This window comes from Alicyclobacillus pomorum DSM 14955, from assembly GCF_000472905.1.
In the GTDB taxonomy this organism is placed as follows: Bacteria; Bacillota; Bacilli; order Alicyclobacillales; family Alicyclobacillaceae; genus Alicyclobacillus_A; species Alicyclobacillus_A pomorum.
This window is the reverse complement of sequence record NZ_AXAR01000010.1, coordinates 57672-115342: the sequence shown is the minus strand read 5'-3', so window position 1 is coordinate 115342 and position 57671 is coordinate 57672. Positions and strand designations below refer to the sequence as shown.

The following is a 57671-nucleotide window of genomic DNA, read 5'->3' as shown; positions in this document are numbered from 1 at the left end:
GTGTAGGCGAGCAACCTATCGCTACACATGTGCCACTGGAACTCGAAGTCCGAGAGCAGCAATGGGTACTCACGGGACACATGGCACAAGCCAATCCGCAGTGGAAAACCTTCCAAACATCGCCCACTGTCCTCGCCATATTCCAAGGCTCACACACGTACATTTCGTCATCGTGGTATGGACACGTGAACGTTCCGACGTGGAACTACGTGGCAGTGCACGTCACCGGCAGGGTACGGCTGCTCGACGAGGAGCGACTTCGGGAGACGCTGGCTGCCATGGTGAACCGCTACGAATCGCATCGGCCAGCAGGGACCACGTGGGATACCCTACCGCTGGAATACCTCGACAAGCAGCTAAAAGCCATCGTGGGCTTTGAAATCCTCGTCGAATCCGTGCAGGCGTCCAAGAAAATGAGCCAGAACCGCAATGACCAGGATTTTCAGAGCATTGTGAGCCACCTCGATGAATCGCATGAACCAGGGGACCGTGCCGTGAGCGACATCATGAAACGTGTACGACCGCATCTCTTTGTGGACGACACCCCCTGAACTGAGTCCATCGCGCACGTCCGCCTCTGTCTGCGTTTCGTGGGCCTATGCGTTTTCCGACAGCATGAGTTGATAGAAGTGAACATCGTGCCACTGATGGAACTTGTACCCGACTTCTCGCAACGTACCGACTTTCTCAAAGCCGAATTGTTGGTGAAGCCGCTCACTGGCTTCATTCCCGGCTGTGATGCCGGCAATCACAGTGTGATAGCCTAATTCCTTCGCTCTATCCAGTATCGCGGAGACGAGTGCTGTCCCTACGCCACGTCGATGTGCGTTCGGATGTACGTAGACCGATGTCTCCACCGTTTTTCCGTATGCTGGCTTCTCTCGAAAGGGAGACAAGCATGCATAACCGAGAACAGCCTCTTCGTCTGCGGCAACGAGAATCGGGTACCGCTCCCCATGTGCAAGAAACCATTCCGTCCGTTGTTCCAGTGTTTGCGGTTCGAGGTCAAACGTGGCCGGGGATGTCAAAATGGCCGCATTGTAGATAGCGAGCAGGTCGGGCACATCCTCCAATTGTGCTTCTCGTAGGGTGAACAGGAGACAAACTCCTTTCTCTGCGCAATGATGGTTCGCTGGATCCATTGTACCCGCACGTTAAGGGGGCAGGTCAACGGAATGTAAAGAAGGCAGTCGTCCGCCGACGGCGGCAGCTGCCTTCTTTCATGTCTAGTGGACAAACCCATTCATTCAACAACTGGCGGGGAGTCAACGCTTCTAGTCGTTGTCCGCAGGAGATGGCGCCTTACTCGCGGGTTGTTCCGCAACCTGGTCTGGTGTTAAAACCTTGTCATCCCCTGGATACGGTACATCAAACCCTTTCGTTTCATACCAAATGGCGTGGTTCAGCATGTTCGCGTTCACATTGTCAGGCTTTGCCGTCTTCCCATCAAAGGCGCCTTTGTACTTGTTGGACCACTCTGTCCACGCTTGCGAGAGTTCCTTGGTACCAGCCGTGACATGTTTCGTATTCGCAAGGGCTGTGGTATTTGCGTTCGGTTGCCCGTTTAGGGTATCGAGAGGGATATGGTTTGGCACGAAGGTATACGGCGTGAAGTCCGGCTTGTTGGTGAAGATTTCGCTCATTGGCGTTGCAGCTGCATCGTTTTGATTCATCGGCGGAAGACCGAGAATTTGCTCAATGCTTCTCACCATGTTAATGACGGTCCAGTAGTGGCTGTCGATGACGCCTCTTTTTACCCACGGACTGATCACGTAGGCTGGTTCCCGATGGCCATCCACGTGGTCTAAGCCGTTTTGAGCGTCATCCTCCGTGATAAAGATGACGGAATCCTTCCAGTACGGGCTGTGTGAAATGAGGTCGACAATCTTCCCTACGGCCAGGTCGTTGTCGGCGACGGCTGCCTGCGGTGTGGGAAGGCCGGTCGAGTTTCCGGACGTGTGGTCATCCATGACCCACATCGTAACCAACTGTGGCAAATTCTTGTTTTTTACGTATTGTTCAAACTTCTGCTTGAAAATTTCATATCGGTACTGGTCAGGGATGGATGTATTGAAAGTAGGGAACGGTTTGTACGTGATGGGTCCCAGCGAAGGAATATCGCTGGTTGCTTGGTAGTCTCCTATGGGTACATGAAGCGGGCCCTTTTCTTGGCCAGAGAGCTTTAAGTAATCATGGTACCAATCGGACCAGTTGCCAAAGTTTTCTGGGCCGGTAAACTGCGTTGTGTCTTCACCAAAGTTGACAACCGATACGTGGTGTTTGATGGCGTCATCCCAGATATGACCAGTTGGAGCGTACGCCATCGCGTCCCCAGCGCCACCGGGGTAGCTTCGCACGTTCCCTGTATCTGTTTCCTTGTCTTCGTAGTCGGAGTTGGTGCCTTGCATCACCCACTGGTGCCCGCTCGCTGACTGAATGCCTGAGGTGTAGAAGTTGTCTAACAGAGGGAACGTATTCGCAAGTTGGTGAAAGTTCGGCGTAACATCTTTACCGAATTGTGTCAGTGCGGGAGCGCCATTGCCGCGACCAAGGTCCCCAAGCACTTGGTCGTAGGTACGGTTCTCCTTGACGATGTAGAACACGTGTTTGATGGTAGAAGGCTCGCCAATTCGCTCCGGCATTGCCACGGGGCGGACATGTGGGCGAGGCTTCGCGTTTCGCTCGTTGAGTCCGAACCAATTGTTATCCGCGTAGACCTGGTCTGTCCCTTCAACGAAGTCGCGGGTGGAAGGGAACGAAATCATGGACAGTGAGCCTTTTTGTGCGTAAGCTGAGTGGCCTGTCACAGTGGTTCCTTGAATCGTCAGATTGCGTTCTGGGCCCAGTGACCCAACGCCATCCGCGTTCGCAACCAGGAGGCGATGGTGCATAGAATCGAGGGCAATGTCCACGGGGAACCAGGCGGTGGGGATGAGTCCTTTCAAGTGTGGTGCAGCATGCGGGCCATGCCAATCGTAGACGGCCAGCGCGTTGTCCCGCCCCAGACTGACCACCAGCTCGTTGCCGTTGATCATTTTGACGGCGTTTGGCGCCGAACCCAGTGGGGCATTCGGATACGGCTTCACGTCAATGGTCTGCACCACAGCATTCGATTGCGTGTCAATCACCGACACCGTGTCGCTGTTCGCATTGGCGACGAAGAGGTAGTGACCTGACAGTGTCATCCGCTCTGGCTGCACGCCCACGGGAATGGTTTTCGTGACCGTGTTTGTACTGAGATTAATGACGGACACGGTGCCCGTCGTGGTGGCACCTGTCTTCCTGTCTGCGACAACAGGGGTTCCGGAAGAATCGACCGTAAAATCTCCTGACTGAGCCGTTCTTCCACCTTGGTTTGTCACGTACGCTGTGTTTCCATGGACCAGAACGCCTGTCGGTGCATTTTCCACGGGTATCCGGGTGGTCAATTGACCGGTTTGAAGGTCCACTACGCCGAGACTGTTGTCTCGGTTGAGGGCGACGAGGAGCGTTTTACCGTCGGGGCTCATTGCCAGATCTAGCGGGTTGATATTCCCCCCGACTTTGGCTGCCGGTAACGAAATGGTCTTTTGTACAGTCGGAGTCCCATCGGCAGCGACGGACATACAAATGATCTGTCCTTGCGAACCTTTCGAACCCGTGGCGTAGAGTTGACTTCCATCCGGAGAATACGCCAATCCCCACATGTGGTCTAGGTTCAAGGTGAAATTCGTGTCTATTTGCTTTCCCGTTGCAAGATTCACGATGTTGAGGCCGTTTCCTCCGTAATCCCGCCGTCCATTCAAGATGACAGCGGTCCTTCCGTCTGGACGTACGGCCACGGAAATGGGGTTTCCGTCGAACTCTACTTGTTTACCGGCCGGTGTGACGAATTGATTGGAGTCCGTCAGCACGGATCCATTCGATTGCCGACCAACTAACTTTGTACCAAAGGGGCTGTAGATGGTGGCGTAGACACTGCTTGAACCAATGAGTGCTGTACCCAATATCATGCCGACCATGACTATTTTGTTTCTTTTGAATTTGGTCATCAGAAATCACTCCCCTGCGCTTCCCCTCACGCCCACCAAGAGAATAGCAGGGAGGTTTGATTTCTCTATTGCATTCCCGTAATGATTCGATTGAGGTATGTTTAATTTTCTGTCGCAGCAAAAAAAGAGCCTGAACTGATCGGCTCTTTTTTGCGTGTATGATTGGGGCTCGCGAAAAGGACGTACGTGAAAGGATAGCTTAGTGGCGCAGTTTGTTTAGAAATTGCAGGATGCGTTCGTTCGTGGTCTCTTCAAAGATGTGTTCCGGCGGCCCTTGTTCCGCGACCACACCGTGATCTACAAAGACAACTTTGTCTGCAACCTCGCGAGCAAAGTTCATCTCGTGCGTGACGACGACCATGGTCATCCCCTCGTTGGCGAGTTCCTTCATGACCTCGAGGACGTCTCCGACCAGCTCTGGATCCAGTGCAGATGTGGGCTCGTCAAACAGCAGGACTTTTGGATCCATCGCCATGGCTCGCGCAATGCCCACGCGTTGCTGCTGACCTCCAGAGAGCTGGTGCGGATAGGCATCCGCTCTATCTTTCAACCCCACTTTGTCCAGCATGCGCAGGGCTTTGTCACGTGCTTCCTCTTTGGACCGCTTTAACACGGTGACCTGGCCTTCCATCACGTTTTGCAAGGCCGTCATATGCGGGAACAGATTATACCCCTGAAACACCATCCCCGTTTGCTTGCGAAAGGCAATCAACGTGTCTTTCTTGACGCGTGTTCCGGGTTGGAACTCGAGCGTGTAGTCTCCCAACCGCAGGGTTCCTTGTGTGGGGAACTCCAGTAGGTTCATGCACCGCAATAGCGTTGTTTTTCCAGATCCGGATGGCCCAATGATGACTACCGTATTGCCTGCGTCTACGGTCAGGTCCACGCCCTTGAGCACTTCGAGTGAACCGAATTGCTTGTGTATGTTGTGCAGCTCAATCATGGCCATATGATATCCCCCTTACGCCACAAAGCGATCTAATCGCTTTTCAATCCGAGACTGCAGGGTGGACAGCACGGTGCTGAAAATCAGGTAGATGAACGCCGCTTCGCAGTACATCACGAGGGGCGAGTAGGTGACTGCCGCGTCGGCCTGCGCTTCATGGAACAACTCGGTCACAGTGATGACCGCGGCCAACGACGTGTCCTTGACCAGACTGATGAATGAGTTTCCAAGTGGTGGAATTGCGACGCGCGTCGCTTGCGGGATGATAATCCTGCGCATTGCCTGCCAACGTGTCATGCCCAAGGACTCCGCTGCTTCCCACTGTCCCTTGGGAATGGAGAGAATCGCAGCGCGGATGATCTCAGAATTGTACGCCCCCACACTCAGCGTAAATCCAATGACTGCGGACGGAAAGGCAGGTATCGTCACGCCAATCTGATACAGGCCGTAAAAAATGATGAACAGTTGAACGAGCAATGGCGTGCCCCGAATAACCCAAACGTAAAATCGTGCGATAGCGACGAGCGGCGCAAACCCGGACAGCCTTGCCAAGGCGGTCAGAACTGCCAAGATCAGTCCAAGTACGAACGAAATCAGGGTTAAGGGCACCGTGACTTCGATGCCCTTTGTGAACATGGGAATAAAGTACGTCGCAAATAACGACATCCAGCTTGGATTCTGCACGGTGGTTCCTCCTTACTTGGAGACGTCCGCGCCAAACCACTTTTTAGAAATCTTCAAGTACGTTCCGTCCTTCTTCATGTCCGCGAGCGCCTTGTCGACAGCTTGAACGAGATCCTGGTTGCCTTTTCGGAACATAAATCCGCTGTACGTAGCCTGTGGCCAGGTCGCTACCACTTTCACAGGAACATTGGGTTGATGTTTTTTCAGGTCTAGGAAAGACAATCCGTCGTTGACCGTCGCGTCAATGCGTCCCGACTTCAGCAAGTCGATGGCATCGTTAAAGCCTTGGGTTGCTACGATGTTTGCTCCGTTTTGTCGGGCTATCGCTGACAGGTTGCTGGTCAGGGACTGCCCAGCAGTTTTGCCCTTCAAATCCGCAAACGAGTGGATGGTGTTGTTGTCCTTCCGGACGATGAGCACAGCGTGCGACGCAATGTACGGAGTGGAAAAGTCATATTGTTTTTCCCGGTCCGGCAAAATACCAACCTCGTCGGCAATTACGTCAAAGCGCTTGGCGTTGAGGCCTGCAAACATGCCATCCCAGGGCGTTTCAACATATTGTGCTTTCACACCCAGCCTGCGAGCGACTTCGTTCATAATGTCGATGTCAAAACCAACCAGTTTGCCAGATGGGTCATGGTAGTCAAACGGCGCGTATGTACCCTCGGTACCGACCGTAATCACGCCTTTGGACTTGATTTGGTTATACAAATCGCCCGTGGTGGCGCCAGTTGTATTGTTTCCAGTGGTTGTCGAGGTACCGCATGCGGCAAGCAACATTACTGCGGCTGCCGAAACAACAGCACTCATCATCCATTTCCTCATGCACCTAACCCCCATTTAATCAATTGGATTACTCGAAGTATTATCGTTCCTCACCGCTCTCTTTGCAACCTCAATATTTCAATTGTTGCGACGTAGTATGCGTTCAGTTTCGAAACCGCAAGCGTGGATGGCAGTGAATGGTGAGTAGGGGGATGTCGCACTGGACGTAAAAGCAGGGCAGGCGGCTCATACCTCCCTCTTCTCTCGGCCAGACTATGGAAGGGGGGAGATGTGAATGAACGTGAACGAAAAAAAGTCGATTCAGGCAGTTCGCAGAGACGCCCAAGGGCGGAACATTGCGTTTCGCCTGAGTAGCGGCGAAGAGATTGACTACCACGAAGCCATTGATCTCGCGCTCAACGGTCAACTCGAAAACGTCAACGCCTTTCGCGGCAAGGACGGAGACTACCACCTGCGCAGCAACGCGGATGGAAATCCGAACAACAACTTGGACAACTTGCCGACGTTCTGAGCGTTGTCGTATTGCAGCCACACCAAGGCCGATGCAGGGTATACCCTGCATCGGCCTTGGTGCCGTAAACCAATCCTTCACACTTGATTTTTCCGGTGCGTTATCGCAACGTAGCTCATGAACAAGTCCGTGTATCATCTGCGACGTAGAACGAATGGAGGATGTCATGTGACTCAGGTGTGGCGCGATGTTGAAATTGCAGTGCCGCATTTATTCTCGTGGCGTGAGGTTCTGGCATATCTGAATCGTTCTCCGAACGAATGTCTACATCGTGTCACAAACGACGAGGTGTGGAAGTACATCGACTTGTCCGGGCAACGCGTACTACTTCGAGTCGGCGTGAAGAATGAGGATACATTGCGCGTTGCCTATTTGAGTGACCGTCCGGGAGATCACCAAGTTGTTCAGTATGTTCGTGAGTGGTTTGACTTGGACCGGGATCTCACGCCGTTTTACGCACTGGCCGAGGCAAATTCGCTTCTCCAGCCCCTGACTCTCGCCCACCGCGGCTTGCGGATTGTCGGTGTCCAAGACCTGTTTGAGGCATTGTGCTGGGCCGTGATTGGCCAGCAAGTCAACCTGGCCTTCGCTTACACGTTGAAGCGGAAACTCGTGGAAACCTACGGCGATAGTATGACGTTGAACGGAAACCAGTACTGGCTCTTTCCTCGTCCAGAATCTCTGGCATCTGCATCGGTCAGCCATTTGCGAGCACTGCAGTTGACGGAGCGAAAGTCGGAATATCTAATTGGCATCGCGCAAAGGATGGTGGACGGCAGGTTGTCCAAACAAGGTCTGCAAGCCCTTGGATCCGGGATGGCCGCAGAGCGCGAGTTGTGCCGGATTCGAGGCATCGGACCATGGAGCGCCAACTACGTCCTGATGCGTTGCTTGCGTTGGCAAGATGCATTTCCAATCCAGGACGCGGGCTTGCACCAAGCTGTACAGAGACGCCTTGGCTGGGATAGAAAGCCGACGCTTGCCGAATTGGAGGCGTTGTCGCGCGGTTGGGAAGGGTGGAGAGCGTACGCGGTTTTCTACCTCTGGCAGAGCTTGCTGTCCTAGGCACTGCCCATGTCAAGGGGCCAGATATGTGAGATGAGAAGGGCCCTGTGAAGAACGCCCTGGTTAGTGGGCCCATCGTTGTGCTTTGTTGACGTATCGGTTGTAGAGAAACCCGCCTATCCAAATGGCAGCGACCACCAGCCCGCCAAACACAAGGTAGTATCGGAAACGCGTGGACATGCCGAGGAACACGAGCGCAGCGCCGAGATCATAAGGTAGCAGTCCAACGGCGGTCGTCCAGATGTAGTCAAACGGCTTTACGGATTTAAGAACACCTGCCGCGTAGTTCACCACAATGAAAGGCAGGGGAATGAGTCGCACCAGCAGCAATCCAATGGGTCCCCGATTGCCAATCCACGTGTTGACCTGCTGCAGCCTATCCGCTGAGACAAACGCCTCCAGCAAGTGTCGCCCGACGTATCGGGCAAACCAGAACACAGTGAGCGCCCCCAACATCGCTCCGATCCACGTATAGAAAATGCCCCACCAGACGCCGAACACTTTCATGTTCATAATCATGAGAAATTCTGAGGGGACAGGAATGACGCAAAACAAAGCCATCAACAAAATGGACAGGATGATGCCAAAACCACCAGAGGAGCGGATGGCATCAGAGATCTCATTATGTCTATCCAAATGAAAGAATAGCACCATCAGCGCAATACCAATGGCCAATATGGCCACGCTCCATGCCGCGCTGGCTCCCTTGCTCAGCTTTGGAAGGTGATACACAGGCTGCTCATTTTGTTGTACGGTGGCTTCTATTTCGTCATTCGCCGACTTCCTAAGTTTGATGGACACACAATACCTCCATCCTGATAAACCTTGCCACAGCAGGGGCTGAAGCACATCCGTCGAGCGACTCGAAAAATGTCACGAGCATGTTAAACCCGTTGTTCGCCGCGATGTGCAAATCGCTGGTATTGTTATTGTTATAGCCCGGGACTCGCGCAATCAATCTACTTCAGTCATCCTTTGGCGCGAAATCAAGCGCTCCACAAATGATGCGGGAAACTCTGCTTTGTTGTCAAAGGCTTTTTTGAGGGGGGAGCTGAGGTGCATCTTGGTACCATCAACCATCTATTGTTTTCCGTGTCCAATCTGGACAAGTCCATCGAGTTCTACCGTGACGTGTTTGGGGCAAAGTTGCTTGTTAAAGGAAGGTCGTTGGCGTATTTCGACCTCAATGGACTGTGGCTGGCTCTCAATGCTGAGCCCGATATCCCACGGGATGAAATCCATGAATCTTATACACACATCGCGTTCACGGTGAAGGATGAGGAATTTGACGCCTGGGTGCAAAGACTGCGTACGTTCAATGTGAACATCTTACCAGGGCGTGAACGTGATGAACGGGACAAGAGGTCCGTGTACTTCACAGACCCGGATGGACACAAGTTTGAGTTTCACACGGGAACGCTTGAAGACCGCCTGAAGTACTATCGCGCAACCAAACCACACATGCAGTTTTACTCGGATGAATTCGCTTAATACTAGCAATCTTTTGATATAGAGGCTAGTCGTTGTGCTGAACGAGTGTAGAGAATGACATCGTTGACAGTGGAGAGAAGTTAGGTCAGCGCAGGTTTCATTACTTGCGTATCGTCACATAACTGTCACGTCTTAAAACCGTCTGTTCACACTTGCGACGGAGTCATCAGAGTTTCTCAGACTCCATTTTGGTCTAACATTGAGGAGAGAACATACCTCGCCCATGTAAAGCAGGTGATGACTTGAACAGGCGGATACAAACGATATGTTGCGTTTTCATGATTGTGTTCGGCTTGGTGTTTGTCCACCCCGCCGTGGATGCACACGCGTACATTGTGAAATGTACGCCGCAGCAGAACCAGGTGCTGTCCACGGCTCCGAGGGACGTCAAGATATGGTTTGATGAACCGGTGCAGTTGGTGTTTGGCGGTTTAATCGTGACATCCCAGAGTGGATTGAGAGTGGATGCTGGGGATGCGCACATTGACAAGCAACAAGCGAATTTGTTGGAGTGCAGCCTCAAGCCCAATCTGCAACGTGGAGTGTACAGTATCCAGTGGCGGGTGATTTCGGCAGACGGACATCCGGTGCAAGGTGTCATTCCCTTTAGTATTGGAACGTCCATTACGGGAGCACAAACGGCCACGACGACAGGATATTACCCAGGGGCGGACATGCTTGTCATTCGCTGGCTTCAACTACTCAGTCTCACTGTATTTCTCGGCATTGTCCTGTTTTGGAGGCTGGTGGTTCCCACAGATCTGCGCAAGCCGCTCTGGACACTGCTTGTATCCCGAGCGGCGTGGCTATCTTGGGGAGGGCTTCTCCTCACAACGTTGTTGGCGCTGCCCCTGCAGACGACGATTGACGCCGGTGTCAGCTGGTCTCAGGCGTTCCATCCGGGCCTTTGGACCAGGGTGCTGATGAATTCTGCTTTTGGCCCTCCCTGGATGGTGCAGCTGGTTCTCTTATTGGTGCTGATGATGGTGCTGAAATTTGTCTTTTCCGATGAGCGCCGATCCGAGGTCGGATCCTGGGCACTCCTTGTGGCCGGGGTGATTCTCGCGCTCACGCGCAGCCTCGACAGCCATGCCCAAGATACAGCTTATCCCGCGTTATCCGTGGGGTTGGACGTGCTTCACATGTGCGGCGCCTCCCTGTGGGTGGGTGGCTTACTCGCATTGGCTCTCTTTTGGAGGACGTCCAAGTCACTGGAAATGGACAGAATCCAGCGCGTTCGAGACGTAGTGAGGCGATTCGGGTGGTACGCCATTGCCTCCGTGACGGTGCTTGCACTGACGGGACTGTGTGCTGGTTTGGACAACATCCCTACGTTCGATGCGCTCGTCCACACAGCGTACGGTCAAACCTTGCTGGTGAAGTTGGCATTGGTCGTCGTCATGCTCGTTCTCGGGGCGACTTCCTTTTTGTATGGGCGCTCTCGCAGACAAGAAAAGCGCGAAGGTAGCCAGCGCAGACTGATTCAAGTCGAACTGGGCGTCGGGGTCGTGGTGCTCCTCGTGACTTCGTTTTTGACGAATCTTCCAACCGCGCGTACGAACCCTGGCCCCGTGAATGTGACCAAGCACTTGACCTCACCATCGCTGACGGCGACGTTGCAAATCTCGCCGAACCGGGCGGGAATGAATCAGTTTGACGTGACCCTGAGGGATGCAGATGGTCATCCGCTGACGGATGTTCAGCAAGTGACCATGACGTTGACATCGACCATGTCCAATATGCAGATGGGCACCGACCAGTTTCGACTCACCCAGGTGCGGCCAGGCCTTTATCAAACCGAAGGCATGTATCTGACCATGGCAGGACCGTGGAACGTGCACGTGGATGTGCTGCTCACCAACTTTACCGAGGCCGGCATCGATTACCGCGTCTTCGTGGGATCTCTGTAAACAAACGACGCGGACGATGGTAGACTAGAATCGTCGGAGAATTCAGAGTGAGCGGCGGTGGAGCAGGGTTCGCTCTGCAGGACGGAGGATGTGGTGGGATGACGGGGGTTGTACAGTTCATCAAGAAGCAGTGGTTTTACGGCTTCGCGGGGCTCTTGTTGGTGGCTGTCATGAGCGGCATTGTGTACATGTACGCGTGGGGATCAACCCGGTTTCCGGTGGTGGGTCAAGCAACCAACTTTACGCTCACCAACACGGCGGGAAAGCCAGTACAGCTGACCGATTCAAACGGCAAAGTCCGGTTGCTGGCGTTCATCTACACGCGCTGCACGAGCGTTTGCCCGATTACGACGTACACGATGGAACAGGTGCAATCCAAGTTGAAGCAAAAAGGCGTCTTCGGGAAGGACGTCGAGTTTGTGTCTGTGACCATTGACCCTGAAAACGACACACCCGCAGTGTTGACCAAGTACGCGCAGGAGTATCACGCGGATCTCTCTGGTTGGGAGTTTCTCACCGGCCCACCCAACCAGGTGTTCAACGTGTTGAAGCTGTACCAAGTGCAGACCGTGCAGCAAGGGAACGGGCAAATCGGTCACCCCGCGGTCACCGCCCTGATTGACGGAGCTGGCAATATCCGCAAAGAGTACGGCGTCATCAAACCAACAGATGCAGACCAGATTGCATCTGATATCTTGCGTTTGATGAATCAGTAGTTTGGGGGATGAAGTCAATCCGGCGGAGAACGATAAGCATCATACGGCCGAGGGAGGTGACTCAATGCAGCCAATTGAACCGATGGAACCCGTCTCCAGTGACACGGTTCCAGAAGGTGGTCAGTGGGTAGCTCAGGTCAAGTGGGATGGCGTGCGCATGCTGACGTACTTTGATGGGACCCATGTGGAATTGTACAATCGCAAACTTCGGCCACGCACCTTGCACTACCCAGAACTCAACCCAGTTCGTACATATTGTGCTGCAGACTCCGTCATTGTGGACGGAGAGGTCATTGCCCTTGGGGTGGATGGAAAGCCGGACTTTCATCAGGTCATGAAGCGCGACGGATTGCGGCGCATGGAGCGCGTGAAGCAGGTGGCGAAAGGTGTTCCCATCCACTACATGATCTTCGACATCCTCTATTTGAATGGAGAATGGATCCACCATCAGCCTTTTCGTGAAAGATCGGCTCGGTTGTCCGAGGTCATCACCCCCAACGAGCACGTTCAGTTGGTCTCTTCTCACGACGATGCGGCAGCATTGTTCCAGGTCGTGAAAAGTCACGGCATGGAAGGCATCGTGGTGAAACAACTGGAATCCCAGTACTACCTTGGCGAGAAGCGAGATGTCTGGCGGAAAATCAAGAATTACCGAGATCTCGTTGCCGTCGTGGGTGGCTTCACGTTGAACGACGCAGGCGTGGTGAACGCCCTCCTGTTGGGACTCTACGACAACCACGGCAGGCTCGTTTACATCGGTCACTCCGGGACGGGGAAACTGTCGCACAGCGACTGGCGTCACTTGACCGATGTACTCAAACCACACGTGACAGACGTGCGCCCGTTTGTCAACATGCCGGAACGACATCGCGACGCCTTTTGGGTGGCGCCTTTGCTGACAGTCAAAATCCAGTATGCGGAGTGGACAGAAGGACGGTCCCTGCGACAGCCCAGTATTCAGTCCATCGTACAGGTGCCGCCCGAGGATTGTGTCTTTGAACCGGGGATGATGCGGCATCGCCCACACTAAGACCATGGTTGGATAGCGTTTTAACCCCGCAACCTCTATAATGGACGCTGGCATTTGCATAGAGCCTTACAGATATGGGTGTGGGGGGGATTTGGTTGCACGCGTCGACAAACCGCCGGTTGGTCACGGTCGCGATGATGGTGGCGATTTTGTTGGTAGCCATCGACGTCACCGTGGTCGGCACGGCAATGCCGCGCATTGTCGCAGACCTGGGCGGGCTCGAACTGTTCAGTTGGGTATTTGCGATTTACACACTCACCACGTCTGTGACAACACCCATCTACGGGAAACTGGCAGACCTATTCGGCCGAAAGATCATTTTTTCCATCGGCGTGGTGTTGTTCCTCCTGGGGTCTGCGTTGTCCGGATTGTCACATACGATGACGCAGTTGATTTGGTTTCGAGGTATCCAGGGCGTTGGTGCAGGCGCTGTCATGCCGCTCACGTTTACCATCATCGGCGACTTGTTTCCTGGTGAACAACGCGCTCGCATGCAGGGATTGTTCAGTGCCATCTGGGGGATTGCTGGCTTATTGGGACCCCTGGTGGGTGGATTCTTTGTCGACCAGGTGGCTTGGCAATGGATTTTCTATATCAATATTCCCGTGGGCATCATTTCTCTGATCCTGGTTTGGGTCTCCTTGCACGAGTCATTTGAGAAGAAGGCAGGGCGGCAGATTGACTACTGGGGCGCACTGACCTTCACCATCGGCATTTCTGCGCTGTTGTACGCGTTACTCAACGGCGGTCAGAAGTACGCTTGGGACTCCGCGACCATCATTGGCCTGTTTGCGCTGGCAACTGCCGCGCTGATTGTGTTCGTGTTCGTAGAAAGCAAGGCGAAGGAACCCATGTTGCCGTTGTTTCTGTTCCAGAATCGAGTCATTTTGGTGTCCAACCTCGTCGGCTTTTTGACAAGCTGCGTGCTGATTGGCATCACGGCCTACTTGCCGTACTGGATTCAGGACATCATCGGGTACAGCGCCACCAGTTCCGGGTTGACGCTCATGCCGATGTCCCTCGCTTGGCCCATTGGAGCGACCTTGGCAGGGCGGTTCATGTATCGAATCGGATCGAAATTCACTGCGGTGGTTGGGGCCATCCTCATCACGGCAGGCTCGGTTTGGCTGGCATCCGTAACGCTTGGCTCACCGGCATGGGTGTTTGTCGCCATTATGGTATTGGTCGGGCTCGGTATGGGCTACGCCACCACGCCCATCACTGTTCTGATTCAGTCGGCGGTGGGTTGGAACCTCCGTGGAGCGGCCACGGCATCGAGTACTTTTGTCCGGTCGCTCGGGCAGACGGTGGGCATTGCGATTCTAGGCACCATGTTCAACCAGTCTCTCGCCGACTACGCAAAGGGCCACTTCCAAGGGAAGGGCGAGTGGCAAGGGCGAGGAGACATGAGTCAGATGCTCCAGCCAGACATCATGCATCACCTGCCAGCGCAGGCTGTTCAGATGATCCACGAACTGCTGGAACATGGCTTACACACGGTATTCGTGGCGGTCCTGGTCGGGGCCATTCTTTCGGTGATTGCGGTACTGTTCATGCCATCGCACAAATCCATTATGGCCCAGCAGGTGCAGGAGTAGAGCGGTCCGAGTGCACGGCGCTAACGAAAAAAGGGCGTTCCCGATACGTTCGGGAGCGCCTTTTGTACATTTCACGGACACGCTTCGACAAATTATGACCTCGCAGGTGTGTTATTCTAGCACCTGTGTCTACGCCGACGGCGTAGCGTGACCACACCGTACGTACGGTCACGGCCAAAAAACAAGCCTCCATAGAAGGGCTTCGTACAACTCATGAAGGAACATCCCCGCGCTACACATCGACCTTGACTACGGAGAACTTGAGCACACAATACAAACACTTCAGCAGTCTCCTTCACGTATGAAAGCCCGACTTGAAAGAACGCCAGAGAGGCGCTTTTGGAACCGGGGTATCCGGATGGTTGCCGGTTGTTGAATATATCGGTACTTGTCGGCCAAAGAACGCGCGAAGAAAATCCAGAAAGTGGCGACGGAGGGAAACGGGATACGCATGGAAACCGTACGCGTCCTGACGTTGGCGGGGTTGCTTGCAGCCCTGATGGCGATGGTTGTCTGGGTCAGCCGACGGAGATTGACCAAGCAGTGGGAACAGGAGAGAATGCGCCTACAGCGTGAAAAGGAACAGTACTTGGCACGTCTGCAGCGGATCCAAGACACGTTTGTCAGCCAACAAAGTATGTTCTTCAGCTTTCACAAAGCGGGTGGAGATTTCGTGCACACGTCGTGCTACGGGAAGTTGTGGGGCCGCGTGCAGCCCGACTCGGTGGTTGGTAAGACCCTGAGTCAATTCCTGTCGCCCGCAATGGAAGCGGTGGTGCGCCCGGAGTATGAACGTGCATGGAATGAGGGAACTGCGTTACAATTTGAGGTTCACTCATCGTCCGACCGCCATTACCTGTGTATCCTCAGCCCAGTTGTTCAGAACGGCAAAGTGACGGAGGTGGCGGGATTTGTCTTTGACATCACTGCCCAGAAAAGCGTGGAGACGTCTCTGATGCAGAGTGAACAACGGTATCATAGACTCGTTGAAATGTCGCCCGAAGGGATTGCCGTGTTACGCGGGAGAAAGCTGGTGTTCGTCAATCCGGCCGCCGTCAACATCCTCGGCGCCAGGGAAGCCTCTGACCTCGTGGGCACATCGATTGTATCGTTCATTCATCNGAGTGACTTGGAGTCTGTTCGAGCGATGACCATGCGACTACGCCGTGAACGCCAGGTGGTGGACTTGGGGGAAACGCGCATTGTTCGCCTGGACGGGAAAGTGATAGACGTGGAAGTTGTCGGCGTCGGCATCCGCTATGAGCAAAAGCCCGCCATTCAACTCATGTTCCGCGATATCACGCTGCGCAAACAAGCGGAAGAACTGCTCCAACGAGCCAAAACTTCCGCCATCGTCGGCGAAATTGCCGCAGGTATCGCCCATGAAATTCGAAATCCGCTCACAGTATTGCGTGGCTTTACCCAGTTTTTGCAGGAAAACGACGATAGATATGAAGAGTACTACCGAATCATGCTTGCCGAATCTGACAAAATCAACACGATTGTCACCGAATTATTGACTTTGTCGAGCCTCACTTCAATGCCCGTGCAAGTGACAGATTTGAAGTCGCTTCTCGATTCCGTCGTAGAGGGATTTGCTGAACAGTGCGCGGCGCACGGGATATCCATTGAGCAAACGTACGTCCCAGGATGTCCACGCGTCGAGTGCAATCCAGACCAGCTGAAGCGGGCGTTCACCAACATTTTGCAAAACGCGTGTGATGCGATGCAAGATGGCGGGATGATTTCCGTTGGAATCTCGGCGTTCGACAGTGAAGACGTCACAGTGGAAATTGCCGACAACGGGCCGGGGATAGCCCCGGACAGACTGTCGGTGCTCGGCCAACCGCACTATGCGATGCAGGAAAAGGGCATCGGACTTGGACTCATGATCAGTTATCACATCGTCCACCAATACGGCGGCACCATCCGTATCGAAAGCCAAGTCGGAGAAGGCACACGGGTCATCGTACGGTTGCCTGTGGCCGTGCGGAACTTACAACACGTTGGGCAAGGAGGGGAAAGCCTGTGAAGTTTGTGGTTGCGCCGGACGCTTTCAAAGGCAGCCTGTCGGCGGCAGAGGCTGCTGCCATCATGAGGGATGCCATCCTGGCTACCCTCCCGACGGCGAAAGTGCAATGTGTGCCCATGGCGGATGGCGGTGAAGGTACGTTGGACGCACTTGTGGCTTCTACGCAGGGACACCTCGTTCGGGTGGCAGTCCGCAATGCGCAAAACCAACCCTGCGAGACGTGCTATGGCGTGCTCGGAGGCGGAGAGACGGCTGTCATTGAGGTTGCGCAGGTAGTGGGTCTGACAACGGTACCGGAGCGGGATCGGAATCCTTTCACCTTGACCACGTACGGTGTCGGTCAGCTCATTGCACACGCGCTCGAGGCTGGGTATCGGAAACTGGTGATTGGACTCGGTGGGTCTGCCACAAACGACGGCGGCTTTGGGCTGCTGCAGGCGCTCGGCGTTGAATTTTTCAATGTGGCGGGTGTCAAGATCCCGCCGTTTCCGGCGGGTCTAAAGGAGATCCATCGCGTCTCCTTTGACCATCTCTTGCCTGCCGTTTCCAAGGCGGAAATCTGGTTGGCGAGCGACGTCGACAATCCGCTTTGCGGCAAGGATGGGTGCAGCGCTGTGTTTGGCCCCCAGAAAGGGGCCACGCCAAAGGACATCGCGGTTTTAGACGAAGCCTTGGCTCATTATGCAGATGTCATTGAGGCGGAACGTTCCGGCCAGTGGAGGCATTGCCCGGGTGCCGGCGCAGCAGGTGGCATGGGGTTTGCACTGCAGGTACTTGGGGCGAAAATGGGGAGTGGAGCGAAACTGGTGGCAGAGTATTGCCGACTCGACCAAGCGCTGGCGGATGCCGATTGGGTGTTCACGGGGGAAGGCCGAACGGATCCCCAGACCGCCCGCGGCAAAGTGCCCCATTACGTCGGCACCGTAGCGGGGAGGCTAGGTATCCCGTGCGTTCTCATCTCCGGTAGTTTCACAGATGGCGTTGATGCGTTGTATGATACGTTTGTCAGCGTGCACGCTGCCGTGAATTGTCCGATGTCGGTAGCGGACGCTGTGGAGAATGCAGAGGCTCTGCTGTTCTCCGCGACGCGGAACGTCGCCCGGCTCATCTGCCGCGCGAGCAGTATCGAGCTTGACAATCAGAATGTACAGCACGAGATGGTTGGTCACGTACAACGGATACGCACGCCCGAAGTGGAGGAATGACGATGTCTGGTTCCAAGACGATTCGGCTACACATCGGCTTATACGAAATGCCGGACGGTATGTATGTCGCGTCTTGCGCGGAGGTCCCGCATTGCCGCATCCTTCGGCAAAACAAGGAACATGCGTTCCAGGATGCAAAACGGTACATTTTGCAGTTCTTGAAAGAGCGCCAGGCAGAAGGTAGGCCCTTTACACCGCTGGAACTCCGGGCTGTGGACTTTCCGCTGCCCGAATAAGCAAGACGAGCGGGATCCTCACATGTGTCCGGCAGACGGGCGGCGTCTGCCGGATTGCGCTGATCCGGTGTAAGCCCGCGATGGACTTACCATCATGTCACCAAGGCCGCACCTTTGCTCCACAGTGTTTCTCCAATGGCAGCTCTCAGCGTTCTCGCTGCATGTTTCAAATGCTGTTTGCGGCGCTTGTGCCACTTGCCTGCAGCTTCCAGCCAACGTGCGTCGGCAGAGCTTGCGGGTTTCATCTGGCTCAGATAGTCCTCTGCTTTTCGGTCGTGTTCGTGCGTTTCCAACAGGCATTCCACGGTCATCAAGATGAGCCGCTCCTCCGAGCTTCCGCTCCCCGTCAGAAAGCGCTGCAGGTTTCCAGCGGCTGTGTTTCTGTGATAGCTCGTTTCGTAATTTTCCCGATGCAGTTGTCGCAGGGGAGGTTGGTCTTTGAAGGCTGGCAGGTACGTCATTTCTGTCACAATGGAACAGAAAATTTGCTCTGCTTGTATGCTGGCTTCGATGTGACTCAGCACAGTGGACAGCGCTGGATAGAGCGCGGTATAGTCACTCACTGAAGGGACCTCCTCGTGTTCGGAATACCATGCGGTGACACACTCTACATATATGGGCGACTGGCTGACTCTGTGAGGAATCGTTTTGGGCCACGAGATGGTTAGGGGGGATAGTGAATGAAAATCCACGTCTTAGGATATTGGGGCACGTATCCGTCCGCCGGGGAGGCTACAACCGGGTTTTTGGTCGAGACGGAGAATGAGAAGGTGCTGCTCGACTGCGGATCGGGCGTCCTTGCACAGTTGTGGAAAGTCTGCTCGGTCGAGGATTTGTCCGCAGTGGTTGTCACGCACCACCACCATGATCACACTGCAGACCTGGGGGTTCTCGGCTACGCTGTGTTACTCGCACGCCTGGCGGGGACGAGAACTGCGAAGCTTCCAATGTACATGTTGGAAGGTCCGAGCCATTTGATGCAGGATCTGCGGGGAGAGCCGCTGATAGATGTGAACCTCATTGACCGGAATTCCAAGGTCAACATCGGCGAGCTGGCGCTATCGTTTGCTCCGACCGTACACCCCGTGGATTGCTTGGCTGTGAAGTTCTCGTATCGCGGAAAGTCGTTTGTCTTCTCCGCGGATTCCAGCGTGTGCGACGAACTTCGCGAGATTGCGACAGGCGCAGACCTGTTTCTTTGTGAAGCGAGTATGTACGACGGGCAGGAAGACAACGCAAAGCAAGCTGGGCACCTCACGGCACGGCAAGCGGGGGCCTTGGCGCGGGAGGCCGATGTGAAGTCGTTGGCGTTGACGCATTATCCGCATTACGGGAATCTCGACGACTTGGTTTCACAGGCTTCTGAGGCATTTGGAAAGCAGGCCATACGGATCCGCACATTGGATGTGCTCACCGTCTAAACGAGTACAGGCGCCAATCGATTGGCGCCTATGTTCTTTTGTTCTGTGGTTACGCGCGAACGGTGATTCGATTGCCAGAAGAGTATATCTTTAGCCCTTTGTAGAAGACCCAACGTCCCAACCACACTTGCCACACCCCGACCCCAAGGCTTACCCACAGTATCCAGGGACGTACCTGGTCCACAATGGCAGATGGTAGTGAGCTAATCAGACCTGCTGGCATCACTGCAAAAATCAGAACTCGAATGACGACACCGTGAAAAATGGTTGACGGATAATGAGAAAACGTGAGAAACGCCTCAGCAAGTTGGCCGCCAATTCCCTCGCGACCACCGATGAAAAAGACGAGCGACTGCGCCAGGATGACGAACCCTATCAACAGCGAAGTGGCGGCTGCGACGGCCACTGGCGTCTGCATCAGCGAAGCAGCGCTCTTTGGTGCAGATATCCCAAGCATCGCCAGCAGGTAGGCGACCGCCTGAAATGGCAACCACTCGCAGATGTTCCCCAGCCAGGCGGGAAACAGTGGGAGGGGGATCATCATGCCTCCCAATATCATGACCAGCCGGGACAGAATGAGGTCGAGTCCGCGTCCGTCCTCTATCCAGAAGAGCAGTAGGCAAATCACCATGGTCATGGTGAATTGTGCAGTGATGCCTTAGCCGCTGAACGACGTCTGATGACTCGCTTGATATGTGGTCGCCCACAGGTTTGCAAACACGTACATGATGATGACGATGAACATGCTGCGAATACAGGCTTCTGAAATGTACGCCAACTGGTTGCGGACCGCCACGCGGAAAACAGCCCAGTATTTTGAAAATCCTCTGCAGAGCACGGCGCCGCACCTCCTCTCATCTCGTGACAATCTCTGGCGACTCCGGCGACTTCATAGAAGCGGTATAAATGGAGCGAATGACTTCTTCCATAGAAGGCTCCCGAATGCTGACGTCCTTGACCGAGTATCGCTGGAGAACATCTGCAAGTAGCTGATCCACGCGCACATTCGACACATTGACGAGCACACGGATGAGTCCGTCCACTCCACGCTGGACCCGCACCCCATCCCATGCGATGTCAAACTGGCCATCTGGAATGTGGAGTACGACCTCTTTGAAATGAAGAAAGCGGTGCACCAGTTGCTGCGTCGGGCCATCAAACAACAGTTTGCCGTGGTTGATGACAAGTACGCGCTGACACAGCGATTCGACGTCTGTCGCGTCGTGCGAAGTCAAGAATACGGTCACGCCCTCTTCCCGGTTGCGCTCAAGAATGAGCTCACGAATGTTCTGTTTAACGACCACATCAAGACCGATGGTTGGTTCGTCCAGAAAGAGGATTTTCGGACGATGTAAGAATGACAATGCGATTTCGCACCGCATGCGCTCCCCCAGAGACAGCTTTCGGACCGGCGTGTCCATCAGTGGTCCGAGGCGGAACCTATCCACGAGTTCATTGCGTCGCTTCACAAAATCGCTCTTCGATAAACTGTACACCTCGGCCATCAGCGAGAACGTGTCCTTTGGCGGAAGGTGGTACCACAACTGCGACTTCTGACCGAACACAGTCCCAATGTTGTAGGACAATGCAACGCGCTGTTGCCACGGCCGGAGGTTCAGTACAGTGGCGTCACCGCTTGTTGGGTGTAGGATACCGGTGAGCATCTTGATGGTTGTTGACTTTCCGGCACCATTTGGACCGATAAAAGCAATCATTTCTCCTTTGTTCACGGAAAAATCAACCAGGTGCAACGCGACTTTAGCTTGTGACTGGTCCTCGGAAGGCTTTCGTGATGTCGAAAAAGGTCGCCAGATGTGTTTCTTAGGAGACGGATAAAACACTTTGCAAAGCTGTTGGACGTGGATGATGGGGGTCACGAAATCCTCTCCTTTTCACAACACAGGTCTGTGACCGTGTTTGGTTCTTTAGCGCAGGAAATCAAAAAAGACCTTTGGCTCGTTCCATCGATTCATGGAACTTGCCGAAGGTCTTTTGTACCTTACGGTGTACGCAGAGTGCGTTTGCGTCGCTCGGTTCGCCCAGTGTCGGATCCCTAGACGCACTTCCAATCCATCCCAAGCTATTCGGTTGCGGATATTATATGGAGTCACTGCTGCGGTGTCAATACATGTTTTTTGAGCGATTTCGTATGACTACAAAGGTATCTTCAACGTCAGAATCGCTGTAGACTGAAACATATCGAGCGAAATCCGCGAAATTCTAGTTCATGTAAACATCTTTGCGTTTGGGAGGAGACATCTGAGTACGTGGCGATGGAAACGGACGCGATTCAATTCATCGATGTCAGCGTGCCATTCGGTGATGGCCATGGAGGGATAAGCGGCCTGACAGCCACCGTCGAGGTGGGGAAAACGGTCACCCTCATCGGGCCATCCGGTGCCGGAAAAAGCACGCTCCTGTCTCTTTGCAACCTATTTCTCACACCGCAGCGCGGTACCGTCAATATCTTCGGGAAGAACGTCCTGGAGTGGGACGTTCCATCGTTACGCCGACAGGTGGGGATGGTGTTTCAGACACCCGTGATGCTTCCCGGAACGGTGTTGGACAACCTCCGACTCGGACCCAAACTGCGCGGAGAAACAGTGGATAACATAGAACCATGGCTGGAGGCCGTTGGGCTCAGTCCCACTGTATTGCAGCAACCCGCACAAGACTTGTCTGGCGGGCAGAAGCAGCGATTATCCCTCGTCCGGACATTGTTGAATCATCCGAAAATCCTCCTTCTGGATGAAGTCACGTCTGCCTTGGACTCGCACTCGACCCAGTTGGTCGAGCAACTTGTGCAACGTGTCAAGGCGCAGCAGAATTGCACGGTGTTATGGGTCACGCACAACCTGGAGCAGGCCCGGAGAGTCGGCGACGAAACCTGGCTGTTGGTGGGGGGACGCTTGGTCGAAGCAGCGCCAACGGAGGTCTTCTTTACAAGACCGCAGACTGAAGCAGCTCGTCAGTTCCTCGCTTCAGTCTGCAAGGGGGGACAACCGTCATGACCTTGCTCTCACTCTCGTTCACGTTGGCGTTCGTCGCGTTTGCCATTGTACTGTCCATCCGCAAGCGGTTGGGGCTTGAAAAGGACCTCGTCGTGGCATCCGTCCGGGCCACGGTACAATTGCTTGTCATCGGGTACGTGTTGAAGCTCGTCTTTTCCTTCAACTCACCGTGGTTCACCTTTCTCATGGTCGCCGCAATGGTTGCCGTGGCCGCGTACAACGCGGGGAAGCGCGCAAAGTTGTGGAAGACAGTGTTCTGGAAAGTGTTTGTCGCGATAGGGTTAACGGAGACGGTGACGATGGCGTACCTTCTGGTGCTACATGTTCTTCCCGTCAAACCACAGTACGTCATTCCGGTCAGCGGCATGATTGTCGGAAACGCGATGGTCATCTCGTCGCTGTTTTTGAACCGGTTGTACGGGGAAGTTTCGAACCGCAAACAAGAAATCTTACTGCTGTTGTCACTTGGGGGAACACCACGGCAGTCGATTCGCCAGGTATTGAAAGACGCCGTGAAAGCGAGCCTGATCCCGACCGTGGATACCATGAAGACCACCGGATTGGTTCAGTTGCCCGGGATGATGACGGGGCAAATCATTGCAGGGGCCGATCCGATTCAAGCCGTTCGCTACCAGCTGCTCATCCTCTTTGCGCTGTTGGCAGCGGGGGCCATCACCAGCATCACGTTGGGAGGGCTGGTGTATCCGACCTTGTTTAACCAGCACCAGCAACTGAAACGAGATTTCGAGTAACCTTATGGTGCGAAAGCACAGAGAACGCCTCGCCGAGTCCATGAGGCGTTCTCTGAAGATGCACCGGGTTGGAACGGATTCGTCAGTTCATCGCCTTGAGCTGCTCATTCAGCCATCGAGCTTGCGCTACCGCTTGCTCGTCTTTCAGAATATCCCCCGGTTTGTTTGCCTCACCGATGACATATCCAGCAAACTCTGCGCCGACGAAGTCGAAAATGTACTGGAATTGCTGGATGAGTGGCAATCCCTTCAACCGTGGGGCATCCCCGCCCACAGCGACCACGTACATCTTTTTATCGCGAATTTCCTCCTTGAAGTTGTAACGGGGATCTCGCAGACTTTGTGACCACCGGTCCACAAAATCCTTCATAACGCCCGACATGCCGTACCAATATATCGGTGTTGCAAACAGAATGGCATCGTGTGTCAACATGCTCTGCACAATCGCGTCGTAGTCATCGGCGACAGGCTGAAATCCTTCAGGGGTGTGGCGCCGATCCGCGATGGGGAGGATACGCTGTTCGCGCAAATGGACTTTTGTCGACGGGATTCCGTCCACGATGAGATTGGTCAATTGTTCCGTATTTCCGTGTTCACGGGAACTTCCGTTTAATACAAAGACTTTCATGAGTAAACACACCTTCGCAAAGAGTGATGAATATCGATTTTAATTGTAGCGGATTCTGGATGTGACTGCTCTAAGGTTGGGGGTTTGTGGTAGTCGAGAGGAAAATACGGAATGCGTCAGTCGGGATTACCCATTGACCACAGTTCCACCGTTTACATGCAGTACTTGTCCGGACATGTACGATGCGTCGTCAGACGCGAGAAACACGTAGCTGGGCGCAACTTCAATCGGCTGACCGGCCCTTTTCATCGGCGTGTCACTTCCGAACTTCGCCACTTGTTCGGCTGGAAAGGTGGATGGAATGAGCGGCGTCCAGATGGGACCCGGGGCCACGGCGTTGACCCGGATGCCTCTACCGACGAGTTGTTGCGACAGTGACCGGGTAAAGGCGACGATGGCCCCTTTGGTAGCGGAGTAATCAATCAGCTGTTCGTGGCCTTTGTAGGCGGTGATGGATGTCGTGTTGACAATCGAGCTTCCAGATTGCATGTGTGGGAGCGCTGCCTTGGTCATGTAAAAAAACGAGAACACATTGGTGCGGAATGTTTTTTCAATCTGCTCCGCTGTGATGTACTCCAGGCTGTTCTGTGGATGCTGCTCCGCGGCGTTATTGACCAATACGTCAATGCGCCCAAACGTATTCATCACGTCCCGAACCACGTTCTTGCAGTGTTCCTCCACGCCAATGTCTGCCGCGATGGAGAGACACATGCGCCCGTATTGTTGTACGGCACGTGCAGTTTCCTCAGCGTCCTGATGTTCGTCCAGAAATACGATGGCGACGTCTGCACCTTCCTTCGCAAACGCGACTGCAACCGCGCGACCAATGCCGCTGTCTCCGCCTGTGACAATGGCTGTTTTGCCCTGAAGTTTGCCGGAACCATGGGCTTGTGGATTATCGTAAAAGGGCCTGGGATTCATCTCGATTTCGAGACCGGGTTGCCGCTGTTGGTGCTGGGGAGGGAAGGTGGTTGGATAGGATTTTTGCGTCATGGTTCTCAGTCCTTTCCGATGCCTGCATCTCACAGATTGGTCCAAACGGAAAAAGATTATTCCGCGTTGTGTGTACTTCACCCTCAAGGAGGGCAACTCATGAGAGGTATGTAGAAACAGAGGGATTTCCTGTGGTGGGTCGGGGCAGACGATGTCGTGAAAATGGCTCTGTAGGTGTGGGGCTTTGCGACGCCGCCGTAGTGCATCGTGGGAGACAGGTGAAAGCTTCGGAGGGATGCTGCGAAGACTGTGTCGCTGCGCTGAGTTTATCACTGACCCAAAGCGTTACACTTGACGTAACCTCTCACGCAATGCGCGAACTTTGTCTTGTATCGCAACAGGCGCCGAATCGAGGGGAATGACCTTCGTCATGAAACCACTGCTGCCATAACCAAGGTTGTTTTTTGGTAACGGCCGTTGAAGGATAGAGATGTTGGCTTGGTAGTGATGTGCTCCTGAATCTTCTAGACCCACTGATACATGGAACCAATCGTTCCCAATCTGTTCCGAGTAGTGGTAGATACGGGGATGCTGTTGTTGAAATCCGAGGTCTTTAAAGACCTGTACAGCTTGTTCCAGCCGCTCCTGCAGGAATGTGGTCACGGGAAAAACACCCTTTCGAGAGAAACATGTGCTGACATTGTAGCACATAATCCAGTTGATTCGATAAAATCGAAAGACTCAAAGTCTCTCTGGTAAAACGTATGTTATGGTCCGGTGCACTCGCTCACGGAGTGTCACGGACTGTCGTGCACACCTAGCAGATGATTGGGCGTCCTGGCTCTTGCATTCAGGGAAGGAATGAGGATACGGTAGACGGAGAATACCGCGTAAGTGGTTCATAAGAATGGAAGGTGACCTTCGACACGTGAATTGGCGACTGATTGCGCTGGATATGGATGGCACATCACTGATCAACCATAGGTATGTTTCGGATGAGAACCGGAAGTGGTTGTACAAAGCCCGCGAGGCAGGCATTGAATTCACTTTTGCGACTGGCAGACACATCAAGGGGATTCTCACCGATCTCGTTCGAGAACTGGAGATTCGCGTACCCATTGTGACGATGAACGGCAGTGAAGTCTGGACCCCACAAGGAGAACTGCTAACGAGGCACGCCCTGTCTGCCGACGACGTGGCTTGGCTGCATTCGCTCGCGAAAAGGTACGGTGCAGGATTCTGGGCCGGGGCTGTGGATAGGCCTTACAACATGGACGAGTTTCCAGTGCGCTTTCGCGAACACACGTGGTTGAAGTTCGGGTTTTTCGCTCACGATGGCGACGTGATTGCCGCCCTGTGGAAAGAGTTAGACAATGGTCGGTTTGAGCTGTCCAATTCGGACCCGTTGAACATCGAAGTCAACCCACTGGGTGTGACGAAGGCTGCCGGATTGCAGGTGGTGGCTGATTATATCGGGATTGACCCCTCACAAGTGGTGGCGATTGGGGACAGCCTGAACGACCTCCCGATGATCCGCTGGGCCGGACTTGGCATCGCCATGGGCAACGCGCAACCGGAAGTGAAAGCAGAAGCCGACTGGGTGACGACGTCCTGTGACGAGCACGGCGTGGCCTACGCTGTAGATCAGCTCTTGCGGGGGCAGCTCGGATAAGCGACAGGGCGGCGTGTCCAGTGGCGATAGACGGGATGATAATGAAATCCCCCCGTGGTCGTCGGGGGGATTCAAAGGGGGGAACTGCTGCTTCCAATGGGTCGGAGTAGACTAAGGAGTATCGTGAAGCAACAGTTGGAACACGTCGAGTATACGCCTCTCCTAGAGGGAGAACCAACCCAGATCCCTTACTTGCTCTGCCGGAATCGGGAGCATTCTTGCGAATCGTATGGACTGTCATCCCTTGAGGTGCAAACAGAACCTAATTTCTCACGTAATCCTCGTAAATCAAGATTGTCATCTTCCTGGTACTGAGCAACAATGTAGCGCTGTAGGAGGCGTAAGATATGCTCAGCTTATGGAAGTCCATTCGACGACGAAAGCGTGGTGTCCCACGTCATCATATTCAATTGAAGGATATAACGGATATTACATATGACATGGTGGCTCTGTACTATAAGGCGTGGCCGGAGATTGTTGACGTGTTGAACCAGGCCACAGGTCAAACCTTTGTGAGTGAAACGTCAATAGGCGACGAAGGCCTGCACATTTACCTGAAACATAGTGCAGAGTTTCACGTGTATCCATTGGATAGAAATTACATATACGTCGTGTTTGTACAAGATGGAAGAAAGATGACCTACAAAGCTGAGTGTGAGCCATTATACATGTGGTTTGCCAAGCGGACCTCACATACAGCGAGTTGACGTCAGAAAGAGAGACAGCACGTGTTCTAATTCGGACGGCTTGTCTTCACCGCTTCTGCCAGCATTCGATAGATGGCCACCTGTTCGGACAGTTTCATACGCACCAGACCGCTTGTGGAGGGCGCTACGAAATCATGGACGCCATCCACGATGTCTTTGCTTTGAAAGCCCCATGGTACTTTGTTTTTTGGACGCGCAAACTGTTCGTAGACCCCCTTGCCTACGTAACATGCGAATTTCGGTCGGTACCGGGTGAGTTTGTCCAATAGTACCATCCGCCCCTCCGCGTATTCCTCCTTCCGGATTTCCGCGGCCGTTTTCGTCGGGCGCGCGACGATGTTGGTGAATCCATACCCATAGTCATCGAGCAGCATTGGGCTTTCTTCGGGGCGATAGAGGCGTGTGGTTAGCCCACTTTGGTACAACACGTGGTAAAATCGGTTGCTCTTGCCAGCGTAATTGAACCCCTTTGCGTGCGAGGTCAACGACGGGTTGTATCCAATGAACAAGATGTTCATCCCTTGGGTCAGCCGTTCTGTGATGGGCACAAACTCACCTGCTTTGTCCGGGGTGTCTTTCTATTGTACGCAAAGTTCGACGTTACCACCTCATCGTCCACGCATTCACCTGTGTGTCTGCAGCAAAAAACACCCTCGTGTTTGGCAGAAGTTGTTGAGACACCAACGTACCAAAAGTGAGGATGTTTTTTGATGGTACCCACGTTTCGCAGACCGCATCTTGTGAGACTTGAGAGAATGACGAGATATCAACTGTATCCCGCATTCACGTATGGGCCGATTCCATGATGGTAAAAATCGCGTGGAACACCGGGCTACTTATTTTTTCTTGTCAGTTCCGCGAGTTGATCCCACTGTTCGGGTGTCACAGCCTCCAATTCATTGAACTCTCCTGCCCCTTTCAGCCACTCGCCGCCGTCAATGGTGACGACTTCGCCGTTGATGAATGCGGCGTAATCCGATACAAGGTACGCGGCAAGGTTCGCCAACTCGTCCTTTTCTCCCACTCGACCGAGCGGGACCCGCTGAACCAGCTTTTCGTGCAAGTCAGGCGTGGGTGCCAGTCGGGACCATGCACCTTCTGTTGGGAATGGGCCAGGGGCAATCGCAACGTGACGAATGCCGTATTTTGCCCACTCCACTGCCAGTGAACGCGTCAACGCCAGAACGCCGGCCTTGGCTGCTGCAGAAGGTACCACGTAGCCAGAACCCGTCCACGCGTATGTCGTGACAATGTTGAGTACCGTGCCGGATTGGCCGGAAGCTATCCAGCGTTTTCCCAAGTCGAGTGTGCAATACGTTGTGCCGTGGAGGACAATGCCGAGCACGGCATCGAATGCCCGATGGGAGAGGCGTTCGGTCGGGCTGATGAAATTGCCCGCAGCGTTGTTGACCAGGACGTCGATTTTGCCAAAGTGGTCCATGACTGTGTCCATCATGGCAGCCACTTGATCTGGGTTGCGGACATCACAGGAAACTGGAAATACAGGTGTGTCGGAGCGGGACGACATCTCCTGCGCTGCGGCTTCCAACACCTCCTGACGTCGGCTAGCAATGGCGACTTTGGCGCCGAGCGCGAGGAATTTCTCTGCCATCGCTCGTCCGAGCCCAGTGCCACCACCGGTTACGAGAATCACCTTATTCTTCAGTAAATTCGCCTCAAACACGTATGTACACGCTCCTCCATCCACGATATTGGTGGTATCTCTATCCTATCATGTTACACGTGCCATGACCCATGAAGACGGCATGAAAAACGACACGCCGAACTTCGCACGTGCCGTGAAACCAGGTGTGAGTCTAGTTCTGCGAAGCGACTTCCTTTACAGGAACGACTGGCACCCCGCCGAGCGTGTCCTTGATAGGGCAAACTTGTTCTACGTGGTCAATGAGTTCTTGAATCTTTGCCGGATGGGAAGGGGAATCAATGTCAATACGGTAGCGAATCTCCTGAAAACCAGGACGTACGTTTTCGGGGATTCGGCCTCTCAACACTTCCATGAATCCATCTCGAGCGAGATCACCTTCGACATACACCTTTGATGCTTTGAGTTCTACACCATGAAGTTGTGCAAAGCCTGTCACCAGGACATTAATGCAACCGCCAAGGCTGGCTAACAGAATCTCGACAGGGTTCGGGCCTTGATCTGTGCCGCCGAGTGATTGAGGTTCATCAATGATGACTTGTTTCCCTCGAATTTCAGCGATAGAACGAACACTTTCGCCAGACCAGACGACATCGGCGTGAAACGTGACGACTGACATGTTAAATACCTCCTATTCCAATATGTTTTATCATCATCAAACTTATCATAAATTTATAACGAGTCAAATAGTTGAATTCAGAAATGATGAAGGACGGCATGACCGTCCTCAACCCGTGTGCAAAAATTTTCGGAATCGATATATGATTTGTTCAGTCAACCCCCACAGAGAAAGAACGCGGATCGAATAGTATCTATAGACACAGATCTGAGCTCGTTCGGGGGTGAGGTCTATGCAATGCTTCTGCATTCAATGTCAGTCAATGCATGACCAGACTTTCATGTATCGCGTATTCAAGACAGGTTTTCGGCGCGTCCGAGGCATAGACTATCAACTCGGCATCTGCGCACCATGTCACGCAAAGCAAATTCTCTCAAATCAGGCGCGATTCCCGGTGGCCAGTTATCCTCGAATCGTCGCCAACTCGTAGATATACTGTACATAAATGGCCACCGACAACACCCAGCTGTCGATGACCATGTACTCATCCCTTGGCTACAAACAAAGGCAGGGGCTGACCCCATCGCGTTTGGCGTTGGGTCAGCCCCGCTTTGCTCAGAGCATGGTCCACAACTGTTTCCCAATCATCACCAAGGTGACACAAATGAAGATAGGCTTCACGTACGCTGCGCCATTGCGGATGGCGACCTGTGAGCCGGCGATGGCGCCTGCAACCATACCGACGCCCATGATGATGCCGTACTCCCAGTTGATGGCGTGCAGCAGGGCGAAGGTGATCAACGCGCCGATATTGCTTGCGAAGTTGAGCGCCTTGGCGTTGCCGGACGCTTGCACGTAGTCGAAACCGATGAGCACAAAGGCAAAGATGAGAAAAGATCCTGTGCCTGGCCCGAAAAAGCCGTCATAAAATCCAATGGCAAACGCGACGCCGGCTGCCGCGCAAATCATCGCTCGCGTCAGGCCCCGGTAGGTGGATGTCTTGCCCACGTCCCTTTTCAGCACCGTGTACACCGTCACGAGAATCAACATGACGATGACCAGGGGTTTCAGGAAGCCGCTGGGGATGTGGCGGACAAGTTCCGCGCCGAGAATGGAACCTATGAGCGACATCGGCACGAGGAACTTGACTAAGTCGAAGTTCACTTTACCGGATTTTAGGTAGGACAGCGAACTGGTCAGCGATGAGAACGTACCTGCCACTTTGTTGGTGCCCAGCGCGAGCGCTGGAGGCAGGCCGCTGAACAACAACGCGGGCAGTGACACCAGTCCACCCCCACCGACGGTGGAGTCGATGAACGACGCAAGGAAGCCAGAAATAAACAGAAACGATAGCGTACCCAGCGTGATGTGGTGCACAGCCCAGCCTCCTCTGTGTCTATAGCCTCACCGTAACCGCGCAACTACATTGACTACCTGATCTTTAAGGCACGGCACGGCACGGATCAATATCCCCGTTTGATACAATAACTGAGGTATCATCATCTCGAAAGGGGAGTTCCGCGGGTGCGTATCCTGTTGTGGCTTTGCATCATCGCCCTTTCCTTGGTGGCACTCGCCGCGCTGTGGATGACGGTGCAATACCGGCGCTACCGTAAATTTGTCCCAAGCCCGCCTTACAAGCAACCTGCGCAACACCCCGACCTGAGCGTCTTACCGGACGATTCGCTGTCGGTATGCTGGATTGGGCACTCTACGTTGTACATCCGCTGGAATGGAGTTGGAATTCTCACAGATCCGGTGTTTTCTGAACGCGTAGGCGTAAACATTGGGCCGTGGGCCATCGGTCCGAGACGTCACACGGCGCCTGCGGTGAGGATTGAAGAGGTGATGGGGCAGGTCGACCTGATTCTTCTGTCGCACGCCCACATGGACCACTTCGATATTCCATCCCTTCGCAAGCTGGCGTCTCCGGACGTCGAGGTGGTGACGGCCCCTGCGACGAGCCGGCTGATCCGACGCATGCGGTTTGGCCGCGTAAGTGAACTGGGGGGGACGAATTCCGTGGAGACCTCGTGTGGGGTCAAGGTCACATCCGTTCCGGTGCGGCACTGGGGTGCACGGTTCCCGTGGAATCAGCAGTACGGCTGGACAGGCTTTCTCCTCGAGTATCAAGGAAAGCGTCTGTTTTACGCTGGAGACACGGCGTACGTGCCCACGTTTACGGCGCTCCGCGAGCGTGGTCAGATTGACGTCGTATGCATGCCCATCGGTGCGTACGCGCCTGACTCGTTTCAGCAGTCTCACTGCACGCCGGAACAAGCATGGAGTATGTTTGTGGATGCTGGCGGGCGTTTTCTGGTCCCGATTCACTGGGACACCTTTGTGTTGTCGCAGGAGCCCGTGGACGAGCCGATGAAGCGGTTGTTGGCAGCAGCGGGGGATGACGCGGACAAGATAGTCATTCGAAGCCATGGTGAAGTGTTTACACTCAAGACAGCCGACGAGACGTTGGCGCAGTCATAACAGTGCACACCGTGGAGAGGAGTGGATTCGGGTGAAGATAACCATCGTTGGAGCTGGGGCTGTTGGGGGCTACTTTGGCGCCCGCTGGCAGGAGGCGGGCCACGATGTGACTTTTCTCGTACGGGAGGGTCGCAAGGCACAACTGCAGCAAACGGGTCTGGTCTTGAAGAGCCCGCAGGGTGACGCACACCTCGTGCCGACACTGGCCACCAGGGCTGAGGATATTCCCGAATGTGACCTGGTATTGGTGGGCGTGAAGAACTATCATTTAACAGGGGCCTTGTCGAACATTGTAAAGTTGGCGCAGAAAGGCGCTTACGTGTTGCCGTTGCTGAACGGAATCGAGCACTTCCAGGTGTTGCAGGACGCGTGTGGAACGGACCGCGTTCTGGGTGGGTTGGTACATATCATCACGACCTTGAACAGCGAAGGGCATATCATCCACACCCACCGCGCGCACCATATCACATTCGGGCCGCTTCACGAGAGTCAGGTTGCGTTCTGTGAGAGGCTTATGGTCGAAAGCGCATCCGCCAATATGGTGCTGGTGAAAAGCGACAACATCATGGTCGACGTGTGGAAAAAGTACGCGTTTATCACAGCGTTTTCCGGCGTCACGACAGCAAGTCGACTGCCTATCGACGAGGTGGTCGCCTACAAGCCAACGGCTGCCATCTTCCGCAGCGCCCTTGAGGAAATGTCGATGCTCGCGCAGGCTGACGGATGGTCCCTACCTGAAGATTACGTGGCCTCGCAGATGGCGTTCATTGAGTCGATGCCTAAAGGTGCTACGTCGTCCATGCACCAGGACTTTCGCAAGGGCCTCCCGTTGGAGGTGGAGAGTCTGCAGGGCGCAGCGTTGCGCGTTGCTGAACAGCACGGCTTAGATGTGCCAACGCTGCGAACGCTGTACGGCTTGCTCTTGCCTTACGCCAACGGGCAAATTGGAGTGCACTGACAATCCAACTTGGAAAGGGGATACGAGCATGCCGCATTTGAACTCGACATTTACGTTGAAAGGTTTGAGTTTAAAAAATCGCATCGTGATGCCGCCGATGTGCCAATACTCGGTGGATGCGAAGGACGGAAAGCCGAACGACTGGCACTTCGTTCATTATGTTTCTCGCGCAGTTGGCGGGACCGGGTTGATTATCATGGAAATGACGGACGTGGAACCGGACGGTCGCATCACGGACTACGACTTAGGATTGTGGTCGGATGATCACATTCCTGCGTTCGCTCGGATTATCTCGGAAGTGCACAAGTACGGTGCCAAAATCGGGATTCAGATTGGACACGCGGGCAGGAAAGCAGAAGACGCGGAAGTGCCAGTGGCCCCTTCAGCAATACCGGTCAGTTCCAAGTTTAAGACGCCTCGGGCACTGACCACATCTGAAACGCGGGACATGGTGCAAAAGTTTAAGGAAGCAGCCCGACGTGCGGTGGAGGCCGGTGTTGACACCATCGAATTGCACGGCGCTCACGGTTATCTGATTCACCAGTTCCACTCGCCTGGCATCAACCACCGCGAGGACGAGTACGGTAAAGACCTGGCTCGGTTCGGCGTGGAAGTGGTACAAGCGGTCAAGAGCGTAATGCCGGAAAGCATGCCACTCATTATGCGCGTATCGGCTATTGAATACATGGACGGAGGGTACGGCCTGGATCACAGTATTGAGATATGCAGGCGTTACCGTGATGCAGGCGTCGACATGTTTCACGTTTCATCCGGTGGTGAAGGACCCATTGGCGCACGGAAACCTGGCAACTATCCCGGCTTCCAGGTACCCATGGCGCGGGCGATTAAGGAAGCGCTAGGCGTTCCGGTCATTGCCGTCGGCATGTTGGATAACCCCGCGTTGGCCGAGTCTGTCGTTGCCAATGGAGATGCGGACCTCATCGCCGTGGCGCGCGGGATGTTGCGTGACCCTTATTGGGCCATCCATGCGATGCAGGCGTTAAAGCAAGAAGTGACACCTCCAAAGCAGTACATGCGAGCTTATTAAGGAGATCTAGCGCAGGGCCGCTTCGTGTCTGGACGGCCCTGTCTGTCTATACAAGGTGCAGCCGAGACACGTTTTACGGATTCCTTGTTTGGGAAAGCAATGGGTTGATGACTGTCAGTACCGCCCCAAATGACTGCAAACGAATTCCACTCTGGTCATCTACCAGCGGCTGACATCCACCACCATGGTTGTGAAACGAACGGATGCTGCCGTCCTTGTAGTGAAACGTCAATGTATAGTGGTCCGCGGTCATGGCCATACAGTGCACCTGCCCAGGTATCTGCTGGTTTGCGAGGGCGTTGACCGCACGCACCAGTGCACTCAATTGCGCAGGGTTCGTCACTGTGGTGGTGCTGGCATTCTTCACGATGGTGACTTGCACTGGATTCGGTGCCACTTGCACAAACTTTGGGTTTCCCTGGACCGTATTCTGCAATCCGGTCTTCATCGGATTTGCCGCAATGGGAGAAGTACACGCAGTGGCCATGGTGACACTGATGAGGCAAAGTCCAATCCACTTGTTCACAAGTCACATCTCCTTCGGTTCCAGGCGTACAAGCGTGGAACGGGAAAGGTTTATTGTTGAAGACGCAACAGGTAGGCAAAGTGTTGCACGCGGGTGATGGACAACGTACAACGCCCTATGAAAACCAGATTCTGTCTTGTACGGTCAATGTGAGCAGTTGGTATAATAGATATGACCAGTTGGTGCATGGGAAATATATCCATACCATACGATATGCCAGGGCCCTGACCTGAATGACACACATCGGACATCTTGTGCGAAAAGGAGAATTCTATGCAGAACCTCAACAGAAAACTTGGAACGTTCGCATTGACCATGACGGGTGTGGGGTCCATCATCGGATCCGGCTGGCTGTTTGGGGCTTGGAAGGCGGCGAAAGTAGCAGGACCTGCAGCCATTTTCGCGTGGATACTCGGAATGGCAGCTATCTTGTTGATTGGTCTGACGTATGCCGAACTCGGCGCCATGTTTCCCGTGTCGGGCGGCGCTGTTCGTTATGCGCAGTATTCACATGGTTCCCTGGCAGGTTTTATGGCTGGCTGGGCGAACTGGATTGCCATTGTGTCAGTGATTCCGATTGAAGCGGAAGCTTCGGTTCAGTACATGAGTTCCTGGCCCTGGCATTGGGTACAGAACTTGTATGATGGAAAGCACTTGACGACCATTGGGTTGCTCTGCGCGGCTGTGCTCGTCTTGTTCTATTTTTTCATCAACTACTGGACATTAGAGTTGTTTTCACGTGTCAACACATTGATCACTGTGTTTAAATTGGCCGTTCCGACGCTCACTGCAATTGGAATCTTGTTGGCAGGCTTTCATCCGGGGAATTTCTCCCATTACGGCGGATTTGTACCGAACGGCTGGTCGGGAGTTTTGACCGCCATTGCGACCTCCGGAGTCATTTTTGCGTTCAACGGTTTTCAAAGTCCCGTGAATTTGGCGGGAGAGGCGAAAAACCCAAACAAGACGGTGCCGCGGGCTGTCCTCGGCTCCATCTTAATTGCAGGGGTCATTTACGTCCTGTTGCAGGTGGCCTTTGTGGGAGCCGTCACGCCAGACATGGTCTCGCATGGATGGGGCAGCATTACGCTCAACTCGCCTTTTGCGAACTTAGCTATGGCGCTCGGCTTGAATTGGCTTGCCATCATTCTGTTTGCGGACGCGTTTGTCTCTCCATCCGGAACAGGCATTACGTACACGGCGACGACGTCGCGCATGATTGTCGGAATGACGGAAAACGGCTGGTTCCCGAAAGTGTTTGGGGCCGTCCACCCGTTCTACAAAATCCCGCGGCGAGCGATGCTGCTGAATCTCGTGGTGGAGTACGCGTTTCTTCTGATGTTCCGCGGCTGGGGCGAACTGTCCAGCGTCATTTCCGTGGCTACGCTGGTGTCCTATCTCACCAGTCCTGTGGCGGTGATGTCGTTGCGTAAGACTGCAGCGAACTTGAAGCGGCCGCTGAAGCTCAAAGGACTCCGCTGGATTGCTCCGTCGGCTTTCATGCTTGCTTCGCTCATTCTCTACTGGGCAAGATGGCCATTGACGGGTGAGGTCATCATTGTGATGCTCGTGGGTCTACCCATTTTTCTGCACTATCAAAGAAAAGAAGGTTGGGCTGGATTCGGTAAGCATCTCAAGGCTGGGCTCTGGCTGGTTGTTTACATGCTGTACATGATGCTCGTTTCGTGGTTGGGAAGCCCAGCTTTTGGCGGGACTGGCGTCATCCCGTACGGATGGGATATGGTGCTGGTGGCCGTTTCGTCTCTGGCCTTCTACTTTTGGGGAATTTGCAGTGGATTTACCACGGCACAGGTGGAGAAGGCATCCACGCGTGTGGAGCAGCCCGTCTCCCGTGTGCACGTTTCTGGCTGACACCTGTAAATCACCCTCCATATCACGTTTCGATTGTTTCCCGAGCGGGCGCCAAAGTTGGCGTCCGCTTTTTGATATGGTCGGCTGTCTGTAACTCCCCCGTAACTTCGGAATGATACCGTTGCTCTACGGTTGAATGCGCTTACAAAAACCGGAGGGGGAACTGGATGTGAAACGCTTACGGGGGCAAAAACAGATGGCGGCGGCCGTACTTGTGGCGACGGTCGCAGTGACGGGATGTGGAGGGTCATCGGGCGGCAACAGCGACAACAAGAATCCCGCGTCGGCGTCGCCCATCAAGGTTGGTGTGGTGACGTCCCTGACAGGTGTCATCGCGGACTACGGCGTGGAGTGGCGGCGCGGATTCAACATTGGCCTAGAGTACGCGACAGGTGGTACGAACAAAGTGGACGGACACCCCATTCAAGTAGAGTTCAAGGACGACGGGGCGGATCCGAACGCGGCCGTGAAAGCTGCGAAGGACTTCCTGTCCAGCGAGAAAGTCGACGTCCTTGCCGGATGCGCCAGCAGCGCGAGCGCCATTGCAGTGGAACCGTTGGCCGAGCGGTACAAGAAGGTATTTGTCGTCGGCCCGGCGGTGGCGGACAGCATCACGGGCCAGAACTACAACCCGTACGTGTTCAAAGTGTCGCCGAATTCCTACATGGAGGCGAAGGCAGCGGTCGAAGCCGTCACCGAGCCCGGCGCGACGGTCGCCCAGTTGGCACCGAACTACTCGTTCGGCTGGGACTCGGTGAAAGCGTTCAAAGATTTGGCCACGAAGGCTGGGCTGAAGGATGTCCAGGACGTATTCGCCGACCAGACGGCAACCGATTTTACCCCGCAGTTGGAGAAAATCATTCAGTCGCATCCCAAGTATCTGTTTGTCACGTGGGCCGGCGCTCCAGGGCCGTGGAAGGCCATCCAGGACATGAAGCTGGATAAGCAGGGGATAACCGTCATCACGGGCATCCCGAACATCGGCGCCATCAAGGCGCTCTTCCAGGGTGCGGAAGGCATGCACGGATTTACGACCTACTACTACACCCTGCCCAACAACCCCATCAACGACTTCCTCGTCAGTCACGACAAATCGCAGAACAACACCGTTCCTGATTTGTTCGATCCAGACGGCATGGCAGCGGCCATTTCCATCGTGGAAGGCCTGAAGAAGACCCACGGCGACGCAAGCGGTGAGGCGTTGTCAAAGGCGCTGTCAGGTATGACATTCCAAGGACCGAAAGGGACCTACACGTTCCGCGCGGAGGATCACCAGGCACTGCAAGATCAGTACGCGGTGGTGCTAAAGAAGCAAGATGGCGTCGATTATCCGGTGCCGACGCTGGAGAAGGTCATTCCTGCATCAGATACGGTACCGCCCGTATTGAACAAGAAGTGACGAGATGGCTAGTCGGGAAAGGGCGGTGACCGCTGGATGAGCAGTGAATCTGTGGCGCTGCAGGCCGAAAACATCAGTGTCTCGTATGGACCGGTTCACGTGCTGAAACATGTGTCCCTGCGGCTCATGGTAGGTGAATGTGTATCGCTGATTGGCCCCAACGGTGCTGGCAAAACCACACTCATGGGTGCGCTGAGCGGCGGGGTGCCCGTCACCGGTGGGAGAGTGCTGTTGAATGGGCAAGACGTCACGGCGTGGCGCGCTGAGAAGCGGGCGCGGGCAGGGATTGGGCGGTCGTTTCAGACCACCCATCTGTTCCCAACGCTGACTACATTGGAGAACGTATACCTCGCTGTACAGGCTCGAGAAGGCACAAATGCGTGGGATTATCTCAGGCGAGTCCGAAAACGGCTGCTGGATGAGGCGGAGTCTCGACTGGAACAAGTCCAACTGACTGCCCACCGGGATAAACCTTCGGGGACGCTGTCGCACGGGGACAAGCGGAAACTGGAGGTGGCCATGTTGCTCGCATTGAAACCGAACGTTCTCCTGCTCGACGAGCCGACTGCTGGCATGGCGGTGTCGGAAGTGCCTGGCATGCTCCAACTGATTGACGCGTTGAAGGCGCAAAGAGCGTACGCGATGGTTCTCGTAGAGCACAAGATGGACGTCGTGATGCAACTGTCTGACCGAATTGTGGTTCTGCACCAAGGGCAAGTTCTGGCAGAGGGGGAGCCGGACGAGATGATGCACAACGCGGATGTCGCACAGGCATATCTGGGAGGTCGCCATGAAACACGTGCTTGAACTCGACGGCGTACACGCGAACATCGGCCAGTTTCAAATCCTACAGGGCGTCAGTTTTCGAGTACCGGAGCATCAGGTGACGGTGCTCATGGGGCGCAACGGCGCAGGAAAGACGACGACACTTCGGACCATCATGGGCTACGTGCGCCCGCGAGCGGGCCACATTCGCATGAACGGCGCGGCCATCGGGGATTTGTCCACGCATCAGATTGCTCGGCGTGGCATTGCGTATCTACCCGAGGAAAACCACGTTTTTCACCGCCTGACGGTCGCAGAAAACCTGCAGATGGCCGATAGACGTGCACGGGATGGACACCATCCGGAGCGAGTAGAGCGGATGATGGACCTGTTTGGCGATTTGCGGCGAGCGTGGTGCAGGCCCGCCGGATCGCTCAGTGGTGGTCAAAAGCAGATGCTGGCGATGGCGAGTGCGTTGATTTCCGAACAGCCAGTGCTGCTCATTGACGAACCGAGCAAAGGTCTGTCGCCGGGGTACGTCCATCGGTTGGTCGAGATTCTGCAAGGACTGAAGGGTTCCAGAACCGTGCTGCTGGTGGAACAGAATGTGTGGCTGGCCGGTCAAGTGGCTGACACGTTTGTGATGCTGGACGACGGTCGTACGGTGCTCTCGGGAAATATGCAAGAGTTACTGCAGCGGGAAGATTGGCAGCAGCAGTTTCTCGGCGTGCACGCGACAAGGGGGGAGCGCTGACGTGGACGTTTTCTTGACACTGGTGATTGGCGGAATCGGCGACGGCGCCCTGTACTTCTTGATTGCCGCTGGACTGACATTGATATTTGGCCTGCTGCAGGTGATTAACTTCGCGCACGGTGGCCTGTATCTCTGGGGCGCGTACATGGCGACGTTTTTGTACGCGGTGACACACCAGTTCTGGCTGGCGCTCATCGTCGGCGCGGGCGCCGGAGCCGTGCTTGGTATTGCCATGGAGCGCGGATTACTTGGTCGGCTGTACCACCATGGGACGAATCAGATCTTGATTACGATGGGTGTCATGTTGATTCTCTCGGAATTTGTCAAAGTTCCGTTTGGCGTCAACGGCCTGAACGCTCCAACGCCTAGCTTTCTTTCGCACTCGTGGCTGGTGGGGCATGTGGTGCTGGTTGAGTACCAGTGGTTTACCATCGTCGTGGGAGCCATGGTCTACCTGGTTTTGCACTGGCTCCTTCGTCGAACGCGCCTCGGCATGGTCATTCGGGCAGGCGTGGAGAACGCGGGGCTGGTCGAAGCCTGTGGCATCCCCATTCGAAACGTGTTTACCGTCGTGTTTGCGCTCGGAGCCGCGCTTGCAGGATTTGCTGGGGCACTGGCAGGGCCGTATTTCGGATCTGTCACGCCAGGCATGGGGTTGGACATGCAACTCACTGCCTTCATCATCGTCGTCATTGGCGGCATGGGCAGCGTGCAGGGGGCTCTGGTTGGAAGTTTACTCGTTGGCGTTGTGACGTCGTTCATGAGCTTCTACTTCCCGAGTTTGTCCGTGCTCGTGACCGTCTTGGTCATGGCTGTGGTCCTATTGGTGCGGCCGCAGGGATTGTTTGGGGAAGCGAGGGCTGCAGCATGAACCGAAACATCGTCCGCTATGCTGCTGCGGTGCTGTTGCTTGCCGTCGGTTTGCTGTTACCTACCATCACAGGGGGCGGGGGTACCACCACACTGCTCGAACAAGTCTTTACGTTTGGCGCATTTGCCATGTCCTACGACTTGTTGCTCGGCTTTACGGGAATTATTTCGTTCGGTCACGCCATGTTCTTTGGTACGGGTGCGTACATCATGGGCATCTGCCTGGTGCGCGGCAATGCGTCGACGCTCAGTTTCGTATGTGGAGCCATGCTGGCGGTGGTCGTGTCCGTCATGCTCAGTTTGGTCGTGGCGTTTTTATCGCTGCGCATGAAAGACACCTACTTCGCCATGATCACCTTGGCAGTGGGGCAGACGTTCTACGTACTGGCTGGATCCAGGGCGCTGCAGCCGTGGACCAATGCAAACGACGGCATCACGGTGTTTGTACCTGACTGGCTGAACAGCGACTACGCCATCTACTGTCTCTGCTTTCTTTTCTGTGTGGCCGTGGCTTTTCTACTTTTCCAGTTTGTGAAATCGCCGGTTGGCGTTATTCTAAAAGGGATACGCGACAACGAATCGCGCATGGTGGCGCTCGGTCATTCGGTCTTTCGCTACAAGACGGCGGCTTTCGTCATCTCGGGCATCGTGGCGACGCTGGCAGGCGCGTTGTTTGTCATCGCAGAGATGTTTGTCAGCACCCAGGTGTTCGACGTCTCCACCAGCATCAACGTTCTACTCATGACCATCATTGGGGGCACAGGGACGCTGTTCGGCGGTCTCTTGGGCGCGGCCGTCATCCTCATTGCGCAGAGTGAATTTTCAACGTTGGCAGGCACGTATCCCATGTTTAACGACTACATGATCCTATTTGGGGTTCTGTACGTGTTGGTGGTGCTGTTCTTGCCAAGAGGGATCTTAGGGACGATACTGCAGGAGAGAGGGCGACGTAGATGGACAACACGATTTCTGAATTCCAACAGGTAACAGACTTGACCACCAATGGGGTTGGCGTGGACGCCGACGCCCATCCGCTCGTCGCCCATCGGCCTCGCATTCATCGAGCGATTCCAGGCCGCCTGTGGACGGGCACGATTGGGGGAGCTCGCGCGGTCCTCCGCTTGCCCGACAAATCGTTCTGGAACGGCAAGCTGATGATTGGCGCGACACCTGCGGTGCGCAACGAGTTTTCCCTCGACCTTCTGCTGAGTGATATCGTATTGCAAAAGGGGTACGCGTACGCCGCCTGTGACAAAGGGACGCCGCAGCTGGTTTTGCGGAATCCTACGAGGCAAATGACGGAATGGCCCGAAAATTACCGGAAACTTACGGAAGTGGCTGGAAATTGTGTCGAACAAGTCTACGGGACATCCGCAGAGAAAGTGTATATTTCCGGCGTCAGCAACGGCGGATACATCACGCGTGTCATGCTCGAGCGGTTCCCTGAACTGTACGACGGCGGCGTCGAGTGGGAAGGAGTCCTCTGGCACCCAGAATCTCGCCATTTACTGACGTGCTTGCCCGTGTACGTGGAACAGTTTCCGGTGTACGCCAACTGGCGCGGCGATAGGACCGACCGGGAGCGAAATCAGGCGTTGGAGCATCTGGTGGAGGCGGGGCTACACCCGGATTCTCACCCGTACTGGGCGCAGTACTTCATGATGTATTGGATTGTTTCGTTGTGGCTGTACGGACGGAACCTGGATCCCGATTGGACGCCGTTTACGGCAGAGTGGGACAACGCTTGGCTGCAGGATCCAACGCCGCTGTTGTATCCCTGGCGAGAGCGGCAGGGTGTGTTGAAAGCAAGGATTGAAGCCATTGCGAATACAGGCCGTTTGACCAAACCGCTGTTGTCGGTTGCGGGAAACTGGGACTGTCTCGTTCCGTTTCGCCACAACGCACAGGCGTACGCCAGTCTCGTCGCAGAGCATGGCGCTGGGGCGTTCCATCGCCTCTATGAGATTCATCGCGGAAACCACGTAGATGGCATGTTGCGGACCAACCGAGGAGATCAGCAGCCCGTGCACCCGTACTACGAAGCAGCGCTCAACTACCTCGAACACTGGGTGGAGCACGGCGTACAGCCTCCCGATTCAGGTAAGTACGAGACTGTGGGCGCGTTCGCCGCGAACATGGACCTGTATACCCGCGCGCCCGAGCGTCTCGGATAACCCAGATTCACCAAGAGGAGTGATGAAACATGGGAAAACTGTTGCAAGGAAAAGCGGCGGTTGTGACTGGCGCGGCGAGTGGCATCGGTCTCGCCATTGCCACAAAGTTCGCCGAGGAAGGCGCACGTGTGGTCATTTCTGACCTGAGATCCGACGCGGCGGAGGAGGCTGCAGCATCGTTGCGCGAGAAAGGCTGGGATGCCCTACCCTTTGCCGCAAACGCAGGGGTCGAAGAGGACATTCGCGCGATGATTGAGTTCACGCGGGAACAGTACGGCTCCCTCGACATCCTCGTGAACAACGCCGGAATCCAGCACGTCGCAAGCATCGAGGACTTTCCGACGAAGAAGTTCCAGCAGATTGTGCAACTGATGCTCGTCGGACCCTTCATGGCCATCAAGCATGCGTTTCCGCACATGAAGGCGGCCGGTTTCGGGCGGATCATCAATATTGCATCCATCAACGGCTTGATTGGGTTTGCAGGCAAAGCGGCGTATAATTCTGCCAAGCACGGCGTCATCGGCTTAACGAAAGTTGCGGCGCTGGAAGGCGCGACACACGGCATCACTGTCAATGCGCTCTGCCCTGGCTATGTGGATACGCCACTGGTGCGCAACCAGTTGCAGGACTTGGCGAAAAACCGCGGGGTTCCCTTGGAGGCTGTGCTGGAAGAAGTCATCTATCCGTTGGTTCCGCAGCGGAGACTGCTTCTTCCAGAGGAAATTGGGGATTACGCGGTTTTTCTGGCCTCTGACAAGGGCCGAAGCATCACGGGCCAGGCCGTCGTGATTGACGGGGGCTACGTGGCACAATAATCGTTCTTAGATATGGCAACGTTGCGGTTCATGCGGGCTGGAGAACATACTGTACATCGTTCGGGCATCAAAAGGGGCAATCCTAAAAATTACTTCGTAAAGAAACGGGTGAAGCCAACATGGACACAACCCCAGGGAAGAACATTTACGCGGATTTATCGTATCAAATGTTAGTTCTACAGCGAAACTTGAATGCAAGTCTGACCAAGCTGGGGTTAACGCGGACGCAATTGCACATTTTGAGTTACCTCAGCAGACACGACAGTGTAACCGCTACCGAGCTCGCAAAAGCCGTGGACGTCAGCCCCAGTACGGTGACCTGGCAATGCGATGAGATGGAGAAAGAACAGTTGATTACACGACACCGTTCGGGCGAGGATCGGCGTGTGGTTTACGTCGCGCTCACGGAGAAAGGTCAACAAAAGCTGATTGACGTTCGGGAACGCCGAATCCAACAGCTGACCAAGCTCTTTGAGCAATTTGAGGTGCAAGACGTGGAAACGTTCCTCACGCTCGTGTCTAAGTTAAATCGAATCTCCAATGAGTTTAGTCAAGAGTAGCTCAGTGTCTAGAAAACGGTCGTGTCTCCCACGGGAGACTGCGGCCGTTTTTTATGTTCGGACGGTGTGGACGTGATATGGGTTGTTCCATGTAGTAGGGAGGAAGGGGCAGGCCGCGAGGAAACAACACGTAGCAAAATATTTTGCATCAATTGGAGTGATTTGGTCAAAATACCAAGAGAAATCATACGTACAGTCTCGGGGAGAGTATGCTGTGTTATTCAAGAAGCGGGGTACGAAGACAAAAGATCTCGGGAACCATCCCGAGAGAATCGCCGGCTTAGTGGACACCTCGTACGGTCGTCCGGATGAACCCTTGCCCTCCCGTGTAGAAGGTTTACGTGCCTGGATTGAAGCGGAGTGGCAACACTGCGACGACTTGTTGCTCCGCGAAGTGGACGTTCACGGTACCCGGGTACTCTTGCTGTGGATCCGCGGCATGGTGGACCAGGCGCGCGTGGAAGAAGGCGTTCTCAATCCTGTCTCGACCTTGCCGAAACGGCGAACGGACATCGGTCACTTGGAGTCTGTCTTGCACACGGTGCACGTCCGACGGGTAAAGACACGCCAAGAATTGAACGCTGCTGTATCCGACGGCCAAGTCGTCCTCTGCATAGACGGTTCAAAAGAGGCTCTGATTCTGGACGTTAGCCAGCCCCCTGGGAGGACCATCGAAAAAGCCGAGATCGAGCCTACTATACTAGGTCCGCAGGAGGGGTTTGTCGAGAACCTGGAACTGAACATTGCACTGCTTCGCAAGCGGATCCGCAGTCCGCGATTCAAGGTCGAATCGATGCGCATCGGTGTGTACTCCAAGACCAATTTATGCATCCTTTATATCGAAGGGATTACCAAACCGGCTTTGGTAGAGGAAGCGCACCAGCGGCTTCGCAAGATTTCCATCGATGCTGTGAATGACATCAACAAGTTGCGGGAACTCATTAGCGACGCGCCGTACACCCTGTTTCCAACGTCCGAGGAGACCGAACGACCGGACCGAGTGGTGGCTGGGCTGTTGCAAGGACGTATCGGCTTCATGCTCGACGGAGCACCGACTTGTCTGAAGGTCCCTACGCAGTTTATCCATTTCTTAACTGCAGCCGAAGACTATTACATGCACTTCACTTTGACGCTGTTCATTCGCGTCTTACGCCATGTGGCGTATTGGGCTTCCCTCTTATTACCGTCCCTGTACGTGGCGCTATTGTCTTTCAACCAAGACCTGATGCCGACGCCGCTGCTTGTCACCGTAGCATCTCAGCATCGCGGCATCCCTTTCCCAACCATATTGGAAGCGCTTTTGATGATGGGCGCTTTTGAAGTCTTGCGTGAAGCCGGCACGCGGCTGCCTCGGGCGGTCGGACAATCTGTGAGTATTGTGGGTACGCTCATTGTCGGGGATGCGGCAGTGCGTGCTGGCCTGGTGTCTCCAGGCATGGTTATCGTGGTGGCTGGGACCGGGGTCGCTTCGTTTGCTCTGCCAGCGTATGGATTTGTGAATTCGAGTCGGATTATTCAGTTTCTGTTTGTCGGCATAGCTGGCCTTGCGGGACTGGTCGGCATCGTCGTCTTCGGATTAATCATTGTGACGCATCTCGTTTCGCTCCGTTCCTTCGGCGTTCCTTACATGGCGCCGATTGCGCCCTTTTCCTGGCAGGATATCAAGGATTCATTTTTCCGAGCACCTTGGTTTGCCAACACAAAACGTCCCGGGCAGTATGAAACCCTCGACAGCGTCAGCAACCGAACTCCGGCACCACGGCCGCCCAATAAGTCTCACTTAGGCGAGGGGAAGCGATGAGATGGAGCATGCTTCGCAAGGTGGTCGCTGCTTTCGTGGTTAGCCTAGGTTCGTTGTTGTTGCCAGGGTGTGACATAAAGGAGGTGGACGACTTAAATGTCGTCTTAGCCCTCGGCATCGACCAGACCGACAACGGTTTGGTGCGAGTGACGGCCCAGATTGTGAATCCGGCTGCCGTGCCTTCGGCGGGCGCAAGTGAGTCAGGTAATGGAGCGACCGGGCGGGCCTTCATAGTCCGTGTGGAGACGGGCAGTTCCATCGAAGAAGCGGTGGAAAAATTCAATCAGGAAGTGCCACACCAAATGTACCTGGCGCACAACACCCTGGTCGTGTTCGGGAACGCCTACGCTCAACATGGTATCGAGCGGGCTTTCGACTATTTGGAACGGGACCGGTACTATCGCCGCAATGAACTACTTGTCGTGACATCGGGAACCGCAGAGGATCTTCTCTCCGCATCGACCATCCCCGACCCGCTGAACGCGATGGGCATTCGCGCGCTGGTTCAACAGACGGGGAAGATGTTTCGCATTGCCAACTCCGAGCAACAGGAGGTGATGCAGGAGTACCTGTCGCCATCACAGGCGCCCGTTGTGTCGTTGGTCGACCTGGACCCTGCAAACCATCCGGTCATGAAAGGGGTTGCCGTGTTTCGCGGTGCGAAGTTGGCCGACACATTAACACTGGATGAGACGAAGGCGTTGGCCTGGCTGTTGGAGAACACTCGCCAGGTCGAAATCCACCTGCCGTGCGATGGTCGGGGCAGCAACGTTGGAACCACCGTTCGTCTCATCGGTTCCAACACGCAGGTCGTCCCGCAATTTAGAAAAAACGGGGTTAGCTTTCTCGTAACGGTGCGTGCAGAGGCGGAGATTGAGCGGCTGTGTCCATATGAGCGTATGAGCGAAAAAACCTACAAAGAACTTGAGAAGAAGACGGCTGAGTATATGGAGCGGGAGATACAAGCGGTGGTGGCAAAGCTCCAATCCGATGGTGTGGACGCTTCCCAGTTCGGCACGAGGTTGTTCACAAAAAATCCGCGGTACTGGCGGCAGATCAGCCAGTCGTGGCCAGATGACTTCGCTAAGGCGCAAGTGACATGCAACGTACGCGTACATGTGTTCCGCTCTTCACTCAGTTCCGGGACACCAGAATCCACGGTCTCGCAGAGCGGCCTGGCTCCGCCGGCAGGACGAGGGGTGACCGTACCGTGATATGGCTCGCTCTGGTCACTGTCATTTGCATCGCTGCCGTTGACACAAACTCCCTTCGTCAGGCCAGCCGTCATGAAATCACCGTGTACGCAGCACTCGTGGTTCTGGCACTCGCCATGTCCTCGTTGGTGTCTTGGCACCTATGGTCCGATGTGCATCTTATCGCTCCGTTCGATGCGATGTTTGGCTCAATGACAAAATGGCTGTACGAAATCCTATAGGAGGCCGGCGACCCATGTCAAAGGTACAGATCTCTCGATTCCAAATTATACTCGCTCTCGTTTGGAGTGTTCTCGGCTCGGGCATCGTCACGGCCCCTTTCATCATTACCCAGTTTGTCATCCGTGACGCCTGGATCACGCTCATCCTGTTTACAGTCGGCGGCCTGGTCTCCACCAGCGTTGCGGCATTGTTCGTTCGTGTGTTACCAAACCGTTCCCTGATCTGCGGTCTTATCGATGCGTTGGGACCATGGCTCGGGCGAGTGTTTGGTCTCTGGATCCTTGTCTGGATGTACCTTGTCTCCTGCAAGACCCTCCGTGAGGGGACCTCGTTTGTAGGAATCACCATTTTACCCCAAACACCGTTATATATAATCGCATTCGCTGGTGCGATTGCTTGCTCATACGCCGTGTACATGGGTGCAGAGGTCGTCATGCGTAACGGCGAGTTTATCTCGCCGTTGGCGCTCATTGTGTTTCCTACACTCTTCGCATTGTCCATGCAGCACTTGGATGTTCAAAACCTGATGCCTGTTCTCGCCGACGGATGGCATCCGGTGTTGCGTGCTGCGGTTACACCGGATGTTACCTACGCATTGGAACTTTTGATTGGCCTGCAGTTTGCACACATGTTGCGCAACAATCGAACCCTTCCCAAGGATATGATCATTGTCACCGGCATTATCACCGTCCTCGGGATCCTCCTCGCAGTGGTCACGGTAGGCGTGGTGGGGCAGTCTGCCGGTTATCTGCAGTTCCCGATTCTTGAGGCGGTCCGCAGCATTCGCATCGGTAGGAATCTGGAACGATTGGACACGCTGTACATTTTGGGCGTGATGTCGACCGTTTTAATCAAACTGTCCGTGTTTCACTATGCATGGTGCGAAGGGATGAAGGACGTGTTCAAATTGTCCTCGCACCGTATCGTGGCGCTTTCGGGCGGATTATTGGTATGGGCCGGTAGTATTGCAGGTTTTCGCAGCCAGCTAGAGGTGAATCACTTCATGATCTCTGTAGCGCCAGCCTATTTTGTGGTGACGTTGGTTGGAATTCCTATTTTGGCTGTCCTGGTGATGGCATTTCGCAAGCGAGCAAAACGGCGTGTATGTTGAAATGGAGATGCCAAGCACCATAGAGCCTAGATTTTTTGACAAGATGACGAACATCAAATTCACCGCTCCATGATGTCTTAGTTAACATATCCGAGGTTATGGGCCGCAAGAGACGCTTCACTCAGGAGCGTCCTTGTTTTACATAAGCGCGGATGCACCACGGCCGCCCGATAAGTCTCACTTGGGCGAGGGGAAGCGATGAGATGGTGATCGCTCCTTTCGATGCGATGTTTGGCCCAGTTACAAAATGTCTGTACAAAACCTCTAGGAGGACGGCGACCCATGTCGAAGGTACAGATCTCCCGATACCAAATTACCCTCGCCCTCATTTGGAGTGTTCTCGGCACGGGCATCGTCACGGCCCCTTTCATCATTAACCAGTTCGTCATCCGCGACGCCTGGATCGCGCTGCTCCTGTTTACGGTCGGCGGCCTGTTGTCCACCACCGTCGCGATATTGTTCGTTCGTGCATTACCCAACCGATCTCTGATCGGCGGTCTTATCGATGCGTTGGGACCATGGCTCGGACGCGTGTTTGGTCTCTGGTTCCTTGTCTGGATGTACCTTGTCAGCTGCAAGACCCTCCGGGAGGGGACCTCGTTTGTAGGAATCACCATTTTACCCCAAACACCGCTATATATAATCGCATTTGCTGGTGCGATTGCTTGCTCATACGCCGTGTACATGGGAGCGGAGGTCGTCATGCGTAACGGCGAGTTTATCACCCCGTTGGCGGCTATTGTGGCTCCCGCTCTCATCGCATTGTCCATGATGCACTTGGATGTTCATAACCTGATGCCTGTGCTCGCCGACGGCTGGCAGCCGGTGTTGCGCGGTGCGGTCACACCGGATATCACCTACGCATTGGAGCTTTTGATTGGCCTGCAGTTTGTACCCATGTTGCGCAACAGCCGAGCTCTTCCCAAGGATATGATTATTGTCACCGGCATCATCACCGTCGTCGGCACCCTCCTTGGGGTGATCACGATAGGCGTGGTAGGGCAGTCCGCCAATTATCTGTCCTTCCCGGTGCTTGAGGTCGTCCGCGAAATTCGCGTCGGTAGGAATATAGAACGCCTAGACACTCTGTACATATTAGGCGTAATGTCGACCATTTTAATCAAACTGTCCGTGTTTCACTATGCATGGTGCGAAGGGATGAAGGACGTGTTCAAATTGTCCTCGCACCGTATCGTGGCGCTTTCGGGCGGCTTATTGGTATGGGCCGGTAGTATTGCACTCTTTCGCAGCCAGCTAGAGGTGAATAACTTCATGATCTCTGTCGCGCCAGCCTATTTTGTGGTGACGTTGGTTGGGATCCCCCTTTTGGCTGTCCTCGTGATGGCATTTCGGAAAAGATCAAACCGTTAGATGGAAGGACATCGGTGATATACTGGTCTCATCAGAGTGTGGCACGGAATGGAGAGGTGTGCACATGACGCGGAGACGGAACCAGATTCCCCATACACGACGGTCCGTTCTACCCAGACCGCGCCTGATGACACTGTTCTCAGAGATCACAGACTTCCCATTGACCGTGGTCAAGGCGTCTGCCGGCTATGGAAAAACGACATCGCTCACTCACTTTGTCGAGCAGTGTCGAGTCCCCGTTCATTGGCTCACACTTACGGAGGACGAGCGCGATCCACTCTCTTTCGTCGAACATCTACTCCACACGGTGTTTCCCGGTGTACACGCCTCTCCGGAGTGGGTGCGCGTGATGGAAGCAGCTCACCATCCGCTCACGTGGACCCAGTCTGCAGGATTGACGGCGGAATGGGCCGGGACGAACCTCCATGAAGCGTGCATCGTGGTCTTCGACGACTTTCACGTCTTGGACAACGACGCAGCACAGTTGCAGTGGATGGACCACTGGCTGCCTCGGTTGCCCTGGAACGTCCACGTGGTGCTGGTCACACGCACGGAGCCGACGCTGTCGCACATCGACACATTGCGTTTGCGCGGAGACGTGCTGTTCATCCGTGAGCGAGAGCTTGCGTTTACGGTAGACGAAATTCGCTTTCTGTTCCAGCCGGGGACGGGGGAAGGGGCGCCCTCGCTCGAAGTCCACCAATTGGAGTGGCTGCACGCGTGTACGCGCGGCATGGCCATGCTGCTGTCCATGGTATGGAGGGAGTGGCGTGTGAACGGATGGGGCGAACATGTGGAGTCCCTGTTTGACACAGGCAGCTCCATCAAATCTCAAATCGGTCCCCTGTTTTTGTCTGGGCTCGACCACGAGCATCGTCACTTCCTGATGCAAACGTCCGTTCTGAATGCCCTCACGGCCGAAGTGTGTGACGCGGTCGCCGAGCGCGAGGACAGTGCGCATCTGCTGCGCGACTGTGAGCGCAACGGGTACATCATGGCAGATCCGGAGGGTACGTCCTATTCCTTGCATCCCCTCATTCGAGACCACCTGGTACATCAATTGGCTCCGACAGACAAACAAGCGCTCCTGCAGCGCGCGATTCGCTGGCACTTGGACGCTGGACAGGTAAGCCGCGCGGTCAGCTATCTGTTTCAGCTGGACGATTTCGCGGACGTCGAGCGCGGACTCCTGCAGCATATTCCAGACTTTTTGCTGCGCGGGCAAGTATCCACTGTACGGGGGTGGCTGGACAGGTTGCCGCCGAACGTGATTCGGCAGTCTCCAGGTTTGCTCGTGGCGAGAGGGGATGTGGCGCGGCATGCCAATCGGTTCGCCGCCGCCCTGCAAGATTACCGGCGGGCGTATGAAGTCGCCGCCAGCAGGGGTGATGACCGGCTGGCTGCAGAAGCCCTGCTCGGCAGTGCGCGATTGTACCTCGACACCATTCAACCGTCACTCGCCGTGAACAGCATTCGCGAAGCGCGTCGGCACATTCATCGGGCAGATGTCGATACGCGGGTGGCCATGCTTCAGGTGGAATTTGAAAACGCTATCAACCTCGGCAAGGTGCGGCGGGCGCGGAGATTGATGAAACTGCTCACAGCCATAGACGAGACGCATGTGCCTGCAAACAACAGTGATGCCCGCCTGCTCCTCCGCACAGGTCACCTTGCAGAGGCCATTCGGCTGCTCAAGTCTCGCGTCGGCGCACAAGAGAACGTTCAGCGCACCGCGCTTTCTCACCGAGAAGCGAATTTGCTGCTGGCGCTGCTCTACTCCATGACGGGGAATGCGGCGGCGGCCCAAGAGCAGGCGCTGTTGGGCCACTCCGTTGGCGATTCGCTGCAGGCGCCGTTCACCAGCGCAGTCGGGTTCATCCGCCTCGGACACGCATATCACCTGGACCATCCTCTCGGGGACCAGGCCCTTCAAGCCTACCAGATGGCCGTCCAGCGGATGGACGAAATGGACCTGCCACGCGGGAAGTCGGAGGCGTTGTTGGGGCTCTGCTTGGCACACGGGTACCGGGGGCAGTACGTCATAGCCCGCAACTGTGCGGAGCAAGGGGTTCACATTGCGGAACAGGTGGGCGACGTCTGGATGGCGCACCTTGTGCACTTGAGTCTGGCACAGGTGGCGTGCGTGAACGGGCAGTTTCAGGACGCGTTGGTACACATTCGTCTGTGTGCCACCGCATTTCGCCAGTGCAACGATGTGTTTTTATACATCACGACACTACTTTGGCGAGCCATCGCACAGGCGGGGATGGGGTATGATGTCGCAGCGGATGAAACGGTATCGGAACTCCTGCCGTTGGTGGCACAGCATCAGTACGAGGATTTGCTGCTCCAGTCCACGCTGTTTGGCCCGAAAGACGTGCAGCAGGTGGTTCCTCTCTTACAGAGGCACCGCTACAGCGGGCGGGAGCGAGAGATGGCGCACGAACTTCTCTGTCGCCTTGGGTGTGAAAACCTGGAGGGTCATCCGGGGTACGCCGTCCGTGTGCAGACCTTGGGCGAATTCCGAGCTTGGCGCGGCTTCACCGAAATCTCTCGGAAGGAATGGCAACGCGAAAAGGCCCGTCAATTGTTTCAGTTTTTGCTCACGCACCGCGGGGTGCACTTGCATCGGGACGAAATCACAGAACAATTGTGGGGTGATGTTCCGGCAGAGATTGCAGAGAGAGACTTTAAAGTCGCACTCAACGTTCTGTCGGCGGCACTCGAGCCACGAAAACAGACCCGCGGGCCGACCGTGTTGATTGAACGAATGGGCAGCACCTACGCGCTGACTCCAGGGAACTTGTTGGTCGTGGACAAGGATGTCTTTGTGGACGCGGTGAACGCAGCCAACAAGGCTCCGCCTGAGCAACGGCGCAACCTGCTCCGCCGCGCACTCTCGTTTTACAAAGGAGACTACCTTCCGGAGATGAAGTACGAGGGGTGGAGTGAGGTGGAGCGGGAGCGGCTGCACGTCCTGTACGTGCGAACAGTGCTGGATTACAGTGCAGCCTGTTTGGAAGAGCGCATGTACGCGGAGGTCATTCGCGTCTGCGAGGAATTGCTGCAGGTGGACCCCGTGCAGGAAGAAGCGTATGTTCATGTCATGTACGCCTACGCGGCGCTTGGCAATCGTCCCATGGTAGTGCAGACGTTCCGCCATTGCGAGCGCGCACTGGAACGGGAATTCGGGGTCAGTCTCTTGCCATCCACGCGGGAACTGTACCATCAGCTGGTGCAGGAACGCTCAGTGTTTCCTCGTCGTGCGGAGTGACTCTGGTGGAATTTTGCAAATCGCTTGTATCTTTGTTGACAAATCACTGGACTTGTGTCTATAGATGTTGGCAAACCGCCGAGCACGTCCGGCAATCATAGAACGGAACGGCTCCAGGATTCAGGAGGACGACATGCGACTGCCGTACACCATATGTTTCATTCAACGCAACCACCAGATCCTGATGATCCATCGGAAAAAAGATCCCAATAAAGACAAGTGGAACGGCGTCGGAGGCAAAATTGAACCCGGTGAATCACCGCTTGCTGCCTGCATTCGAGAAGTGAGAGAAGAAACCGGATTGCGCGTTCGAAACGTCGCGTTTCGCGGCATCGTTTCATTCAATCAGGAGAGTGGCATGTACGTATTCACAGCAGAAAGCTCGTCCGGTGAAATCCGAGCGTCGGAGGAAGGCGAATTGGAGTGGAAGTCACTGCTGTGGGTGATGACCTCTCCTGATGCCACGACGACGCTACCGTACTTCCTGCCGGAAGTGCTTGGAGCAAATCCGCCTGTGGAGCACGCGTTTACGTTCATCCAAGATGGGGCGGAATACGGGGACATCGTGGACTACGAAATGAGGCCCCTTCGCACAGAGTGGGCATTGGTGGAACAGCCTGTAAGAATATAGCGCAGCGAGTGCGTGAGTACAAGCACAAGAAGGCCCACGGGTGGGACAAGGTGAAGCATCGTCGCCATCCTCTCACACCCAAAGGGAAGTCATGGTTCTAACGCTAGTATGCATGGCATCATTTTTACGAGCAATTTACAATCTCCTCTTGAGTTCTTCGTCGTGATTTTGCAAATCGCTGATAACCCCTGTGAATTCCAGCAGGGGTTTCGTGTGTTTACGGGGAACTGAACTAACACGGATTCTGAACGGAGGATAACTCGATGAGAGTGTTACATACAGCAGATTGGCACTTTGGAAAGACGTTGGAAGGGCGAGATAGAATTCCCGAACAGCGACAGTTTGTCGATGAGCTGGCGGGGATTTGCGATGACGAGCGCATTGACCTCGTATTGATGGCGGGGGACGTATTTCAGACGGTGAATCCCAGCGCGGAGGCGGAAGAACTGTTCTATGAAGCGTTGGATAAGCTGTCGGCTGGCGGAACGCGCGGCATCGTCGCGATTGCAGGCAACCACGACAACCCGGAGCGGATGGCAGCGGCGTCTCCGCTTGCAGAGAAGCTGGGCATGACGTTAATCGGGCTGCCGCATCAGGCGCTGTCTGCACAGACGCCGAATCCAAGCAGGCCGTGGCGTGTCGCCGCAGGCCCGTCATGGCTTGAACTGGCCGTGCCGGGGTGTGACCACACGGCAGTGATTGCCGCGTTGCCGTACCCATCGGAGGCGCGTTTGAAGGAATTGCTCACACAAAGTTTAGACGAGGCGGAGTGGGTGGAACAGTACAATGACCGCATTGCACAGATGTTTTCCCACCTTGCCCGTCATTTCAAATCCGACGCAGTCAACCTCGCCATGAGCCACTTGTTCGTTCGGGGCGGCATCGAGTCCGACTCGGAAGTGCAGATTCAGGTCGGCGGCACGTATGCGGTGGACCCGGATGCGTTCCCGGGGCGTGCGCAGTACGTGGCGCTCGGACACCTGCACCGACCGCAGGTGGTGGCAGGCGCACCGGTGCCGACGCGGTACGCCGGATCGCCCTTGGCGTACAGTTTTTCCGAGGTCGGCTACAGCAAATCTGTGGTGGTCCTCGATGTCCAACCGGGGCGTCCAGCGGACATTCGGGAAGTGTTTCTGGCTTCCGGCAAGCCGCTCGTGCGTTGGACGGCGAAAGAAGGTCTTTCGCAGGTGGTGCAGTGGGTGGAGGAAGGCCGGGATGCCAATGCCTGGATTGATTTGGAGATCCACCTCAAAGATCCGCTGACGATGGAAGAAACGCACATGCTCCGCACCATTCACCCGGGCTTCGTCAACATCCGGCCGGTGTTTCAGGTGGAGGGTGTGAATGCGGTCACGGCTGCGGAGCGCAAGAACCTGCCGATGGACGAAATGTTTGTGCGTTTTTTCGAACGGCAGAAAGGGTACACACCGGATGATGGACTGGTCCAACTGTTCTTGGAACTGGTGGCGGACGAGCCGGCAGACGCACCCGCGGCGGAGGACACGGAGGAGGTTGCGGGATGAAGCCCATCAAGCTTAGCATTGCGGGGCTGCACAGCTTCCGCGAGACCCAGGAGATTTCCTTTGAAGAACTGTCGGATACGGGTGTGTTTGGCATTTTCGGGCCGACTGGCAGCGGCAAGTCGACGATTCTTGACGCCATGACACTGGCGTTGTACGGATCCGTCGGACGCGCAGAGCACAACACGCGAGGCATCCTCAACCACGCGGAGAAGACGCTCACGGTCGCCTTCGAGTTTGAAATTGGGACGAATCCGAGACGGCGTTACCGGGCCGAGCGGATGTACCGGCGTCGCGACGAATTGTCGGTCCAAAACGTGCGGAGCCGCTTTATCGAATGCTCCCCAGCGGGGGACATTGTGCTGGCAGATAAAGACTCGGAGGTCACTGCGCAGGTCAAGCGAGTGCTCGGCCTGGAACCGGAGGACTTCACGCGCGCGGTTGTGCTGCCGCAGGGCAAGTTCGCGGAGTTTTTGTACCTCAAAGGCGCGGATCGGAACAAGATGTTACAGCGACTGTTCTCCTTGGAGAAGTACGGAGATGGATTGCAGCAGAAGGTCAAGGCCCGGTTGGAAGCGGCAGAACGGGAAATGGCCGTCCTCGCGGCAGAGCAGTTAGGGCTCGGCGACGCCTCTGCGGATGCGGTCGAGGCGGCGAAGGCTACGTTGGCGGATGCACAAAACGCGGAGCAGGCGGCCATGGTGCGGCTGACGGATGCGCGTACAGCGATGGATCAGGCGCGGGCCATCTGGGAGAAACAACAACAACTGGCGGATATTGAGGCACAATTGCGCGCGTACGAACAACAGGCAGACCAGGTTCGGCAATGGGAGCGTACACTGGAAGCCGCAGCGCGTGCGCGGCTTGTGGCGCCGTTTATCCAGGCAGCTTCCGAGGGGTGCTTGCGGATGCAGCAAGCCGACAGTGCATATCGGCAACTCGCTGCACAAGCGAAGGTTCGAAAGGCGGAGACTGAGTCATTGCGGCAGGCCTGGGAACGCGCCAAAGCCGAGCAGCAAACACAGGAACCGCAGCTTCGCCACCGCCAGAAGGAACTTGAGGAAGCACTCCTTTGGGAGCAGGAGTGGCGGGCATTATCCAAGGAACTGGAAGCGTTCCGGAAGGAACACGCCGAGCTTACGCGCAAGCAAACGCAACTTCGGAACGAGGTGGCGGAACTCGAGCAAACCCTTGCGGCGGCGGCTGCGCGGAAAGCGGAGTTGCAAGGCTACATTCGGGAGCGCACGGTGTCTCCGGGGCGGCGCCTCCGCGTGCAGTCCTGGCGTCAGTTGACGGATCACTATGTGCATGTACGGCGTGAATGGGAGGAGTCTGGTGAGGCACTCGCGGATCGATCCGCGACATGGACCCAGACCACCACGCGTTGCGAAGTCGCCGAAGCGACGCTCAGGGCGCTGGAACAAGAGGCAGCAGAAGTGCAGAGCGCCCTCGAGCAACACGAGGCCATTCCCCACCGAGCCCTGGACGACGTCCGGCGGGCGGAGGCCGATTTGCAGCGAATTCGTGATCTGCTGCGACAGATGGAATCGGTTGAGGCGCAGAAAGATTCGGCGCTGCAGGCGCAGATGCGGTGGGCCAGCGAGCTGCAGGAGCGGACGGATGCGCTTGCGGCCAAGATACGCGACCGCGAGCAATGGGAGACGCAGGTGGCGGAACTGGAGCGCCGACGCGACGCTGTCCAGCAGCAAATGGCCGCCGCGCTGTTGGCGAGCGGGTTGCGGGACGGGGAGCCGTGTCCTGTGTGTGGATCGGCGGCGCATCCGCAGCCAGCGCACGTACACGACCGGTCTCCTGAGGTGATGGCGCAAGTGACGGCAGACCTGGATGCCGCGCGCGGTGCGTTAGAGAGTGCAAAGAACGAGGCTCATTCGCTGGAGCGATTGCGCATGGAAGCGGAGGCGGCGCTGCGGCAGGCGGAGAGTTCGTTGCAGGCGGCAGACGGGACGTTCCAAGACGTGCAGATCCGGGTGCGTGACATTCGCGACGACGCACACGTCGCGAATGCAGCGGCCTTGCGCGCGTGGGTTGACGCAGAGGCCAAGCGCCTCGCAGCGGACGAGCAAGCGGCACAGCAGTGGATGCAGGCGCATGAGGCGCTGACGGAGCGCCGACAAGCGACGCGGGACGCCGCAAATGAGCAGCGGATTGTGGTCGCGAGCCTGGCTTCGGAAGCCAAGAGTCTGCGGGAAGAGGTGGACAGGCTTGAGCGGCAGCGCCAGGCGGCGGAAACGCGGCTTCTGGAGGCAAAGCAGCGCCTGGAAGCAGAGCTGGTGGATGCAGAAGGCGTGCCGGACCTGGACGTGCAGAGTGACGCGTGGACAGCGTGGCTTCAGCGCCAAGTGGATCAAATCGCGGCGGACGACGAACTTGTGGATGGTGCAAAACGCGAGGTAGATCAACTGGAGGCGGAGATGGCGCGCCTCGCCGCCGAGCAGAACAGGCAGAACGCCAAGCTCACAGAGGTACAAGTGGCGGTTGCGCAAGTGGAAGTCGAAGTTCGAGGACGGACGGAGCGGGTCAAAAGCCTGGAATCGGCCATTCGAGAGCGGGCCGGCGAGCAGTCTCCGGCAGTCGTGCTGGAGACGGTGCAGCAAACGCTGCAGAAATTGTCGGATGATGTGGCAACGGCGGAAGCGGCCTACCGTGACTCGGAAGAAACACTGCGCACCATGGAAAAAGATGTGGCTGTGGCGC

The 57671-nt window shown here is 55.3% G+C and carries 55 protein-coding genes (2 of these 55 cut by a window edge); 37 read left to right on the top strand and 18 right to left on the bottom strand.

Annotation, left to right across the window (positions count from 1 at the left end; all coding sequences use genetic code 11):
* On the top strand, positions 1 to 551 hold the 3' portion of the coding sequence (locus YWK_RS0111635) for an FMN-binding negative transcriptional regulator (RefSeq protein WP_026964939.1). Its footprint begins 88 nt before the window's first position; only the last 551 of its 639 coding nucleotides appear in the window; its start codon lies beyond the left edge, outside the window; its stop codon occupies positions 549 to 551.
* Between the two features lie 45 nt (positions 552 to 596).
* Here YWK_RS0111635 and YWK_RS0111630 read toward each other — a convergent pair whose 3' ends face one another.
* The 5 genes from YWK_RS0111630 to YWK_RS0111610 all read right to left on the bottom strand — a co-directional run bounded on the left by YWK_RS0111630 (position 597) and on the right by YWK_RS0111610 (position 6486).
* Entirely contained in the window at positions 597 to 1142 is a 546-nt protein-coding gene (locus YWK_RS0111630; protein ID WP_051375513.1) for a GNAT family N-acetyltransferase, read from the bottom strand.
* A 132-nt stretch (positions 1143 to 1274) separates the two neighbouring features.
* The gene (locus YWK_RS0111625; RefSeq protein WP_035466775.1) at positions 1275 to 4031 is read right to left on the bottom strand and encodes an alkaline phosphatase family protein; all 2757 of its coding nucleotides are present in this window, start codon (positions 4029 to 4031) and stop codon (positions 1275 to 1277) included.
* A 199-nt stretch (positions 4032 to 4230) separates the two neighbouring features.
* Entirely contained in the window at positions 4231 to 4974 is a 744-nt protein-coding gene (locus tag YWK_RS0111620; protein WP_026964936.1) for an amino acid ABC transporter ATP-binding protein, read from the bottom strand.
* Between the two features lie 18 nt (positions 4975 to 4992).
* A complete protein-coding gene (locus YWK_RS0111615) occupies positions 4993 to 5643 on the bottom strand; it encodes an amino acid ABC transporter permease (protein WP_026964935.1) in 651 nt (216 codons plus the stop codon).
* Positions 5644 to 5673: 30 nt separating this feature from the next.
* Positions 5674 to 6486 (bottom strand): amino acid ABC transporter substrate-binding protein, encoded by an 813-nt coding sequence (locus YWK_RS0111610; protein ID WP_026964934.1) that lies wholly within the window; start codon positions 6484 to 6486, stop codon positions 5674 to 5676.
* A 235-nt stretch (positions 6487 to 6721) separates the two neighbouring features.
* On the opposite strand from YWK_RS0111610, the gene YWK_RS0111605 reads away from it, so the two are divergent.
* Both YWK_RS0111605 and YWK_RS0111600 read left to right on the top strand, forming a co-directional pair.
* Positions 6722 to 6958 carry a DUF3892 domain-containing protein gene (locus YWK_RS0111605; RefSeq protein ID WP_026964933.1) on the top strand — a complete coding sequence of 79 codons (237 nt, stop codon included), beginning with the start codon at positions 6722 to 6724 and terminating at the stop codon, positions 6956 to 6958.
* Between the two features lie 168 nt (positions 6959 to 7126).
* Positions 7127 to 8023 carry a DNA-3-methyladenine glycosylase 2 gene (locus YWK_RS0111600; protein WP_026964932.1) on the top strand — a complete coding sequence of 299 codons (897 nt, stop codon included), beginning with the start codon at positions 7127 to 7129 and terminating at the stop codon, positions 8021 to 8023.
* 63 nt (positions 8024 to 8086) lie between these two features.
* Here YWK_RS0111600 and YWK_RS0111595 read toward each other — a convergent pair whose 3' ends face one another.
* Positions 8087 to 8824, bottom strand: a complete 738-nt coding sequence (locus tag YWK_RS0111595) for a TVP38/TMEM64 family protein (protein ID WP_051375512.1) — start codon at positions 8822 to 8824, stop codon at positions 8087 to 8089.
* 255 nt (positions 8825 to 9079) lie between these two features.
* Here YWK_RS0111595 and fosB point away from each other — a divergent pair, with 255 nt between their 5' ends.
* The 8 genes from fosB to YWK_RS0111555 all read left to right on the top strand — a co-directional run bounded on the left by fosB (position 9080) and on the right by YWK_RS0111555 (position 18241).
* Entirely contained in the window at positions 9080 to 9514 is a 435-nt protein-coding gene (gene fosB / locus YWK_RS0111590) for a metallothiol transferase FosB (protein WP_026964930.1), read from the top strand.
* 242 nt (positions 9515 to 9756) lie between these two features.
* Positions 9757 to 11424 (top strand): copper resistance protein CopC, encoded by a 1668-nt coding sequence (locus YWK_RS19620; protein WP_156909133.1) that lies wholly within the window; start codon positions 9757 to 9759, stop codon positions 11422 to 11424.
* Between the two features lie 47 nt (positions 11425 to 11471).
* A complete protein-coding gene (locus tag YWK_RS19615; protein ID WP_035466774.1) occupies positions 11472 to 12140 on the top strand; it encodes an SCO family protein in 669 nt (222 codons plus the stop codon).
* A gap of 64 nt (positions 12141 to 12204) precedes the next feature.
* Positions 12205 to 13170 (top strand): ATP-dependent DNA ligase, encoded by a 966-nt coding sequence (locus YWK_RS0111575; RefSeq protein WP_026964929.1) that lies wholly within the window; start codon positions 12205 to 12207, stop codon positions 13168 to 13170.
* A 95-nt stretch (positions 13171 to 13265) separates the two neighbouring features.
* Entirely contained in the window at positions 13266 to 14768 is a 1503-nt protein-coding gene (locus YWK_RS0111570; protein ID WP_026964928.1) for an MDR family MFS transporter, read from the top strand.
* A 451-nt stretch (positions 14769 to 15219) separates the two neighbouring features.
* On the top strand, positions 15220 to 16800 hold the full coding sequence (locus YWK_RS0111565) for an ATP-binding protein (protein WP_156909132.1): 1581 nt from the start codon (positions 15220 to 15222) through the stop codon (positions 16798 to 16800).
* Positions 16797 to 18005, top strand: coding sequence for a glycerate kinase (locus YWK_RS19610; protein ID WP_051375510.1), 1209 nt, complete (start codon positions 16797 to 16799; stop codon positions 18003 to 18005). The genes YWK_RS0111565 and YWK_RS19610 overlap by 4 nt, the downstream gene beginning before the upstream one ends.
* Positions 18006 to 18007: 2 nt before the next feature.
* Complete coding sequence (locus tag YWK_RS0111555; RefSeq protein WP_035466771.1) at positions 18008 to 18241, top strand: hypothetical protein; 234 nt, start codon at positions 18008 to 18010, stop codon at positions 18239 to 18241.
* A 92-nt stretch (positions 18242 to 18333) separates the two neighbouring features.
* Here the strand turns inward: YWK_RS0111555 and YWK_RS0111550 are convergent, their stop codons facing one another.
* Positions 18334 to 18804 (bottom strand): hypothetical protein, encoded by a 471-nt coding sequence (locus YWK_RS0111550; protein ID WP_026964925.1) that lies wholly within the window; start codon positions 18802 to 18804, stop codon positions 18334 to 18336.
* A 117-nt stretch (positions 18805 to 18921) separates the two neighbouring features.
* On the opposite strand from YWK_RS0111550, the gene YWK_RS0111545 reads away from it, so the two are divergent.
* Entirely contained in the window at positions 18922 to 19662 is a 741-nt protein-coding gene (locus YWK_RS0111545; protein ID WP_026964924.1) for an MBL fold metallo-hydrolase, read from the top strand.
* 49 nt (positions 19663 to 19711) lie between these two features.
* Here the strand turns inward: YWK_RS0111545 and YWK_RS19605 are convergent, their stop codons facing one another.
* From YWK_RS19605 to YWK_RS19600, 3 genes are read right to left on the bottom strand one after another with little or no spacing between them, the layout of a single operon-like run.
* Positions 19712 to 20299, bottom strand: coding sequence for an ABC-2 family transporter protein (locus YWK_RS19605; RefSeq protein WP_084453659.1), 588 nt, complete (start codon positions 20297 to 20299; stop codon positions 19712 to 19714).
* Positions 20300 to 20320: 21 nt separating this feature from the next.
* The gene (locus tag YWK_RS0111535; protein WP_026964923.1) at positions 20321 to 20500 is read right to left on the bottom strand and encodes a hypothetical protein; all 180 of its coding nucleotides are present in this window, start codon (positions 20498 to 20500) and stop codon (positions 20321 to 20323) included.
* Positions 20501 to 20516: 16 nt separating this feature from the next.
* The gene (locus tag YWK_RS19600; RefSeq protein ID WP_211231401.1) at positions 20517 to 21539 is read right to left on the bottom strand and encodes an ABC transporter ATP-binding protein; all 1023 of its coding nucleotides are present in this window, start codon (positions 21537 to 21539) and stop codon (positions 20517 to 20519) included.
* A gap of 396 nt (positions 21540 to 21935) precedes the next feature.
* Here YWK_RS19600 and YWK_RS0111525 point away from each other — a divergent pair, with 396 nt between their 5' ends.
* The gene (locus YWK_RS0111525; protein ID WP_026964922.1) at positions 21936 to 22673 is read left to right on the top strand and encodes an ABC transporter ATP-binding protein; all 738 of its coding nucleotides are present in this window, start codon (positions 21936 to 21938) and stop codon (positions 22671 to 22673) included.
* Entirely contained in the window at positions 22670 to 23425 is a 756-nt protein-coding gene (locus tag YWK_RS0111520; RefSeq protein WP_026964921.1) for an ABC transporter permease, read from the top strand. The genes YWK_RS0111525 and YWK_RS0111520 overlap by 4 nt, the downstream gene beginning before the upstream one ends.
* Positions 23426 to 23507: 82 nt before the next feature.
* Here YWK_RS0111520 and YWK_RS0111515 read toward each other — a convergent pair whose 3' ends face one another.
* The 3 genes from YWK_RS0111515 to YWK_RS0111505 all read right to left on the bottom strand — a co-directional run bounded on the left by YWK_RS0111515 (position 23508) and on the right by YWK_RS0111505 (position 25649).
* Entirely contained in the window at positions 23508 to 24053 is a 546-nt protein-coding gene (locus tag YWK_RS0111515; RefSeq protein ID WP_026964920.1) for a flavodoxin family protein, read from the bottom strand.
* A gap of 126 nt (positions 24054 to 24179) precedes the next feature.
* Positions 24180 to 25046 carry an SDR family oxidoreductase gene (locus YWK_RS0111510; RefSeq protein ID WP_026964919.1) on the bottom strand — a complete coding sequence of 289 codons (867 nt, stop codon included), beginning with the start codon at positions 25044 to 25046 and terminating at the stop codon, positions 24180 to 24182.
* A 285-nt stretch (positions 25047 to 25331) separates the two neighbouring features.
* The gene (locus YWK_RS0111505) at positions 25332 to 25649 is read right to left on the bottom strand and encodes a hypothetical protein (protein ID WP_026964918.1); all 318 of its coding nucleotides are present in this window, start codon (positions 25647 to 25649) and stop codon (positions 25332 to 25334) included.
* Between the two features lie 265 nt (positions 25650 to 25914).
* On the opposite strand from YWK_RS0111505, the gene YWK_RS0111500 reads away from it, so the two are divergent.
* Together YWK_RS0111500 and YWK_RS0111495 are read left to right on the top strand one after the other, a co-directional pair.
* Positions 25915 to 26658: a Cof-type HAD-IIB family hydrolase gene (locus YWK_RS0111500; protein ID WP_169727173.1), complete on the top strand. Its 744-nt coding sequence runs from the start codon at positions 25915 to 25917 to the stop codon at positions 26656 to 26658.
* A gap of 347 nt (positions 26659 to 27005) precedes the next feature.
* A complete protein-coding gene (locus YWK_RS0111495; protein ID WP_026964916.1) occupies positions 27006 to 27365 on the top strand; it encodes a hypothetical protein in 360 nt (119 codons plus the stop codon).
* 26 nt (positions 27366 to 27391) lie between these two features.
* On the opposite strand, the gene YWK_RS0111490 is transcribed toward YWK_RS0111495, so the two are convergent.
* The 4 genes from YWK_RS0111490 to YWK_RS0111475 all read right to left on the bottom strand — a co-directional run bounded on the left by YWK_RS0111490 (position 27392) and on the right by YWK_RS0111475 (position 30964).
* On the bottom strand, positions 27392 to 27913 hold the full coding sequence (locus tag YWK_RS0111490; RefSeq protein WP_026964915.1) for a uracil-DNA glycosylase family protein: 522 nt from the start codon (positions 27911 to 27913) through the stop codon (positions 27392 to 27394).
* Positions 27914 to 28197: 284 nt separating this feature from the next.
* Entirely contained in the window at positions 28198 to 29049 is an 852-nt protein-coding gene (locus YWK_RS0111485; RefSeq protein WP_026964914.1) for an SDR family oxidoreductase, read from the bottom strand.
* 133 nt (positions 29050 to 29182) lie between these two features.
* Positions 29183 to 29647: an OsmC family protein gene (locus YWK_RS0111480; protein WP_026964913.1), complete on the bottom strand. Its 465-nt coding sequence runs from the start codon at positions 29645 to 29647 to the stop codon at positions 29183 to 29185.
* A gap of 555 nt (positions 29648 to 30202) precedes the next feature.
* The gene (locus tag YWK_RS0111475; protein ID WP_026964912.1) at positions 30203 to 30964 is read right to left on the bottom strand and encodes a TSUP family transporter; all 762 of its coding nucleotides are present in this window, start codon (positions 30962 to 30964) and stop codon (positions 30203 to 30205) included.
* Positions 30965 to 31111: 147 nt separating this feature from the next.
* Between YWK_RS0111475 and YWK_RS0111470 the strand changes: the two genes are divergently transcribed.
* The 3 genes from YWK_RS0111470 to YWK_RS0111460 are packed head-to-tail and all read left to right on the top strand — an operon-like array spanning position 31112 to position 34077.
* Positions 31112 to 32071: an MBL fold metallo-hydrolase gene (locus YWK_RS0111470; RefSeq protein ID WP_245578603.1), complete on the top strand. Its 960-nt coding sequence runs from the start codon at positions 31112 to 31114 to the stop codon at positions 32069 to 32071.
* 31 nt (positions 32072 to 32102) lie between these two features.
* Positions 32103 to 33029 carry a ketopantoate reductase family protein gene (locus YWK_RS0111465; protein ID WP_026964910.1) on the top strand — a complete coding sequence of 309 codons (927 nt, stop codon included), beginning with the start codon at positions 32103 to 32105 and terminating at the stop codon, positions 33027 to 33029.
* Between the two features lie 28 nt (positions 33030 to 33057).
* Positions 33058 to 34077 carry an NADH:flavin oxidoreductase/NADH oxidase gene (locus YWK_RS0111460; protein WP_026964909.1) on the top strand — a complete coding sequence of 340 codons (1020 nt, stop codon included), beginning with the start codon at positions 33058 to 33060 and terminating at the stop codon, positions 34075 to 34077.
* 73 nt (positions 34078 to 34150) lie between these two features.
* Here YWK_RS0111460 and YWK_RS0111455 read toward each other — a convergent pair whose 3' ends face one another.
* A complete protein-coding gene (locus tag YWK_RS0111455; RefSeq protein WP_026964908.1) occupies positions 34151 to 34603 on the bottom strand; it encodes a hypothetical protein in 453 nt (150 codons plus the stop codon).
* Between the two features lie 273 nt (positions 34604 to 34876).
* On the opposite strand from YWK_RS0111455, the gene YWK_RS0111450 reads away from it, so the two are divergent.
* The 18 genes from YWK_RS0111450 to YWK_RS0111365 all read left to right on the top strand — a co-directional run.
* Positions 34877 to 36475, top strand: coding sequence for an APC family permease (locus YWK_RS0111450; RefSeq protein WP_026964907.1), 1599 nt, complete (start codon positions 34877 to 34879; stop codon positions 36473 to 36475).
* Between the two features lie 169 nt (positions 36476 to 36644).
* Positions 36645 to 37874 carry a substrate-binding domain-containing protein gene (locus YWK_RS0111445; RefSeq protein ID WP_245578602.1) on the top strand — a complete coding sequence of 410 codons (1230 nt, stop codon included), beginning with the start codon at positions 36645 to 36647 and terminating at the stop codon, positions 37872 to 37874.
* Between the two features lie 36 nt (positions 37875 to 37910).
* On the top strand, positions 37911 to 38681 hold the full coding sequence (locus tag YWK_RS0111440) for an ABC transporter ATP-binding protein (protein WP_026964905.1): 771 nt from the start codon (positions 37911 to 37913) through the stop codon (positions 38679 to 38681).
* Complete coding sequence (locus tag YWK_RS0111435) at positions 38665 to 39393, top strand: ABC transporter ATP-binding protein (protein WP_026964904.1); 729 nt, start codon at positions 38665 to 38667, stop codon at positions 39391 to 39393. Before YWK_RS0111440 ends, YWK_RS0111435 begins: the two co-directional genes overlap by 17 nt.
* A gap of 1 nt (position 39394) precedes the next feature.
* Positions 39395 to 40264, top strand: coding sequence for a branched-chain amino acid ABC transporter permease (locus YWK_RS0111430; protein ID WP_026964903.1), 870 nt, complete (start codon positions 39395 to 39397; stop codon positions 40262 to 40264).
* Positions 40261 to 41250: a branched-chain amino acid ABC transporter permease gene (locus YWK_RS19595; RefSeq protein ID WP_035466769.1), complete on the top strand. Its 990-nt coding sequence runs from the start codon at positions 40261 to 40263 to the stop codon at positions 41248 to 41250. The genes YWK_RS0111430 and YWK_RS19595 overlap by 4 nt, the downstream gene beginning before the upstream one ends.
* Entirely contained in the window at positions 41217 to 42437 is a 1221-nt protein-coding gene (locus tag YWK_RS19590; protein WP_035466767.1) for a 3-hydroxybutyrate oligomer hydrolase family protein, read from the top strand. The genes YWK_RS19595 and YWK_RS19590 overlap by 34 nt, the downstream gene beginning before the upstream one ends.
* Positions 42438 to 42466: 29 nt before the next feature.
* A complete protein-coding gene (locus YWK_RS0111415) occupies positions 42467 to 43252 on the top strand; it encodes a 3-hydroxybutyrate dehydrogenase (protein ID WP_026964902.1) in 786 nt (261 codons plus the stop codon).
* Positions 43253 to 43371: 119 nt separating this feature from the next.
* Entirely contained in the window at positions 43372 to 43812 is a 441-nt protein-coding gene (locus tag YWK_RS19585) for a MarR family winged helix-turn-helix transcriptional regulator (protein ID WP_051375508.1), read from the top strand.
* A gap of 214 nt (positions 43813 to 44026) precedes the next feature.
* Positions 44027 to 45613 (top strand): spore germination protein, encoded by a 1587-nt coding sequence (locus YWK_RS19580; RefSeq protein ID WP_245578601.1) that lies wholly within the window; start codon positions 44027 to 44029, stop codon positions 45611 to 45613.
* The gene (locus YWK_RS0111400) at positions 45610 to 46827 is read left to right on the top strand and encodes a Ger(x)C family spore germination protein (RefSeq protein ID WP_026964901.1); all 1218 of its coding nucleotides are present in this window, start codon (positions 45610 to 45612) and stop codon (positions 46825 to 46827) included. The genes YWK_RS19580 and YWK_RS0111400 overlap by 4 nt, the downstream gene beginning before the upstream one ends.
* Positions 46824 to 47048 (top strand): hypothetical protein, encoded by a 225-nt coding sequence (locus YWK_RS0111395; protein WP_026964900.1) that lies wholly within the window; start codon positions 46824 to 46826, stop codon positions 47046 to 47048. Before YWK_RS0111400 ends, YWK_RS0111395 begins: the two co-directional genes overlap by 4 nt.
* A 14-nt stretch (positions 47049 to 47062) precedes the next feature.
* Complete coding sequence (locus YWK_RS0111390; RefSeq protein WP_035466765.1) at positions 47063 to 48160, top strand: GerAB/ArcD/ProY family transporter; 1098 nt, start codon at positions 47063 to 47065, stop codon at positions 48158 to 48160.
* 282 nt (positions 48161 to 48442) lie between these two features.
* The gene (locus tag YWK_RS0111385) at positions 48443 to 49531 is read left to right on the top strand and encodes a GerAB/ArcD/ProY family transporter (RefSeq protein WP_026964898.1); all 1089 of its coding nucleotides are present in this window, start codon (positions 48443 to 48445) and stop codon (positions 49529 to 49531) included.
* Positions 49532 to 49595: 64 nt separating this feature from the next.
* The gene (locus YWK_RS0111380; RefSeq protein WP_026964897.1) at positions 49596 to 52805 is read left to right on the top strand and encodes an AfsR/SARP family transcriptional regulator; all 3210 of its coding nucleotides are present in this window, start codon (positions 49596 to 49598) and stop codon (positions 52803 to 52805) included.
* Positions 52806 to 52938: 133 nt separating this feature from the next.
* Complete coding sequence (locus YWK_RS19575; protein WP_051375507.1) at positions 52939 to 53436, top strand: NUDIX hydrolase; 498 nt, start codon at positions 52939 to 52941, stop codon at positions 53434 to 53436.
* Positions 53437 to 53699: 263 nt separating this feature from the next.
* Entirely contained in the window at positions 53700 to 54959 is a 1260-nt protein-coding gene (locus YWK_RS0111370) for an exonuclease SbcCD subunit D (protein WP_026964896.1), read from the top strand.
* On the top strand, positions 54956 to 57671 hold the 5' portion of the coding sequence (locus YWK_RS0111365; protein ID WP_026964895.1) for an AAA family ATPase. The gene runs 905 nt beyond the window's last position; 2716 of the gene's 3621 nt are visible here — the first part of the coding sequence; its start codon is at positions 54956 to 54958; the stop codon falls past the right edge of the window. The genes YWK_RS0111370 and YWK_RS0111365 overlap by 4 nt, the downstream gene beginning before the upstream one ends.

Coding starts and splice junctions, on each gene's coding strand:
- YWK_RS0111630 (WP_051375513.1), bottom strand. CDS start 1,142: ATGGATCCAGCGAACCATCATTGCGCAGAGAAAGGAGTTTGTCTCCTG.
- YWK_RS0111625 (WP_035466775.1), bottom strand. CDS start 4,031: ATGACCAAATTCAAAAGAAACAAAATAGTCATGGTCGGCATGATATTG.
- YWK_RS0111620 (WP_026964936.1), bottom strand. CDS start 4,974: ATGATTGAGCTGCACAACATACACAAGCAATTCGGTTCACTCGAAGTG.
- YWK_RS0111615 (WP_026964935.1), bottom strand. CDS start 5,643: ATGTCGTTATTTGCGACGTACTTTATTCCCATGTTCACAAAGGGCATC.
- YWK_RS0111610 (WP_026964934.1), bottom strand. CDS start 6,486: ATGAGGAAATGGATGATGAGTGCTGTTGTTTCGGCAGCCGCAGTAATG.
- YWK_RS0111605 (WP_026964933.1), top strand. CDS start 6,722: ATGAACGTGAACGAAAAAAAGTCGATTCAGGCAGTTCGCAGAGACGCC.
- YWK_RS0111575 (WP_026964929.1), top strand. CDS start 12,205: ATGCAGCCAATTGAACCGATGGAACCCGTCTCCAGTGACACGGTTCCA.
- YWK_RS0111555 (WP_035466771.1), top strand. CDS start 18,008: ATGTCTGGTTCCAAGACGATTCGGCTACACATCGGCTTATACGAAATG.
- YWK_RS0111545 (WP_026964924.1), top strand. CDS start 18,922: ATGAAAATCCACGTCTTAGGATATTGGGGCACGTATCCGTCCGCCGGG.
- YWK_RS19605 (WP_084453659.1), bottom strand. CDS start 20,299: ATGACCATGGTGATTTGCCTACTGCTCTTCTGGATAGAGGACGGACGC.
- YWK_RS0111525 (WP_026964922.1), top strand. CDS start 21,936: ATGGAAACGGACGCGATTCAATTCATCGATGTCAGCGTGCCATTCGGT.
- YWK_RS0111520 (WP_026964921.1), top strand. CDS start 22,670: ATGACCTTGCTCTCACTCTCGTTCACGTTGGCGTTCGTCGCGTTTGCC.
- YWK_RS0111515 (WP_026964920.1), bottom strand. CDS start 24,053: ATGAAAGTCTTTGTATTAAACGGAAGTTCCCGTGAACACGGAAATACG.
- YWK_RS0111510 (WP_026964919.1), bottom strand. CDS start 25,046: ATGACGCAAAAATCCTATCCAACCACCTTCCCTCCCCAGCACCAACAG.
- YWK_RS0111495 (WP_026964916.1), top strand. CDS start 27,006: ATGCTCAGCTTATGGAAGTCCATTCGACGACGAAAGCGTGGTGTCCCA.
- YWK_RS0111480 (WP_026964913.1), bottom strand. CDS start 29,647: ATGTCAGTCGTCACGTTTCACGCCGATGTCGTCTGGTCTGGCGAAAGT.
- YWK_RS0111460 (WP_026964909.1), top strand. CDS start 33,058: ATGCCGCATTTGAACTCGACATTTACGTTGAAAGGTTTGAGTTTAAAA.
- YWK_RS0111450 (WP_026964907.1), top strand. CDS start 34,877: ATGCAGAACCTCAACAGAAAACTTGGAACGTTCGCATTGACCATGACG.
- YWK_RS0111440 (WP_026964905.1), top strand. CDS start 37,911: ATGAGCAGTGAATCTGTGGCGCTGCAGGCCGAAAACATCAGTGTCTCG.
- YWK_RS0111435 (WP_026964904.1), top strand. CDS start 38,665: ATGAAACACGTGCTTGAACTCGACGGCGTACACGCGAACATCGGCCAG.
- YWK_RS19595 (WP_035466769.1), top strand. CDS start 40,261: ATGAACCGAAACATCGTCCGCTATGCTGCTGCGGTGCTGTTGCTTGCC.
- YWK_RS19590 (WP_035466767.1), top strand. CDS start 41,217: ATGGACAACACGATTTCTGAATTCCAACAGGTAACAGACTTGACCACC.
- YWK_RS0111415 (WP_026964902.1), top strand. CDS start 42,467: ATGGGAAAACTGTTGCAAGGAAAAGCGGCGGTTGTGACTGGCGCGGCG.
- YWK_RS19585 (WP_051375508.1), top strand. CDS start 43,372: ATGGACACAACCCCAGGGAAGAACATTTACGCGGATTTATCGTATCAA.
- YWK_RS0111400 (WP_026964901.1), top strand. CDS start 45,610: ATGAGATGGAGCATGCTTCGCAAGGTGGTCGCTGCTTTCGTGGTTAGC.
- YWK_RS0111390 (WP_035466765.1), top strand. CDS start 47,063: ATGTCAAAGGTACAGATCTCTCGATTCCAAATTATACTCGCTCTCGTT.
- YWK_RS0111385 (WP_026964898.1), top strand. CDS start 48,443: ATGTCGAAGGTACAGATCTCCCGATACCAAATTACCCTCGCCCTCATT.
- YWK_RS0111380 (WP_026964897.1), top strand. CDS start 49,596: ATGACGCGGAGACGGAACCAGATTCCCCATACACGACGGTCCGTTCTA.
- YWK_RS19575 (WP_051375507.1), top strand. CDS start 52,939: ATGCGACTGCCGTACACCATATGTTTCATTCAACGCAACCACCAGATC.
- YWK_RS0111370 (WP_026964896.1), top strand. CDS start 53,700: ATGAGAGTGTTACATACAGCAGATTGGCACTTTGGAAAGACGTTGGAA.